This window comes from Thermus sp. H19.2, from assembly GCF_054979525.1.
Map to the genome: position 1 here is coordinate 945,321 of NZ_CM143429.1, position 52,833 is coordinate 998,153.

Below are 52,833 nucleotides of genomic sequence, written 5' to 3' on the forward strand. Positions count from 1 at the left end.
GAGGAGGGTGGTGTTCCCCTCCCGGAGGAACCCCCCGGTGGAGGCCAGCTTGGTGGACTGGAGGCCCCGCTCCAGAAGGGCCTTGGTGAGGCCGGGGGCGTCCGTGTCCTGGACGATGGCGATGACCAGCTTCATTGGCCCCCATTGTACACCCGGTGCCACCCCTGGAGGCTTAGGACGGAAAGGGGCTTCTCCCGGGCCCGCAGGATGGCCTGCAGGCTCCACCAGGCCCCCTCCCGGGTGGTGATGAAGGGCAGGCCCCGCTCCACGGCCCGCCTCAGCTCGGGGTCGGGGACGAGGCTTATGAGGAGGTCGTAGTCCTCCCCCTCGGTGAGGGCGAAGCCCGCCTCCCGGTAGGCCTCCTTTAGCTCCTCCAGGCGGGCGAGGTCATCGCCCTTGAGCCCCTCGCCAAGGAAGCGCACCTTCCCCTCCAGGGGAAGCCTCTGCCCCGCCCCAAGCTCCGCCTTGTAGTAGGCCAGGTAAGGGTCCCGGTCTATCCCCATGCTCTCCCCGGTGGAGCGCATCTCCGGGCCCAGGACCGGGATGACCCCGGGGAACTTGAGCCAGGGGATGACCACCTCTTTGGCGGCGTAGTAGGGGGGGACGGGGTCCAGCTCCCGGATGCCGAGCTCCCTTAGGGTCTTGCCCACGGCGATCTTGGCGGCAAGCTTGGCCAAGGGGAGGCCGATGGCCTTGGACACGAAGGGCACGGTGCGGCTTGCGCGGGGGTTGGCCTCGAGGACGTAGACCTCCTCCCCCACCACGGCGTACTGGACGTTCAAAAGCCCCCGCACCCCGAGGCCTAAGGCTAGGCTTCGGGTGTAGTCCCGCACCTTCTCCAGGGCCCCCTCGGGCACGTGGACGGGGGGAAGGAGGGTGGCCGAGTCCCCGGAGTGGACCCCGGCCCTTTCCACGTGCTCCATCACCCCGGCGATCAGCACCTCCTCCCCGTCGGAGAGGGCGTCCACGTCCAGCTCCACGGCCCCTTCCAGGTAGCGGTCCAAGAGGATGGAGGGCTTCTCCTGCAGGGGCTCGTAGACCTCCTCCAGGTAGCGCCTTAGCTCCGCCATGCTCCACAGGACCCGCATGGCCCGCCCGCCCAGCACGTAGCTGGGCCTGGCCAAGAGGGGGAAGCCCACCTCCTCCGCAAGCCTTAGGGCCTCCTCCGGGGTCTGGGCCACCCGGCCCTCGGGCTGGGGGATGCCGAGCCTTTGGCAGAGGGCGTGGAAGGCCTCCCGGTCCTCCGCCAGGTGGATGGCGCTAAAGGGGGTGCCGAGGAGCCTGACCCCGGCCTCCTCCAGGCCCCGGGCGAGCTTTAGGGGGGTCTGTCCCCCCAAGGTGGCGATGACCCCCAGGGGCTTCTCGTGCTCCACCAGGTTGAGGACGTCCTCCAGGGTCAGGGGCTCAAAGTAGAGGCGGTCGGCGGTGTCGTAGTCCGTGGAGACCGTCTCGGGGTTGGAGTTCACCATGATGGTCTCAAACCCCTCCTCCTTCAGGGCCCAGACGGCGTGGACCGTGGCGTAGTCGAACTCCACCCCCTGGCCGATCCGTATGGGCCCCGAGCCCAGGATCACCACCTTGGGCTTCTCTGAGGGCCAGACCTCGTCCTCCGCCTCGTAGGTGGAGTAGTGGTAGGGGGTGTAGGCCTCGAACTCGGCGGCGCAGGTGTCCACGGTCTTGTAGACCGGGACCACCCCGAGGGCCTTCCTCTCGGCCCGCACCTCCCCTTCCTCCTTTCCCAAAAGCTCCCCCATCCTCCGGTCGGAAAGGCCCAGGGCCTTGTAGAAGCGAAAGTCCTCCCGGTCCTTAGGGGGGTGGGATCTGAGCCAGGCCTCGGCCTCGGCGATCTCCTTCATCTGGTGGAGGAACCAGGGGTCTATCCGGGTGGCCTGGTGGAGCTCCTCCACGGGCATCCCCCGCCTTAGGAGCTCCATGACGGCGTAGATGCGGTCGGGGTTGGGGTAGAGCTTCTTCGCAAGCTCCTCCGTCTTGACCCCGGCCAGGGCCCTTACGTCCCGCTCCAGGCCCCTTAGGGCCTTCTGGAGGGCCTCCTTGAAGGTGCGGCCCATGGCCATCACCTCCCCCACGCTTTTCATCTGGGTGGAAAGCTCGTCCCTGAGCCCTCCTAGGGTGTTGGGGAGGTCCTGGAACTTCTCAAAGGCGAAGCGGGGGATCTTCACCACCACGTAGTCGATGGTGGGCTCAAAGGAGGCCGGGGTCTTGCGGGTGATGTCGTTGGGGAGCTCGTCCAGGCGGTAGCCCACGGCGAGGAGGGCGGCGATCTTGGCGATGGGGAAGCCCGTGGCCTTGGAGGCGAGGGCGCTTGAGCGGGAGACCCTAGGGTTCATCTCGATGACCACCATCCGCCCCGTCTTGGGGTGGAGGGCGAACTGGATGTTGGACCCCCCGGTGTCCACCCCGATCTCCCGGATCACCGCCTTGGCGGCGTCCCGCATCCTCTGGTACTCCACGTCGGAGAGGGTCTGGGCGGGGGCCACGGTGATGGAGTCCCCGGTGTGGACCCCCATGGGGTCCAGGTTCTCGATGCTGGTGATGACCACCACGGTGTCCGCGTGGTCCCGCATCACCTCCAGCTCAAACTCCTTCCAGCCCAGGACCGACTCCTCCACCAGCGCCGTGTGGACGGGGGAGAGGAGGAGGCCCCGCCCCAAGACCTCCTTAAGCTCGGCCTCGTCCTTGGCGATGCCGCCCCCCGTGCCTCCCAGGGTGAAGGAGGGGCGGACCACCACGGGATACCCCACCTCCCGGGCGAAGTGGAGGCCTTCTTCCACGCTCCCCACCATCTTTCCCCGGGGCACCTCGAGGCCGATCCTCCGCATGGCCTTTTGGAACTCCTCCCGGTCCTCCCCCTTCCTTATGGCCTCGGCCTTGGCCCCGATGAGCTCCACCCCGTAGCGCTCCAGAATGCCTTCCTCGTAAAGGGCCATGGAGAGGTTGAGGGCGGTCTGCCCTCCCAGGGTGGGGAGGAGGGCGTCGGGGCGCTCCTCGGCCAGGATCTTCTCCAGGGAGTCCAGGGTAAGGGGCTCCACGTAGGTGCGCTCGGCGAGCTCGGGGTCGGTCATGATGGTGGCGGGGTTGGAGTTCACCAGGACCACCTCATACCCTGCCCCCCTTAGGGCCTTCACCGCCTGGGTTCCGGAGTAGTCGAACTCGGCGGCCTGCCCGATGGTGATGGGCCCCGATCCGATGATGAGGATTTTCTTCAGGTCTCTTCTCGGCGGCATCGCGTACCCGAGGGATGAGCTTAGCACAAAGGGGAGGGGGCGCCAAGGCGTTCCGGCGAACTTATACCGCTTAGCCGGATAGGGGTGCATAATCTTGCGCGCGGGCCGGGGCTTCCCGCGCTATACTTGGCTCATGCGCAAGGTCCGCCCCGAGGAGCTTCCCGCCCTTCTCCAGGCCGGGGTCAAGGCGGTGGACGTCCGCCCCCCGGACAAGCGGCACACGCCCCTGCCTTTCCCCGCGGAGTGGGTTCCCCTGGAGAAGATCCAGAAGGGGGAGCACGGCCTGCCCCGGGTGCCCCTCCTTTTGGTCTGCGAGAAGGGCCTCCTGAGCCAGGTGGCCGCCCTCTACCTGGAGGCCGAGGGCTACGAGGCCATGAGCCTCGAGGGCGGCCTCCAGGCCTTGACGCAAGGGAAGTAGCCCCGTAGAATGGCGGATGCTGAGCGTGGTGAGCGTAGCTCAGCTGGTTAGAGCACCGGACTGTGGATCCGGGGGTCGTGGGTTCAAGTCCCATCGCTCACCCCAACCCCGCCACCCCGAACGGGGTGGTATTTTAAAGGGGGGCCTCGCCCTCCCTTGCGAGGATGGCGGAACCGGTAGACGCGCCGGACTTAGGATCCGGTGGGGCAACCCGTGCGGGTTCAAGTCCCGCTCCTCGCACCACCCGGGCGAGGCCCCTTTTCTGGCGAGGTGAGGCGTGGCGGAGATCCTGGAGCGTTCCGGTTATCTGGTTAGGGTCCGGGTGGAGGTCCCGGCGGAAAAGGTGGAGGCCAGCTACCAGGCCCTGCTTAAGGACCTGGCCCGCAAGGTCCGGATCCCGGGCTTCCGCCCAGGCAAGGCCCCCCTGAAGGTGGTGGAGGCCCGCCTGGGGCGGGAGGAGCTCATGGCCGACCTGAAGGAGCGCCTGGTGGAGGAGACCTACCCCCAGGCGGTGCGGGAGCTTGGGCTTCTTCCCGTGGCGGCCCGGGTGGTGGAGGAGGAGCTCAAGGAGGGGGAGGGCTTCCGCTACGTGGCCGAGGTGGAAAACTACCCCGAGGCCGCCCTCCCCGACTGGCGGGGCTTCACCCTGGAGGTCCCTCCCCCCGAGGTCACCGAGGAGATGGTGGAAAGGGCCCTGGAGGAGCTACGCCAGCGCTACGCCGAGCTGGTACCCGTGGACCGGGTGGCGGGGGAGGGGGACCACGTCTACGTGCGCACCGAGGAGGGGGTGGAGTTCCCCATAGACCTCTCCAAGGCCCTGCCCCACGTGCGGGAGGTCCTCTTGGGGAAGAAGGCGGGGGACGTGGTCCTGGTCCCCGTGCTGAACGATAAGGGCGAGAAGGTGCGGGAGGTGAGGACCGAGGTCCTGGAGGTCAAGGCCCTGGAGCTTCCCGAGCTGGACGAGGAGTTCGCCAAGACCCTGGAGGCGGAAAGCCTCGAGGACCTCAAGGCCAAGGTGCGGGAAAGCCTCCAGCACCAAGCGGAGGCCCAGCACCAGGAGGCGAGGGAGCGGGCCTTCCTGGAGAAGCTCGCCGAGGGCCTCGAGGCGGACATCCCCCCCTCCATGCTGGAGGCCGAGGAGCGCCACCTCCTGGAGCACCTGGCCGAGGATCTCTACCAAAAGGGGGTGGGCCTCGAGGCCTATCTGAAGGCCTTGGAGGAGAAGGGGGAGCTAGGGAAGTTCCGGGAAGAGCTCCGCCAGGAGGCCCTGAAGCGGGTGCGGCGCTCCCTGGCCAAGGAAAAGCTCGCCGAGGAGCTCCGCCCCGAGCTCACCGAGGAGGAGTGGCAGGCCTACCTCCAGGCGGTGGCCCGCTCCTACGGGCTCAGCGTTCCCGAGCTTAAGCGCGAGTTCGGACAAAGGGGCCTGGAGAGGCTTAAGGCCGCCTACCTCCAGGACAAGGCCGTGCGCCTGGCCCTGGCCCAGCTCCCTTGAGGGGCCCATGGTGGCCCAGGGGGGTTTCCCCCCTGGGCTTGCCGCTACAATGGGAGGCGGTATGGTGATCCCGTACGTCATCGAGCAGACCGCCCGCGGGGAGCGGGTCTACGACATCTACTCCCGCCTCCTCAAGGACCGCATCATCTTCCTGGGCACCCCCATAGACGCCCAGGTGGCCAACACCATCGTGGCCCAGCTCCTCTTCCTGGACGCGCAAAACCCCAACCAGGAGATCCGCCTCTACATCAACTCCCCTGGGGGGGAGGTGGACGCGGGGCTGGCCATCTACGACACCATGCAGTTCGTGCGGGCCCCCGTCTCCACCATCGTCATCGGCATGGCGGCCAGCATGGCGGCGGTGATCCTGGCGGCCGGGGAGAAGGGCCGCCGCTACGCCCTGCCCCACTCCAAGGTGATGATCCACCAGCCCTGGGGCGGGGTCCGGGGCACGGCCAGCGACATCGCCATCCAGGCCCAGGAAATCCTGAAGGCCAAGAAGCTCCTGAACGAGATCCTCGCCCAGCACACCGGCCAGCCCCTGGAGAAGGTGGAAAAGGACACCGACCGGGACTACTACCTCTCCGCCCAGGAGGCCCTGGAGTACGGCCTCATCGACCAGGTGGTGACCCGTGAGGAAGCCTAGGCCCTACTGCAGCTTCTGCGGCCTCCGCCCCCCCGAGACGGGGAGGCTTCTGGAAAGCCCCATAGAGGACGTCTACATCTGCGAGGACTGCGTGGAACGGGCCCGGGAGGTCCTGGCCCAGGAGGGGCGCTCCGCCCCCAAGGGGCCAAGCCGCCTGCCCAAGCCCCAGGAGATCAAGGCCCACCTGGACCAGTACGTGGTGGGGCAGGAGGCGGCGAAGAGGGCCCTAAGCGTGGCCGTCTACAACCACTACAAGCGCCTCCTCCACCCCGAGGCGGAGATCGGCAAGAGCAACATCCTCCTCATCGGCCCCACGGGCACGGGCAAGACCCTCCTCGCCGAGACCCTGGCCCGCTTCCTGGAGGTGCCCTTCGCCATCGCCGACGCCACCACCCTCACCGAGGCGGGGTACGTGGGGGAGGACGTGGAGAACGTCCTCCTGCGCCTCCTGCAGAACGCCGACTTCGACGTGGCCCGGGCGGAGATGGGCATCGTCTACATCGACGAGATCGACAAGATCGCCCGCAAGTCGGAAAACCCCTCCCTCACCCGGGACGTCTCCGGGGAAGGGGTGCAGCAAGCCCTCCTCAAGATCATTGAGGGCACCATCGCCAACGTGCCCCCGCAAGGGGGCAGGAAGCACCCCCACCAGGAGTTCATCCCGGTGAACACCAAAAACATCCTCTTCATCCTGGGCGGGGCCTTTGAGGGCTTGGAGAACATCGTCAAGGCCCGCACCGAGCGCACCGCCATCGGCTTCACCCGGACCAAGGCCCAGGAGGAGCCCCGGGAGGTCCTCCCCGAGGACCTGGTCAAGTTCGGGATGATCCCCGAGTTCGTGGGCCGGGCCCCTCTCATCGTCCAGCTCCACCCCTTGGGCGAAGACGACCTGGTGCGCATCCTCACCGAGCCCAAAAACGCCCTGGTGAAGCAGTACCAGGAGCTCTTCCGCATGGAGGGGATGGAGCTCCGCTTCACCCAGGCGGCCCTGAAGGAGGTGGCCCGGCGGGCTCTCAAGCGGGGCACGGGGGCGAGGGGCTTAAGGGCCATCCTGGAGAAGACCATGGTGGACTTGATGTTTGAGGCCCCGGGGAGCGGGGTGAAGGAGATCGTGGTGGACCTGCCCCACCTGGACAACCCCCTGAAGGCCCTGGAGGAGGCCAGGCTCAAGCAGGCCTCCTAAGTGCCCGTGCCTTGGCTTCGCAACAGGAGGCGCCCAAAACAGGGCTGGGAGGAGGCTCTTTTGGCTTAGCCTTCCAGCTTCCGCACCAGCTCCTCCTTGAGGGCGAAGAGCCTCTCCGTGAGGGAGACGTGGTAGACGTGGGGGTTCACCAGCCGCCGCACCCCGGGGTCCAAAAGGGCCACGTCCCGGTCCCGGCGCTTCCTGAGTTCTTCCAAGGGGAGGGGAGGGAAGAGCCTCCTTCCCCGGTAGACCTCCTCCAGGAGGGCCTCGAGGGCGAACTCCCCCGGCCTCAAGGTGCGGCGCTTGGTGGGGTCCGTGGGGTGGCGCAGGGTAAGGGGGGCGTCCTCCCGCACCTCCTCCTCGGCCAGGGCCAAGAGGTCGGCGGTGGCCAGCCCCCTCCCGTCGTAGACCCGGTAGACCCGCTTGTGCCCGGGGTTCAGGACCTTTTCCAGGGAGTCCGAGATCTTCATGGCCGGGGCCCAGGCCCCGTTCTCCCGGATGGCCACCAGCTTGTACACCCCCCCCAGGGCCGGATAGCCCCAGGAGACCACCATCCTGGTCCCCACCCCGTAGACCAGGCGCCTCAAGAGGCGGTCGGGGTCCACCCCGTAGCGGGGGGCCTCCTGCAGGATCTGGCTCTTGATCTGCCAGATGACGAGCTCGTCCAGGTCCCCGGAAAGGACGATGGAGACCTCGGGGAAGCCCGCCTTGTCCAGCTCCTTGGCCACCTGGATGGCGAGGTGGGCCAGGTCCCCGGAGTCTATCCGCACCCCCACGGGCCTGTGCCCCTTGCGCCGGAGTTCCTCGAAGACCCGGATGGCGTGGGGAAGCCCTGAGTGGAGGGTGTCCACGGTGTCCAAAAGGAGGATGGTGTCGTCGGGGAAGACCTCGGCGAAGGCCCGGAAGGCGTCCTCCTCGGAGTGGCCCAGGGCCAGGAAGGCCTGGACCAGGCTGTGGGCGTGGGTGCCGGAGGAGGGGAGGCCCAGGAGGTGGGAGAGGCTCACGGCGCTGCTCCGGTCCGCCCCTCCGATGAGGCTCGCCCGGGTGGCGCTCTCCCCGCCCTTGGCGGGGGCGCGGCGGAGGCCGAACTCCAGGACCACGGCCTCCCCCGCCGCCTCCCGCACCCGGCTCGCCTTGGTGGCCACGAGGGTCTCGTAGTTGAGGCGGTTCAGGAGGGCGGTCTCCAGAAGCTGGGCCTGGAGGAGGGGGCCCTCCACGCTCACCAGGGGCACCTGGGGGTGGGCCACGCGCCCCTCGGGAAGGGCCCTTAGGGCGAGGCCGGAAAACCCCCCCATGGCCTTCAGGTAGCGGAGGTAGTCCTCGGCGAAGAGGGGCTTGCCCGAGCGGCTTTTTAGGCCGCGGAGGGCCGCTAGCTCCGCCTCGCCGAAGCGGGCCTCCTCCATCCAGCTTAGAAGGGGGTCCAGCCCGGCGAAGACGACGTAGCCCGCTTGGTGGGCCCCGTAGTCGGGGTTTTTGCGGTAGAAGGCCTCAAAGAGGGCCTCCTTTTCGTGGAGGCCCAGGCGGAAGTAGACCTGGCCCATGGTGAGCTGGTAGAGGTCGGTGTAGAGGACGCCGAAGGGGTCCATGGGCCTAGCATAGCCCCAGGGTTTTCGCTACACTAGCGGGATATGGTGGAGGTGCACACCTGTAGCCCCGGATGCCGCCACCACCTCGGGGGGGCGGGGTGGGGGGAGGCCCCCTTGGTGCGGCTCGGCTACAACAAGGAGGCCCGCGCCAGGAAGTTCCCCTACCTCAAGGCCCTTCTGGAAAGGCCCCTGGTCTTCGACGGGGCCATGGGCACCGAGCTCCAAAAAAAGGACCTTACCCCCGAGGACTACGGCGGGGAGGCCTACTTCGGCTGCCCCGAGGTCTTGAACCGCACCCGGCCCGAGGTGGTGCGGGAGGTCCACCAGAGCTACCTCGAGGCCGGGGCCGAGGTCATAGAGACCAACACCTTCGGGGCGCTCCGCCACGTCCTCGCCGAGTACGGCCTGGAGGAGGAGGCGGAGGAGCTTGCCTTCCTCGGGGCGAGGATCGCCCGGGAGGCCGCCGACCCCTACGGGGCCTTCGTGGCGGGGGCCCTGGGCCCGGGCACCAAGCTGGTCTCCTTGGGCCAGATCTCCTGGGACGAGCTCTACCGGGCCTACAAGGAGGCGGCCAGGGGGCTTCTAAGGGGCGGGGTGGACCTCATCCTCCTGGAGACCGCCCAGGACATCCTGCAGGTGCGCTGCGCCGTCCTGGCGGCGCGGGAGGCCATGGCCGAGGTGGGCCGGGAGGTGCCCCTCCAGGTCCAGGTGACCTTTGAGGCCACGGGGACCATGCTCGTGGGCACGGACGAGCAGGCGGCCCTGGCGGCCCTGGAAAGCCTCCCCATAGACGTGGTGGGGATGAACTGCGCCACGGGCCCCGACCTCATGGACAGCAAGGTGCGCTACTTCGCCTCGCACAGCACCCGCTTCGTCTCCTGCCTTCCCAACGCGGGCCTGCCCCGGAACGAGGGGGGGAGGGTGGTCTACGACCTCACCACCGAGGAGCTCGCCAAGTGGCACCTCAAGTTCGTGGCCGAGTACGGGGTGAACGCCGTGGGGGGGTGTTGCGGCACGGGGCCCGAGCACATAAGGAAGGTGGCCGAGGCGGTGAAGGGGCTTGCCCCGAGGCCGAGGCCCAAAACCTTCCCCCCCCAGGTGGCCTCCTTGTACCAGGCGGTTTCCTTGCGGCAGGAGGCGAGCCTTTTCCTGGTGGGGGAGAGGCTCAACGCCACGGGGAGCAAGCGCTTCCGGGAGATGCTCTTCGCCAAGGACCTCGAGGGCATCCTCGCCCTCGCCCGGGAGCAGGTGGAGGAAGGGGCCCACGCCTTGGACCTCTCCGTGGCCTGGACGGGGCGGGACGAGCTTGAGGACCTCCGGTGGCTCCTTCCTAGCCTCGCCACCGCCCTTACCGTCCCCGTCATGGTGGACTCCACTTCTCCTGAGGCCATGGAGCTCGCCCTCAAGCACCTCCCGGGCCGGGTCCTCCTGAACTCCGCCAACCTGGAGGACGGCCTGGAGCGCTTTGACCGGGTGGCCTCCCTGGCCAAGGCCCACGGGGCGGCCCTCGTGGTCCTGGCCATCGACGAGAAGGGGATGGCCAAGACCCGGGAGGAGAAGGTGCGGGTGGCCCTGAGGATGTACGAGCGCCTCACGGAACACCACGGCCTCCGCCCCGAGGACCTCCTCTTTGACCTCCTCACCTTCCCCATCACCCAAGGGGACGAGGAGAGCCGCCCCCTGGCCAAGGAGACCCTCCTCGCCCTAGAGGAGCTACGGGAGAGGCTTCCCGGGGTGGGGTTCGTCCTCGGGGTCTCCAACGTCTCCTTCGGGCTCAAGCCCCGGGCGAGGCGCGTCCTGAACTCCGTCTTCCTGGACGAGGCGAGGAAACGGGGCCTCACCGCGGCCATCGTGGACGCGGGCAAGATCCTCCCCATAAGTCAGATCCCCGAGGAGGCCTACGCCCTCGCCTTAGACCTCATCTACGACCGCCGCAAAGAGGGCTTTGACCCCCTCCTCGCCTTCATGGCCTACTTTGAGGCCCACAAGGAGGACCCGGGGAAGAAGGAGGACGCCTTTTTGGCCCTTCCCCTTCTGGAGAGGCTCAAGCGCCGCGTGGTGGAGGGGAGGAAGCCGGGCCTCGAGGCCGACCTGGAGGAGGCCCTGAGGGCGGGGCACAAGCCCCTGGACCTCATCAACGGCCCCCTCCTTTCGGGGATGAAGGAGGTGGGGGACCTCTTCGGGGCGGGGAAGATGCAGCTCCCCTTCGTCCTCCAGGCCGCCGAGGTGATGAAGCGGGCGGTGGCCTACCTCGAGCCCCGCATGGAGAAGAAGGGGGAGGGCAAGGGCACCCTGGTCCTTGCCACCGTCAAGGGGGACGTGCACGACATCGGCAAGAACCTGGTGGACATCATCCTCACCAACAACGGCTACCGGGTGGTGAACCTGGGCATCAAGGTGCCCATTGAGGAGATCCTGAAGGCCGTGGAGGCGCACAAGCCCCACGCCGTGGGCATGTCGGGCCTTTTGGTGAAGAGCACCCTGGTGATGAAGGAGAACCTGGAGTACATGCGGGACCGGGGCTACACCCTCCCCGTGATCCTGGGCGGGGCCGCCCTCACCCGGGGCTACGTGGAGGAGCTAAGGGCCATCTACCCCAACGTCTACTACGCCGAGGACGCCTTTGAGGGCCTGAGGCTCATGGAGGAGCTCACGGGCCACGCCCCTCCCGAGCTCACCCGGAAGGCCCCCCCAAAGCCCAAGCGGGAGGCCCCCAAGGCGGCGCCCCGCTCCCGGCCCGTGGGGGAGGCCCCCGCCGTCCCCCGGCCCCCCTTCTTCGGCGTGCGGGTGGAGGAAGGGCTGGACCTCGCCACCATCGCCCACTACGTCAACAAGCTCGCCCTTTACCGGGGCCAGTGGGGCTATAGCCGCAAGGGGATGGACCGGGAGGCGTGGCAGGCCCTGGTGGAGCGGGAGGCGGAGCCCGTCTTCCAGAGGCTCCTCAAGGAGGCGATGGCGGAAGGGTGGCTTGAACCCAAGGTCCTCTACGGCTTCTTCCCCGTGGCCCGGGAGGGGGAGGAACTTCTCGTCTTCTCCCCAGAGACGGGGGAGGTGCTGGAACGCTTCCGCTTCCCCCGGCAGAAGGGCGGGGGGCTGAGCCTCGTGGACTACTTCCGCCCCCGCCACGCCGAACCCCTGGGGGACGAGGCCGCCTGGATGCCCAAGGAGGCCTTCCGGGCGGGGGCCCGGGACGTCCTCGGGGTCCAGCTCGTCACCATGGGGGAGGCCCCTTCTAGGAAGGCCCAGGCCCTCTTCGCGTCCGGCGCCTACCAGGACTACCTCTTCGTCCACGGCTTCAGCGTGGAGATGACCGAGGCCTTGGCGGAATACTGGCACAAGAGGATGCGGCAGATGTGGGGCATCGCCCACAAGGACGCCACCGAGGTCCAGAAGCTCTTCCAGCAGGGCTACCAGGGGGCCCGCTACTCCTTCGGCTACCCCGCCTGCCCGGACCTCGCCGACCAGGCCAAGCTGGACCGGCTCCTGGGTTTCCACCGGGTGGGGGTGCGCCTCACGGAGAACTTCCAGCTGGAGCCCGAGCACGCCACCAGCGCCCTGGTGGTCCACCACCCCGAGGCCCGCTACTTCGGCGTGGACTAGAATGGGGCCATGGGCGAGGCGGCGAAGTCCCTGGAGCTTCTGGACGCCGAGGCCTACCTGGCCCTGGAGGAGCGGTCCCCCGTGCGCCACGAACTCGTGGAGGGCGTACCCTACGCCATGGCGGGGGCGAGCCTTGCCCACAACCGCATCGTGGGCAACCTCTACGCCCTTCTCAGGCCCAAGGCCTTGGCCAAGGGGTGCCGGATTTACACGGAAACCGTCAAGCTTCGGGTTTCCGCCAAGACCTTTTATTACCCCGACCTCATGGTGGTCTGCGGGGGGAAGCCCCCTCACACCCACTACGAGGAGGCTCCCTGCCTGGTGGTGGAGGTGGTTTCGGAGGCCACCGAGGCCATAGACCGCCGGGAGAAGCTCTGGCGCTACCGGGAGCTCCCGAGCCTCCAAGGCTACCTCCTGGTGGACTCCCGGGAGAGGCGGGTGGAGGGCTACTTCCGCCAGGGGGAGGGCTGGCTCTACCGCCTGTGGGAGGGGGAAGGGGAGGTGGAGGTGCCCTGCCTCGGCGTGGGGCTAAGTCTGGAATCCATCTACGAAGGGGTGGAGGTTTAGGCGCTCCCGCACACCCACTGACATAGCCGCGCCCGAAGGCGGCCGAAGCGTTCGGGGCTCAACTTTCCCAGACTTCCAAGGAGCAGGCCTTTATCCACCACGGCAAGACGGCTGATACGCACTACGCTACTGCGCTTGAGGCCCGTTGCGGCAAAATCAAGGTCTGTTTCCAGAATCACTTCATCCAACCCGACAATGGCCTGATCCAGTTGGCTGGATACCATGGCTACGAGCCAGTCTCCGTATTGACCGGGAGTGGAGGCGAGAAGAAGGACGGGCCGTAGCTTTCCGGGTGAAAGGTCGGTGTGGGGGAAGCGCAGGAGGGCGAGGGTTCCGGGGCTCACCAGCGCTCCTCTAGGTCTTCCTCGGTGTAGTCTTCCTCCGGGAGGTCCCTTATCGCCTGGGCCAGGCTGAGGGCTTGCCAGGCAAGCTCTTCGCCCCGCTTCTTTTTCAGTAGAAAGCGAGCGAAGTCCGCCACCTCTTTTTGGAGCGGTTCGGGCATTTGTTCCAGCAGGGCCAGGATCTCTTGCTTTACTGCCATATTGTCCACATTTTACCCCCGCCTAGGGCACTAGAGCCCGTAATAGGCCTCGGAGAGGTCCAGGTGGCCCTCCAAGCAGTGGAGCGGCAGGCGGCCCTCCTCCGCTTCCCGGTACACCCATCCTTCCCACTCCCGGTAGTAGCCGAAGGCCCGAGGGGTGCGGGAGTCCACCAAGAGGTAGGCCTGGAGGGTGGGCAGGCCCAGGTACTTGCGGAGCTTTTCCCTCCGGTCCGTGGCCTCCGTGGACTCGGAGAGCACTTCTATCACCAGGCAGGGTTTTTCCTTGTAGTATTCCCCGGGGTCTTCTTCACAGACCACCATGAGGTCGGGGTAGTAGACCGTGGCGGCGTCCACCTTGAGCCGCATGTCGCTTGCGTAAAGGCGGCACCCCATTTTCCGGGCCAGGGGGCCCAGGGCCAGCACCAGGTTCACCACCACCCGGTTGTGCCGGTCGCCCGCCCCGGCCATGGCGTGGGGGAAGCCCTCCACCAGTTCGTGCTTCACCGGGGCCTCCCTCTCCAGGGCCAGGTACTCCTCCAGGCTGAGAGGCCGCACCGCCTTGGCCGCGCCCATGGCTAGAGTTTACCGCCCAAAAGGTTACGCCGCCTCATGTAGGGGGCGGGCCTCCCTTAGGACTTCTTCCCGGATATACGGGCTCAGGCTCCCCAGGGTGTGGAGGTCCACCCTGCGCCCGAAGAGGCGGCTCAGCTCCTCCTGAAGCCTGCCATCACGCGCTTCATCTAGGCGGCGGGGAGCCGTCAGAGGTATGGCCGTTTTCTGGAAAGGAGGCTAGGGTTCTTTAGCAACGCTCTTCCACGCCAGGATGGCCAGGGCGAAGTGCCAGGGCTCGGTCTGGGGTGTGGTGAACCAGGCCAGGTAGTAGACGCCAAGGCCCAGCAAACCCACCGCCAGCCCCTTGCTCCCGGCGTCTTCCCTGCGAAGCAGGGCGGGCACGGGCCCGAAAAGGAAAAGGGTCCAAAGGAGGGCGAAGGGCACGCCGAAAGCCAGGGCCTTGTCCAGGTAGGCGTTGTGGGCCTTGTCCAGGTTGCTGAGGCGCTGTAGGGCGAGAAACTCCTCCTTGGAGTAGCCCGGAAGGCCCCTCACCTCGTACTTGAGGAGGTAGGCCCGGGACGTGGGGGGGTCTTCGGGCCTCCAGAGGGGGGTAGCGGAGACCAGCCTCTCCGGGGGCGGCCACCCGTACTCCAGGTGGAAAAGCCTGAGAAGCCGCCTGACCTCCACCTTCCCGTCCACCACGGCCTCCTGGAGCCCTAGGGGGCCGAGGCCAAAAAGAAAGGTTTTCGGCTCCCGCAAAAGGGAAAGCCCGAGGCGCCACATCTCCAGCCTGGTTTCCAGGGTGCGGCCGCTGGCGATCTCCTTCTGCACGGGCAGGGTGCTGGGCCAGTAGGCGCTGCTTGCGTAGGCGAGGCCCAGCGCTCCCAAGGAGGCGAGGGCCAGCCTGCGGTCCCGGAACAGGAAGACCCAGAGGCCAAGGGCCAGGGCCAGGGCGACGAGGGCAGACCGGTTGGCGAGGCCCCCCAGGGCCGTGGCCAGGCCGAGGGCGGCGAGAAGCCAGACCCCCTCTCGGCGCCCGAGCCAAAGGGCGAGGGCCAGGGGAACGAGGGGCAGGGCCAGGCCCGCCGCCATGCCCGGGTTGCCCACGGTGCCCGGGGGCAGGCTTGGGGTGTAGCCCACGACCCCTGCTAAAGGGTCAAGCCCACCCCTCTGCCAGAGCCACAGAATCCCTTGAAATAGTGCAGATAGGAGCATGGCGGGGATTAGACCGCCTGCCAGTCGGGGGTCTTTCGCGAGGGCCTGAGAGAGTCCGAGAGCAAAGGCCAGGAGAAAGAGCTGGTAGAGGGGGCCATCCATGCGGTTTAGGGGTCCGAGGAGCCAGGTGCTCCAGTCTTGCTGGGAAAGAAAGGGAGGCAGAGCAGCCAGGATGGCAACCCCAAGCCACGCCAGCATCCCCAGCAAAAGGCCACGCCCCGGAGGGCAAGTCCTTTCCCTTGCTGGCGGCCTTGGGATGAAAAGAAGGGCCAGGAAGGCGAGGTAAAACACCTTGGGCGCGATCCACACCCCTTCCCGGTCAGGCCAAAAGGTAAAGGGTGGGGGCAGGATGACCCAGGGAAACAGGGCCAGGCTAAGGGTCTGGAGGAGTCGCTTCATAGTTAGTAGGAAAGGCCTGGGGCAGGCGCCCCAGGCCCCAGGACCTAGGCCCTAATACACGGCGGTGAAGGACTCATCGGTTGTTGCTTTAACGACGATGGTGTAGCGGCCGTCAGTCGCGCTGTAGGAGATCTTGCACTCCTTCACGCTGCTCGGGTAGGTGGACGGAGCCCCTTCGCTGATCAGCCAGTCTTGGGCGTTGCATTCAGCGTTGGTAAGGTCAGAAGTAGGGGCTGTGCCCGCGGTGTCCGCGGCCGCCACCCAGGTGGCCACCTGCCGGGCGAAGGCCTGGGCCGAGGACTCAATGGCCCGCTTGCGGGCGTTGAGGACGTTGGGGATCAGCACCGCCGCCAGGATGGCGATGATGGCGATGACGATCAGAAGCTCAATCAGGGTAAAGCCTTTCGCGTTCCGCATACTCCTTCTCTCCTTAGAGTTTTCCGCGCCTTCATGTATCGCGCGGCCATGAGTGCCTGGAGCCGACTTGCCTGCCTTTTAGCCGAACCCGCTTGTCTTCAGCCTTTTTAGCCCTTTCTCACCTCCTTTCAGGGGTCATTTTGTCGCCCCTCCTTCCTCCTTGTCAACCCCCCCTTTTGGGGGGGTATCCTCAGGATGGGGGAGGGGTGTGGAAGCCGGGCGAAGGCCAGGCCCGCCCCAGGGGTTGGGGCGGGCTTAGGCTGAGGATTACCTGCGGCTCTGGACCACGGGCCGGGGCCGGGTGCCGGTGTCCGTGTGGGGCAGGTCGCTGTTGAGGGCGTTGGAGTTCTGGATGTAGAACTGCCCCCCGCTGTTTCGGGTGATGCCCCCGAGGCTCACCGCCCCGCCGATGAAGGCCCCGGTGCCGTCGAAGGTGATTTGGCCTCCCGCCCACATGAAGGCGTGGGTGTTGGCCCTGCCGTTGAAGGTGATGTCCCCCTCGCTCACCACCAGGAGGGCGCGGTTATTCAGCAGGTCGGCCCCGCCGTTGAAGTTGATGGACTGCCGGGAGGCGAGGGTGGAGTCGCCCTGGAAGGTGGCGTCGTTGTTCAGGTTGAAGAATCCCCCGGTGTAGAAGCGGCTATTGGTGGCCTGGACGTTCCCCAGGTTGACGCCCGACCCGGCGGCCACGCTCACCCCGTTGAGGGTGGCGTCTCCGTTGACCTGGAAGATGCCGCCCACGTAGAAGGTGACGTTGTCCAAAGAGGTGCCGCCCGGGAGAGTAACGTTGTTCTGAACGCACACCCTGAGCCCGCTCCCGTTCAGGGCGTTGAGCACTCGGGTGAGGAGCTGGTTGACGTCCGTGGGGAGGCTCCCGGAGACGCCCCTACTTAGGAGAAACTGGGTGAGCTCGCTGGCGTCTCCGGGGTCTAAGCGGGTGAAGCGAACATCGCAGAGGCCCTTGGTGGTGGCGTCGGTGTAGGGGCTGCTGGCCCTGGCCCCAAGGCTCCTCATGCTGAGCGCGTCCACGTCGGGCTTAGCAATGCGGGTGGCCTGGTCCCACCGCACGAGCCTGCCCGTGAGGGCGTCCAGGCAGGTCAGGTTGGGGTCGGAGGGGGTCTGGTACACGGGGCAGACCTGGTACCTGGGCGCGGGGCCGTCGCAGACCACGTTGTTGTTCCCGCTGGCGTTGCACTGCGCGCCCGTAACTCCCGCCCCTCCCGTGATGGGGGGCGGGTTGACTTGGTCAAGGGTTCGGCACCCTTGGCCCGAGCTGTCGCAGACCTGGATTTGGCCCGACAAGTTGGCGTAGCCCTGGTCGGCGTGGAGGCGGCTACCCCTCAGCTCCACCCCGCCGTTGATGGTAATCCTTCCTCCCGTGATCCACCCCTGGCCGAAGAGGGGGTTCTGGGCGGGGACCTCCACCTGTTCCAGGGACACCAGGGCCACGGCGGTGTGCCGGGCGAGGCCCGCCTGGCCGGTGCTCTCTACACGGATTGCGCTCCCCGCGTTGTCTTGGGGGGTCAGGGTGACGGAGTAGCCTTGGCCCGAGAGGGTTTGGGGGGCGCTTAAGGCCGTCTTGCCGTCAAGGTAGGCCAGGGCGTGGTCCACGCCCGCCTCCGCCCGCTGGCGGGCCTGGGCCCGGTTCAGGAGGTCGCCCCCCGTCTTCAGGTTGCCCAGGGCGCTTTGCACCATGGCCAGGGAGAGCATGAGGACCGCCGCCATCCCGATGAGGGCCGCCACGAGCGCTATGCCTTTCCGGTTCATCCCGTTCCTCCTTTCAGCGAACCAGGTTGGGGGTCTGGACGATCCAGAGCCTCTCGGCCCGCAAACGTCCGTCGTTCAGCGCGCCGGGAAGGTCCATAAGGCTGGAGGTGAGCCCTGGGGGATAGCTCAGGGTGCTCCCCGGGGTGAAGGCAGGGGCCCCGCCCCGCACGGGGACCGAGGCCAGGAGGTAGAGGGCCAGGGCGCTCACCTTGGGGGTCGCGCCTTCGGGCGCCAGGTTCACGGCCTGCGCTTGGCGCTTCCAGGTGCCCCCCTCCAGGTAGGCCACCCGGAAGGCCTCCACCCGCACCTCGTCCCCTCCGAGCACGGGGTTGGTGACGCTGGGCGCGCAGGCTGCGCCCGTGCAAGGGCCCCAGCGGAGCACCCCCTGGCGCACCTCGTAGCCCGTGCCCCTGACCTGCCCCAGGCTTTCCCCGCAGACCTCCTCCATGCCCGCTTCGCAAAGGAACCACCCCTGGACGCTGTCCCCTTGGGAGCCCGGGCTTAGGACCAGGGCCTGGCCGGTGAGCCGGTAGCCCACGGTGTAGAGCTCCCGGGCCAGGGCGGTGGCGGTGAGGCTCAGCTCGTCGGCGAGGCGCCCCCGCGCCCTTTCCCGTTCCCTAAGGGTGGCGCTGGAGTTCTCCAGGGCCAAGACCACCAGGAAGAGGCTTCCCAAGAGGACCGAGGCCAGCAGGAGTTCCAAGAGGGAAAACCCGTGCCTTCTCATGGCCGATACACCACCGTTTCCAGCCGCTTGCCCCCCACCTCCAGGACCACCCGGAAGGCCCGCGCATCTCCCGAGGTAGGGCAGGCGAGGCTTCCGTCCGGGGCCACGGCGCAGGGGGTGGCGGCGCAGGTGCCCCCCTTTCCCGCCAGGGTTAGGGCCCCGTTGCAAAGGGTGGGGATGCCCTGGGGGTCCTGCCTCAGCCTTTCCATGAAGTTCTCCATCTCCCGGACCACGGCCTGGAGCTCCCGGCCCTGCCTGCCCCCCCGGAGGCTTGTCACCTGCAGGGCGGTGAAGGCCAGGACCACCACGGCGAGGAGCCCCAGGGCCAGGAGCACCTCCAATAGGGTGAAGCCTTTACGGGCACCCATCGCCGCTCACCTCCCGCACCCTTCCTCCCATGCCCACGCACAGGGTGAGGCTCCGCCCGCCCAGGCGCAGGGCCAGGCGCGCCCCCGTGTTGGGCCTCCCCAGGGCGTTGAAGCGGAGGCCCGGGGAGAAGCCGCTCCTCAGGTCCAGGGCTACGCCGTACCCCCTGGGGTCAAACCGGCGGAGGACGGGCTCGGCGGGGTCGCACGCTCGGTTTCGGTTTTCGTCCACGCAGCTTAGGAGCCCCCGGCCCTCCGGTACCACCGCCACCCCCGTTCCCCTGCGGATGGCCTCGGTGCGGGCGGCGAGGAGGAAGGTCCTGAGCTCGGCCCCGGCCGCCCTGAGGCGGTAGGCGGCGCTGTAGTTCGTGTAGGCGAGGCCGCCCAAGACGCCCAGGATGGCCAGGACCACGAGGAGTTCCAACAGGCTGAAGCCGCGCTTCGCCAAAGGGGCCACCTCCCTGATTTACCTTAGGGCCTCGCCCCCAGGGCGCCCACCCCCCAAATGGGGGGTATGATGGTCCCATGCAGGAGGTCTACATCGTTTCCGCGGCCAGGACCCCTATCGGCAAGTTCGGGGGGGCGCTTAAGGACCTAAGCCCCGTGGAGCTCGGGGCCCACGCCATGGGGGCCGCCTTGGAGCGGGCGGGGGTGGAGGGGAAGGCCCTGGACCTCTACGTCTTCGGGAACGTCCTACGGGCCGGGCACGGGCAGCTTCTGCCCAGGCAGGCCGCCCTAAGGGCGGGCATCCCCAAGGAGGTGGACGGGTACCAGGTGGACATGGTCTGCGCCTCGGGGATGATGGCGGTCTTGAACGCCTTCCAGTTCCTGCGCACGGGGGAGGCCCACCTGGTCCTCGCCGGGGGGATGGAGTCCATGAGCCAGGCGGGCTTCTACCTCTCCCACCGGGCGCGCTGGGGGTACAAGTTCCTCCTGGGGGCCCCGGAGAGCCTCCAGGACATCCTCCTCCGGGACGGGCTTTCCGACCCCTTCACCGGGGAGGCCATGGGGGAGCAGGCGGAGCGCCTGGCCCAGGACCAGGGGGTTACCCGGGAGGAGATAGACGAGGCCGCCTACCTTTCCCACAAGAGGGCGGCTGAGGCCACGGAAGGGGGTCTCTTCGCCTGGGAGATCGCCCCCCTAGAGCTTCCCGGCAAGAAGGGCCCGGTGGTGGTGGACCGGGACGAGGGCATCCGGCCCGAGACCACCCCGGAGTCCTTGGCGGCCCTAAGGCCCGCCTTCAAGAAGGACGGGGTCCTCACTGCGGGGAACAGTAGCCAGATCTCCGACGGGGCGGCGGCGCTTCTCCTCGCCTCGGAGGAGGCGGTGCGGGCCCACGGGCTTAGGCCCATCGCCAAGGTGTTGGGTGGGGCCTGGGCCGCCGGGGAGCCCTGGCGCTTCCCCGAGGCCCCCATCCCCGCGGCCAGGAGGCTTCTGGACCGGCTGGGGATGCGCCTTTCGGACTTCGGCCTCTTTGAGAACAACGAGGCCTTCGCCCTGAATAACGTCCTCTTCCACCGCCTCCTAGGGGTGCCCTACGAGAGGCTCAACGTCTTCGGGGGGGCCGTGGCCCTAGGCCACCCCATCGGGGCCAGCGGGGCGCGGATTCTGGTCACGCTCCTCAACGCCCTCCGGGCGAGGGGGGAGGAAAGGGGCCTCGCCGCCATCTGCCACGGGACCGGGGGGTCGGTGGCGGTGGCGGTGGAGCGGGTGTAAGGGTACCCTGGTGAAGGTGGTGGACCTCATTGTGGTAGACCCCGAGGTGATGGGAGGGAAGCCGGTGGTGGCGGGGACGCGGATCACCGTGGAGGAGATCCTCCGCCGCCTCGCCGCCGGGGAAAGCCCGGAAGCCATCCTGGAAGCCTTACCCCGGCTGACCCCGGAGGGCCTGCGCGCCGCCCTGCTTTACGCGGCCGAGGTTCTGGGGGCGGAGAGGGTGTACTTCTACCCGGATCGGGCCGCGTGAAGCTCCTCGCCGACGAGGGGGTGGATGCTCCCATTGTCTTTCGGTTACGGGAGGAAGGGTTTGCCGTGTTCTACGTGGCGGAAGAGCGGCCCGGGATGAAGGATCCCGAGGTCGTGGCCCTGGCCCAGCGGGAGGGCGCCCTCCTCCTCACCACCGATAAGGACTTTGGGGAACTCGCTTTCAGGCGGGCGTTGGTGCCCTCCGGGGTTTTGCTTCTCCGCCTCGAGGGCCTGGCCCCCATGGAGAAGGCGGCCCGGGTGATCTGGGCCTTGCGGGAGCACGGCGCCTCCCTCCTCGGGGCCTTTGCCGTGCTGGAGCGGGAGCGCCTCAGGGTTCGCCGCCTGCCCTAAAGGAGGCCGTTCAGCTCAAAGGCCTCGAGGCGGTACTCCTCCAGGGCCACGCGGAAGCTGCCGTTTTGCGCCAGGAAGCGGGCGGCCTCCCGCAGGGTTTCCTCCACCCAGGCGGGGTCGTTGCCCAGGAGGCTAAAGCCCACCACCTCGTAGCCCCAGGCGTCCAGGCCGTAAAGCCTGGCGGCGGAGACGGGAAAGCGGGCCTTGAGCCGTTCCAGGACCGGCTTGATGAGGGCCCGCTTCTCCTTGAGGCTTCTGGCCGGGGTCTCCAGCCTGGCGGTGTAGAGGCCGAGGTAGGCCTTCATGGGCTTCCTCCAGGCCCGGGAAGGGCCTTAGGCCCAGTTTGCCCCCCTGGGGCCCAGGAGGCAAGCGGAAAAGGCCCCGCCTTCGCGGGGCCCCTTGGTGCCGGGGGCGGGACTTGAACCCGCACGCCCTTGCGGGCACACGACCCTGAATCGTGCGCGTCTACCAATTCCGCCACCCCGGCAGACGCAAGGGTCATTCTAGGCCACGTCTCTTCCTGCGTCAAGGTCCTGGAGTTCGCCCGGGGCTTCCACGTAGAGGGGGGCGAAGGGGGCCTCCTGGTAAAGGCGCACCTGGCCCAGGCGGTGGGCCTCCAGAAGGGCGGCGAAGGCCACCGCCCCCTCGGCCCAGGTGAAGGGAAGGCTCTGGAAGACCGCCCGCCCCTTCAGGAGGGTCTTTAGCCTCTCCCAGGCCTCCTTTAGGCCGAAGCCTCCTTGGGGCAGGCGGAGCACCGCCTTCTGGAAGGGGCGGGCCGCCTGGAGGAGGGCCTTGGGGGGAAGGCGGAGGCCGGGCCGGGGCAGGGGGGGCGGGGGCACGGGGAGGAGGCGGGCCCGGCGCTGGAGGCGGGCCTCGAGGAAGGCCACGGTCTCGGAGAGGTCCAGGAGGACCCGGACCAGGGGGGCCTCTTCTCCCTCCTCCTTGGGGGAGAGGGCCTTTTCCGGGGCGAGCTTTAAGAGGAGAAGCTCCGCCAGCACGGGAAGGAGTTCGCTTCTCGCCTTCAGGTCCTCGGGGACCTGGGAGAGGGCCTGGTCCACCACCAGGAGGACGGGGACCTCCTTGGGGGAGAGGCGGCCCCGCCTTAGGGCCTCCCGCAGGGCCTCGAGGGAGCCCGTGAAGCCGGGGAAGCTTAGGTGGATCACCGCAGGACCAGGCGCTTCTTGGGCAGGAGAAGCCCCACCTTCTCCCGCACCTCTTCCATGGTGGCCCTGGCCACCTCCCTGGCCCGCCGGGCCCCCTCCAGCAGGGCGTCCATCACGTAGTCGGGGTCCTTCTTCAGGGCCTCGGCCCTTTCCCGGATGGGGCGGAGGGCCTCCATGAGGTGGTCAAAGAGGACCCGCTTCACCACCAGGGTGCCCACCCCCGCCTTCCGGTACTCCTCCTTCAGGGCCTCCACCAGCTCCTTGGGGGCGAAGTAGGAGAGGTAGGTGAAGACGATGGTCCTCTCGGGGTCCCCGGGGTCGGAAAGGCGGATCCTCTGGGGGTCGTCGGGGAGGTGCTGGATCTTCTGCCAGATGCTCTCCTCGGGCTCCAGGAGGCCGATGGTGTTGCCCAAGGACTTGCTCATCTTGGCCTTGCCGTCGATCCCGGGGACCCGGGGGGCCTCGGGGTTGAGGAGGGCCTGGGGTTCGGGGAAGGTCTCCCCGAAGAGGTGGTTGAAGCGGCGGGCGATCTCCCGGGTGAGCTCGATGTGCTGCACCTGGTCCTCCCCCACGGGGACGGTGTCCGCCTTGTAGATGAGGATGTCCGCCGCCTGGAGCACGGGGTACAGGAGGAGGCCGGACCACACGGTCTCCTGCTTGCTGGCCTTGTCCTTGAACTGGGTCATGCGGGTGAGGTCCCCCAAGGGGGTGAGGGTGGTGAAGACCCAGGAGAGCTCGGTGTGCTCGGGCACGTGGGACTGGACGAAGAGGGTGACCCGCTCGGGGTCAAGCCCCGCCGCCATGTTGACCAAGGCGGCCTCAAAGGTGCGCTGGGCCAAGGTGGAGGGGTCGTAGGAGAGGGGGTTGGTGAGGGCGTGGTAGTCCACGATGCAGAAGAAGGCTTCCCGCCCCAGCTTTTCCCCGATCTCCACCCACTGCTTGATGGCCCCCAGGTAGTTGCCGATGTGGATTTCCCCCGAGGGTTGGATGCCGGAGAGGACCCGTTTCATTACCTCCCAGGGTAGGGGGCGGAGGGCGGGGCGTCAACGCCCGGGCTTGGGTTAGGATGGAGGGGATGAAGGACCTGGTGGAGTACCTGGCCAAGAGCGTGGTGGACCACCCCGAGGCGGTGCGGGTCCAGGAGAGGCGCGGCCGGGAGGGGCCCCTTTACGTGGTGGAGGTGGCCCTCGAGGACAAGGGCCGCCTCATCGGCAAGCAGGGGCGGGTGATCGAGGCCATCCGCACCCTGGTGCGGGCTTACGCCAAGCGCAAGGTGGGGGTGGAGGTGCGCTGAGCCGGGGCCCCAGGCCTTAGAATAGGGGTATGCGCTTGGTGGAGATCGGCCGCTTCGGAGCCCCCTTCGCCCTCAAGGGCGGGCTCAAGTTCCGGGGGGAGCCGGTCCTCCTCCACCTGGAGCGGGTCTACGTGGAGGGCCACGGCTTTAGGGCGGTGGAGGACCTCTACCGGGTGGGGGAGGAGCTGGTGGTCCACCTGGCGGGGGTCACCGACCGCACCCTGGCGGAGGCCCTGGTGGGGCTCCGCGTCTACGCGGAGGTGGCCGACCTCCCCCCCTTGGAGGAGGGGCAGTACTACTACTTCGCCCTCATAGGCCTTCCCGTCTACGTGGGGGGCGAGAAGGTGGGGGAGGTGGTGGACATCCTGGACACCGGGGCCCAGGACGTCCTGGTGATCCGGGGGGTGGGGGAGAGGCTTCGCCACCGGGCCGAGCGCCTGGTGCCCCTCCAGGCCCCCTACGTGCGGGTGGAGGAGGGGGCCATCCACGTGGAGCCCATCCCCGGCCTCTTCGACTGATGCGCTACACCCTCCTCACCCTCTTCCCCGCCCTCGTCCGGCCCTGGCTGGAGGAGTCCCTCATCGCCAGGGCCCGCAAGCGGGGCCTGCTGGAGGTGGAGGTGGTGGACCTCCGGGCCTACGGCCTGGGGCGCCACCGGGTGGTGGACGACACCCCCTACGGCGGGGGGGCGGGGATGGTGATCCGGGCCGACGTGGCCGTGGCCGCTTTGGAGGCCGTGGGCCCGGCGGACGAGGTGATCCTCCTCTCTCCGGCGGGGGAGCCCTTTACCCAGAAGGTGGCGGAGGACCTGGCGGGGAAGGGGCACCTGGTCCTCCTCTCGGGGCGCTACGAGGGGTTTGACGCCCGGGTGGAGGCCTTCGTCACCCGGACCCTCTCCATCGGCGACTACGTGCTCATGGGGGGGGAGGTGGCGGCCTTGGCGGTCCTCGAGGCCACCGCCCGCCTCGTCCCCGGGGTCATCGGCGACCCCCAGAGCCACCGGGAGGACTCCTTCGTGCGGGGGCTTCTGGACTTTCCCCACTACACCCGCCCCCCCGAGTTCCGGGGGCTTAGGGTGCCCGAGGTTCTCCTTTCGGGCCATCACCAGGAGGTGGAGAGGTGGCGGCGGCAGGAGGCCTTGCGCCGCACCCTGGCCTTTAGGCCCGAGCTCCTCTCGGAGGCCCGGATCGGGGCCCTCGAGGCGGCCTGGCTTGCGGAACTGGACCGGGAAGGCTAAACTGGAGGCTGTTGCCCACGAACCCTTAAGGGTTCCTCTGGGGAGGAGGCACGCCATGAACCGAGGAGCGCTTTTGAAGGTGGTGGAATCCCGCTACGCCCGCGCCGATCTGCCCGAGTTCCGCGCCGGGGACACCGTGCGGGTGGCCTACCGGGTGAAGGAAGGCAACCGGAGCCGCATCCAGAACTTTGAGGGCATCGTCATCAAGATCAAGCGCAACGGCTACAACTCCAGCTTCACCGTGCGCAAGGTGAGCTACGGGGTGGGGGTGGAGCGCATCTTCCCCATGAACTCTCCCCTCATCGAGAAGGTGGAGATCGTGCAGCGGGGCCGGGCCCGCCGGTCCAAGCTCTACTACATCCGCGAGCTTTCCGAAAGGGAGATCCGCCGGAAGCTCCGGGTGGACCGCAAGCGCACCGGGCAGGATATGGAGAAGGCCAAGGAGGCCAAGGAGGCCGCCCAGGAGGGATAGGGGAGGGCTTTCTGGGGCCCCCACCGCAGCGAAAGCCGCGGTGGGGTGCTTATACCCCTTTGGCGTGAATCCTTCGCCCAAGCCCAGGTACGGAAGCCCTGCAGGCCTTTTGGGCCGGGGCCCCCATGCTGGCGCAAGCCAGCATGGGGTGGCATTAGATAAACCCCAGGGCGCGGGCTTTTTCCAGGGCCTCCACCCGGTTGCGGGCCTCCAGTTTCCCGTAGAGGCTTTCCAGGTAGTCTTTCACCGTGTCCGGGGAGAGGCCCAAGACCCTGGCCATCTCCTTGCCGGAAAGCCCCTGGGCCAGGAGCCGTAGCACCGCCTCCTCCCGGGGGGTGAGGCGGGGGAGGTCCGGGGGGGTGAGGCGCTCCTCCCCGGCGAGCACCCGGAGGAGACGCCTTTTCAGCTCGGGGGCGGAGAGCTCCTTGGAAAAGAAGGCGTCGGCCCCGGCGCTGGCGGCCTCCCGGAGGAGGGCGGGCTCGTGGTAGGTGGTGAGGAGGGCGATGACGCCCCCATACCCCGCCTCCCGGAGTTTCCTGGCGCAGGCGATCCCGTCTAGCCCCGGCATGCGCAGGTCCAGGAGGACGGCCTCCGGCCTTAAGGCCAGGGCCTTCTCCAGGGCCTCCTCCCCGGTGGCCGCCTCGGCCACCACCGTGAGGCCTTCGGCCTCGAGGCCCGCCCGCAGGCCCAGGCGGAACAGGGGGTGGTCGTCGGCGATGAGGAGGCGCATCCCCTTTAAGCTACACCAGGGACTATACTCAGGGCATGCCCCTGACCCTGAACGCCCTGGCCGAGCTTTCGGGCTTGGCCTCGGAGCACGTCCTAAAGGAGGAGGTGGAGGAGACGGGCATCCCCCCTGAGGCCATCCTCTCCAAGATGGCCGAGCGGCTTGCGGTGATGCGGGACTCCGTGCGGCGGGGCCTGGCCTCCGACGCCCCCAGCGTGGCGGGGATGGTGGGGAAGAACGCCAAGACCCTCTGGGAGGCCCCCGATCCCCTGCGGGACCCCCTCCTTAAGCGCGTCCAGGCCTACGCCATGGCGGTGAACGAGGAGAACGCCCGCATGGGCCGCATCGTGGCCGCCCCCACGGCGGGAAGCGCGGGGACGCTTCCCGGGGCCCTTCTGGGCGTGGCGGACCACCTGGGGATCCCCGAGGAGCGCCTCCTCATGCCCCTGGTCTTGGCCGCCGGGGTGGCCAAGATGATCGGCCGGGTGATCCACATCGCCGGGGCCAGCGGGGGCTGCCAGGCGGAGATCGGCTCCAGCGCCGCCATGGCCGCGGCGGCCGTCACCGAGCTTTTAGGCGGCACCCCGGAGGCCTGCGCCCACGCGGCGGCTTTGGCCTTGCAAAACACCCTGGGCCTGGTCTGCGACCCCGTGGGGGGGTTCGTGGAGGTGCCCTGCGTGATGCGGAACGGCTTCTACGCCGTCCACGCGGTGAGCGCCGCCTCCATGGCCCTTTCGGGGATAAGGAGCGTGATCCCGCCCGACGAGGTGGTCCTGGCCATGGCGGGCATCGGCCGCCTCCTCCCCCTGGAGCTCAAGGAAACCGGCCTGGGGGGCTTGGCGGACACCCCCACGGGCCGGAGGCTGGCGGAAGAGGCGCTGAAGAAGACGTAGCCCTACTCCTCGCCCTTGGCGATGGGCACCCCCACCAGGTTGCCCCACTCCGTCCAGGAGCCGTCGTAGTTCTTCACGTGGGGGTAGCCCAGGAGGTACTTGAGGACGAACCAGGAGTGGCTGGACCGCTCGGCGATGCGGCAGTAGACGACGACGTCCTTGTCTTGGGTGATCCCCAGGGGCTCGTAGAGGGCCCGGAGCTCCTCGGCGCTTTTGAAGGTGCCGTCGGGGTTCACCGCCTTGGCCCAGGGGATGTTCTTCGCCCCGGGGATGTGGCCGGCGCGGAGGGCCCCCTCCTGGGGGTAGTCGGGCATGTGGGTGAGCTCCCCGCGGTACTCCTGGGGGCTACGCACGTCCACCAGGGCGCCCTTGCCTTCCTTCACCTTGATGATGTGCTCCAAAACGTCGTCCCGGTAGGCCCGTATGGACTCGTCCCGGTAGGGAACCTCGTAGCGCCCCGGGGGGTAGGAGGGGACCTCGGTGGTGAGGGGGCGGCCTTCCTCCACCCACTTTTGCCGCCCGCCGTTCATGAGGCGCACGTCCTTGTGGCCGTTGTACTTGAAGAACCAGAAGGCGTAGGCGGCCCACCAGTTGTTCTTGTCCCCGTAGAGGACCACGGTGGTGTCGTTGGAGATGCCGAGCCTTTCCATCAGCCTGGCGAACTCCTCCTCGCTGATGAAGTCCCGCACCACCGGGTCCCAGAAGTCCCGCTGCCAGTCGATCTTCTGGGCCCCCGGGATGTGCCCGGTGTCGTAGAGGAGGATGTCCTCGTCCACCTCCAGAACCCGCACCTTGGGGTCCTCCAGGTGCGACTGGACCCACTCGGTGCTCACCAAGACCTCGGGATGGGCGTACGCCATAGGCCACCTCCGCCCCTAATATACCCTTGAGCGTGAACACAGCAAGGAAGCGGCCTCACATTTTGCGGGCTCCTTGTGCGGGGAGAGGTTTTCTGGTATAAAGGCCTACGGGGAGTAGCCGCCCCGAAAGCGGGGCCAGCCGGTCGTCAGTACGGGAGGTTTCCCCGGTCGGCTGGGGCGCCTTAGGGCGCATGGCGAGACCACCTGTGAGGGTGGCCTCGAGGTTTTGCTACTTCCCGGGAAGGAGGGAAAGCGATGGACATGCTGGCTTTTGTGCTCATGGGGCTGGTGTTCGTGGCCAGCCTGATCATCCAGGGAGGGTTGCAGGCCACTTTCGCCCGCTTTAGCCGGGTGGCCAACAGCCGGGGCCTCACCGGGGCCCAGGTGGCGCGGGCCATCCTGGACGCCCACGGCCTCACCCACGTGCGGGTGGAGCCCGTGCCCGGGGCCCTCACGGACCACTACGACCCCCACGCCAAGGCGGTGCGGCTTTCCGAGCCCAACTACGCCTCGCCCAGCCTCGCCGCTTTGGCCGTGGCCGCCCACGAGGTGGGGCATGCGGTGCAGGACGCCCAGGGCTACGCCTGGCTTAGGGTGCGGGCGAGCCTCTGGCCGGCGGCGAGCCTGGGGAGCAACCTGGGGCCTATCCTGGTGCTGGCGGGCCTCTTCCTCGGGGCTTTGGGCTTGGCGAAGCTCGGCCTTTACCTCTACCTGGCCGTGGCCCTCTTCCAGCTCATCACCCTGCCCGTGGAGTTTGACGCCTCCAGGAGGGCCCTGGAGTTCCTGCGGCGCATGGGCTTCCTAGGCCGGGAGGAGATGGGCCCGGCCCGGCAGGTGCTCACCTGGGCGGCCCTCACCTACGTGGCGGCCCTGGCCAGCTCCCTGGCCACCATCCTCTACTACGCCAGCCTCCTGGGCCTCTTCGGCCGGAGGGAGGAGTAGATGCCCCTCCTCCTTTGCCCCAACTGCGGGGTGGGCATGCGGGAGGTGGAGCGGCGCGGGGTTCTTATAGACGTCTGCCCCCAGTGCGGAGGGGTTTGGCTGGATAAGGGGGAGCTGGAGAAGCTTTTGGCCGAGGCCCGCGAGGTGGAGCGCCTTTACGAGGAGGAGCGGGAGGCCTACCACCGCAAGGAGGGGAAGCCCTACAAGAAGAAAAAGGGCTTTCTGGAGCTCTTTGATTTCTTTGACTAGGCGCCCGCACTTTGGTTTCGCAGCATGGGATGCCCGAACCGGGGCTGGGGGGAAGCCCTGCTGGGGCCCTGGCCAGGGGGGCGTGAAGGGAAGACCCCCTGGGGAAGCCCAGGGGGTCCTTGGCCTTGGGTTCTACTCGGCCTTCTGGAGGCGGAGGTACCAGCGGCGGTACTCGGTGTACTCCCCCTTCTTGGCCTCGTCGGCCTTCAGCTCGGGGAGGGTGGCGGGGGGCTTGACGATGCCCGGCTCCCCGGGCCGCCAGTTGGCGGGGGTGTTGAGGCCGGTGCGGTCGGTGAACTGCAGGGCCTGGAGGAAGCGGAGGATCTCATCGATGTTGCGGCCCGTGGTCAAGGGGTAGTAGAGCATGCCCCGCAGGATCCCCTGAGGGTCGATGATGAACACCGCCCGCACCGCCGCGGTTTCGCTGGCGGCGGGGTGGATCATGCCGTAGAGCTTAGAGACCTTCATGTCCAGGTCGGCGATGACGGGGAAGGTGATGGGGATGCCCGACATCTCCTCCAGGTCCTTGACCCAGGCCAGGTGGGCGTGGATGGAGTCGATGGAAAGGCCCACCAGCTGGACCCCCAGGGCTTCGAACTCCTTCTGCCGTTCGGCGAAGGCCAAAAACTCTGTGGAGCACACCGGGGTGAAGTCGGCGGGGTGGCTGAAGAGGACCACCCACTTGCCCCTTAGGTCGGAAAGCCTCAGGTCCCCCAGGGTGGTCTTGGCCACGAAGTCGGGGGCGGGTTCGTTCAGGCGGGGTAAGGTGGGTACGGCGCTTTCTTCCATACACGGCCTCCTTTCGCTGGCCAGGCCAGCGGGGGGCATTATACCTTCCCGGGGTATTTAACGCAAGCGGTTCGCACTATCGGTTATCCCCGGAGCCCCCCAGCCTTCCCCGCTCCTTGCGGGAGCGGAGCTTGGCCAGGTTGGCCTGGGCCACGGCCTCGAGGCTCGCCCCCAGGTCCGTGGCCACCTGGGCCACGTACCAGAGCACGTCTCCCAGTTCCTGAAGGAGGGCCTCCCGGGCTTCGGCGGTGAGGTGCCCCCCGTGGTCGCGCAGGACCTTCTTCACCTTGTTGGCGAGCTCCCCAGCCTCCCCGGCGAGGCCCAGGGCGGGGTAGACCAGGCGGTAGGCCTCGGGGTAGAGGGCGGTCTTTTGGGCCTCTTTCTGGTACTCCTCAAAGGTCATGGGCCACCTCCTTGCGGATGGCGTACACCCGGCTCACCCCGCCCTCGCTGGTGACCCCGTAGAGGGCGTGACAGGCCTCCATGGTGCGCTTCTGGTGGGTCACCAGGAGGAACTGGCGGCCTGAGGCCAGAAAGCGGGCGAAGCGGTGAAGGTTGGCCTCGTCCAAGGCGGCGTCCACCTCGTCCAGGATGGCCAGAGGAAGCCCCCCCTGGAGCTCCCCCAGGGCGAAGAGGAAGGCCAAAGCCCCCAGGGTCTTCTCCCCCAAGGAGAGAAGGCGCAGGTCCTGGGTGCGCTTGCCCTGGGGCACCAAAAGCAGCCTGAGCCCCCGGTCTTCCCGCCGCACCTCGGCCCGGGCCCCGAGGAGGAGCTCGGCGTGGGCCCGAAAGGCCTCTTGGAAGCGGTGGAAGCTCTCCTTGAGCCGCTCGGCGTACTCCTTTTCCACGGCCTGGACCTCGGCCTCGAGGCGGAGGAGGGCCTCCGTGGCCTCCATCACCTCCTTTTCCTTGGCCTCCAGGAGGGGTTCCAGGGCGGCGAGCTCCTTTTCCGCCAGGGCGTTCACCGGTCCCAGGGCCTCTCGTTCCCGCTCCGCCTGGGCGAGCCTCGCCTGGAGGGTCCGGGGGCTTCCCGGGTGGCGCTCGCCCGGGGGAAACTGGGCGAGCTCCCGGGAAAGCTCCTCCAGAAGGGCTTCCCGCCGGGCCAGGGTGAGGCGGAGGGTTTCCCGCTCGGCGAGGAGGGCGTTCCAGCGGGCCAGGGCCTGGGCCAGGCCCTCCTCGGCCTGGCGCCTTTCCCGGCGCAGGGCCTCAAGGCGGGCCTCCAGGGCCTTGGCCTCCTCCTCTAGGGGGGCGGAGGCCTCGAGGCGGGCTTCCAGCTCGGCCAGGCGGGCCCTCACCCTTCCCGCCTCCTCCTTGGCCTCGGCCCAGGCCGCGTGGGCCTCCTTTAGGAGGCGCCAGCGCTCCCAGGCCCCGGCCAGGGCCAGGGCCTCCTCCAGGGCCTTTTTCTCCGCCAGAAGCCCTTGAAGCCTCCCCTCTTCCGGCGGCTCCTTAGGGGGCGAGGGGGGCTCGGGGGGCTTGGGGAGAGGGGCCTGGAGGCGGGACCTTAGGGCCTTCACCTGGGCCCGGGCCTCCTCCAGGGCCTGGGTCCTGGGCAAGGGCCTTAGGGCTTCCTCCAGGGCTTGGGCCTCCTCCCTCAGGCGGCCGAGCTCCTCGTGAAGCTCCTCCAGGCGGCCCCGGAGGCGCAGGGCCTCCCCTCCTCCCTTCACCCTGCCCCCGGTGAGGGCCCCGGTGCGCTCCAGAACCTCCCCCTCCAGGGTCACCAGCCGCTCCCGCCCCCCCGCCTTGCGGTAGGCCAGGGCCGCCTCCAGGCTCCCGAAGACCAAGGTGTCCCCCAGGAGGACCCGCAGGATGGCCTCCTCGGGGAGGCCGGGAAGGCGCAGGCGGGCCAGGCGGTAGGCGGGGCCCAGAAGCCCCTCCGCCCCCCGGGGCCGGGGTGGGGGAGGGGGGTCCAGGAGGGTGAGGGGCAAAAAGGTGGCCCGCCCCCCCTGGGCCTTGAGGTGGGCGATGGCCTTTTGGGCCGCCCTTTCGTCCTCGGTCAGGACCCACTGGAGCCTTGGGCCTAGGGCCACCTCCAGGGCCAGCTCCAGCCCCTCCTGGGGCCTGACCAGGTCCGCCACCACCCCCAGGACCCCGGGGAGGCCCCGGGCCCGCCTGGGGCCCTCCTGGAGGTCGGCCCCGGCGGCGAGGAGCCCCTCGATCCGGGCACGCTCCCGCTCCAGGGCCAGGGTCTGGGCCTGGACCTCCCGAAGCCGGGCCTCCAGGCCCCGGCGCCTTTCCCCGGCCTCCTCCAGCTCCCTTAGGGCCTCTTCCCGCTCCTTAAGCTCCCTTTCCAGACGCCCTCGCTCCTCCAGGGCCCTTTGGTAGGCGAGAAGGCGCTCCTGGTGGCGGGCGAGCTCCAGCTCGTAGCGGCGCCAGGCCTCCTCCAGGCGGCGCTTCTCCGCCTGGAGCCGGGCCTCGGCCTCCTTCAAGGCCCGGAGGCGCCTTTCCGCCTCCTCCCGGCCCAGAGGAGGGGGGGGCGGCGGGGGGCCGGGGTCTTCGGGCGGGGGACGGTCCAGGGCTTTTAGGACCCGCCGGAGTTCCTGGGCCTCGGCCCTTAGGGCCTCCCTTTCCTTGAGGCCGAGGCGGACCTCTTCCAGGCGCCTCCTTTGGGCCTCCTCCTCCCGGGCCAGGGCCTCCCGCCGGGCCTCGAGGGCCCGCCTCCTTTCCAGGAGCTCCCCCTCCTCCTGGGCCAAGGCCAAGAGGCGCTCCCGGGCCAGGGCCATCTCCCTTTCCGCCTCCTCCTGGCGGGCGAGGAGGAGGCTTCGCTTCAGGCCCAGGATGAGCCCGGCGAGCTCCCGCGCCCTCTTGGCCTTCTGGGCCTCCTCCCGTAGGGCCAGGGCCCGCTCCCTTAGCCCAAAGAGTTCCTGCTCCTTGGCCTTGAGGAGGGCCGTGGCCTCCTCGAGGCGCTCCTGGGCGGTGCGGGCGGCCTCGGCCACGGGGCGGAGGCCCGCGGCCTCCTCCAGGTGGCCCAGAAGGACCTCCTCGGGGGCCTCCAGGAGGGCCCCCACCTCCCCCTGGCCCACGATGGCGTACCCCCCCCGGCCGAGCCCGGTGCCCGCCAGGTGGAGGGCCAAGGCTTTGGCGCTTAAGGGGCGGCCGTTCACCCGGAAAAGGCTCCGCTCCCCCTCGATGCGCCGCTCCACCACCAAGCGCTCCTTTCCCCGGGAAAGCTCCAGGCGCACCTCGGCGAAACCCGCCGGGGGCCTCTTCTCCGCCCCGTGGAAGAGGAAGGCCCTAAGCTCCTGGCCCCTAAGCTCCTGGGCCCGGGCTCCGGTGGCGAAGCGCAGGGCCTCCACCAGGTTGCTCTTCCCCGATCCGTTGGGCCCGATGATGCCGGTGATGGGGTCGGGGAAGTCCAGGACCACGCGCTCGGCGAAGGACTTGAACCCCTGGAGGATGAGGCGGTCTAGGCGCCAGGTTTCCTTCATGGCAGGGTGTAGGGCTGGCTCAGGTCCAGGTGGGCCAGGCCGGGGCTGGGCTTCCCTTCCACCAGGAACCGCACCTCCTTGGCCCCGGGGAAGGAGGCGAGGAGGGTGTAGACCAGGCTGTAGAGGCGGAAGACCTCGAGGGGGGCGTCCAGGCCCTGGGCGAAGTCCTGGGGCAGGTCCACCACCAGGGTTTCCCCCACCCGGAAGAGGGCCCTCGGGCGGGGGGCCTTTAGGGCCTCCGCCCAGACCCCTAAGGCCTTGGCCTCCGGGGTCTCCCCGGGGCCGAGGTCCAGGGCCAGGGTTTCCCTGAGAAAGCCCTGGGGGGGATTCGGGCGGTAGAGGACCAGGGCCAGGGAGGAGGCCCGCTTCTCCTCGGCGGGCAGGGGCAGGATGGGGGCCGAGGGGCCTCCTTGGGCCCGCCAGTAGGCGAGGCTTCCCAGGAGGAAGACCAGGAGGCCGAGGAGGTTCCAGGGGGTCAGGAAGCGCTTCATGGGGCCTCCAGATACCGGCGGATGCCTTGGGCCACCGCCTGGGCCAGGGCCTCCCGGGCCTCGGGGGTCTTGAGCCTTTCCGCCCCCACCTCCAGCACCACCGCCGCCCCCGGCACGTCGGTGAGGGCGTAGGGGCCCTCGGCCTGGGCCACCACCAGGCCCAAGGCGGAGAAGGCCCCGGCCAGGGCCTCCGCCAGGAGGTGGGGGTCCCCGGCGTAGACCTTGAGGAGGGCGGCCTGCTCCTTGGGGGCGGTCTTGAGGAGGGCCTCGGCGTTCTGGGCCAGGGGGAGGGAGCGGGCCTTGGGCAGGTAGAGGTTGAGGGCGCTTCCCTGGGTCATGTGGAAGGAGACCACCACCGAGGCGGTCTTGGCCTTTTGGAGGCGGGCCTCCAGGGGCAGGGTCTCGTCCTTGGTCCGGGTCAGGCGGCTTCCCGGCAGGCGGGCCGCCACCCGCCGGGCCAGATCCAGGGTGAGGTCCTTCTCCCTTAGCCCCCCCACCACCAGGCCCGGGTCCTCCCCCCCGTGCCCGGGGTCCAGGAGGACCTGGGGCGCGGGCTTGGGCAAGGGCCCCCACTCCAGGGCCACCTGGCCGCCCCCGGGGTAGTAGAGGCGGTCGGGAGGGGTGTCCAGGGGCAGGAAGAGGCCCAGGCCCCTTTGCTCCAGCCCCGGCTCCGCTCCTTGGGCCAGGAGGAAGAGCACCCCACCCTCCTCCTGGAGGGCGTTCACCTCCCGGGAAAAGCGGAGGAGCATCCGCCCCGGGGTCCGCTCCACCCCGAGGAGCCTGGCCCAGGGGAGGCCCAGGGCCACCCCCGCCTGGGCCCGGTACTGGAGCCCCAAGGCCTCCGCCAGGGGCCGCAAGGGGACGTAGACCCCGTCCTCCCGCCTCCAGGCGGCGCCTTTCCGGGCCGCCTCCCTTTCCTGGGCGAGGACCGGGAAGCTTTGGAAGCGGCTTCCCAGGCCCAGGGCCACCCGGTCCTCCCCTCGCCAAAGGGCAAGCCCCAGCCCTTGGGCCACAAGCCGCGCCTCCCCGTAGGACACCCCCAGCCCCCCAGGGTAGAGGGCCTCCCCCACGAGGGCCCCCGCCTTCAGGGGCTTGGGGGCTTGGGCCACGGCCAAGGCCAGGAAGGGAAGGAAGGGCCAAAGCCTCATAGCTCCTCCAGGGCCCTCTTCAAGGCTTGCTTCTTGTCTTCTTCCTTCTTCTGGTAGGCCCTCTTTCCCCGGGCGAGGCCCAGCAGCACCTTAGCGTAGCCCCGCTCGTTGAAATAAATCTTCAGGGGGACCAGGGTGAGGCCCTTCTGCTCCACCTTGCCCCGGAGCTTGTTGAGCTCGTGGCGGTGGAGGAGGAGCTTGCGCTTGCGGCGGGGGTCCACGTTGGTGTAGGAGCCCTTCTCGTAGGGGGCGATATAAAGGTTTTCCAGGTAAAGCTCCCCGTCCTCAAACCTGGCGAAGCTTCCCGTGAAGTCCACCTTCCCCGCCCGCAGGGACTTCACCTCGGTGCCCTTGAGGGCGATCCCCGCCTCGTAGGTTTCCAGGATCTCGTAGTCGTGCCGCGCGCGGCGGTTCTCCAGCACGGGGCCATCTTACCACCCCATGCGGGCCCAAGCCCGCATGGGGGCCCCGGTGTTACCAAAGCCGGTAGAGGTCTTCCCGGCGGTGCCGGAGGAGGGGGTACTTCTTGCGGTAGGCCTCGAGGAAACCCCAGTCGGGCTCGGCGACGAGAAGGCCTTCCGCCTCCCTCCGCGCCAAGACCCGCCCGTCGGGGCCCACGAAGAGGCTCGGGCTTTCCGTGTCCGCGCGGCTCGCCAGGAAGAGGTAGGCCTGGTTCTCCGCCGCCCGGGCCCGGGCCAGGACCTCCAAAAGCCCGGCGTACGCCCCGGGCCAGGCGGCCCCCACGAGAAACCCCTGGACCCCCTTCAGGGCGTAGGCCCGGAAGAGCTCGGGGAAGTCCAGGTCGTAGCAGAGGGCGAGGCCGAAGGCGCGGCCTTGCCAGGGGAGGAGGACGGGCCTTTCCCCGGGGCGAAGGCCCTCGTCCCCCTCCTCCCCCTCCGTCCGGTAGAGGTGGAGCTTGGCGTAAGCGGGGCCTTGGGGAAAAACCCGGAGGCGGTTTTGCTCCTCCTCCAGGTACCCCGCCACAAGGAGGAGGCCCGCCTCCTTCGCGAGGTCTCCTAGGGCCTGGGAAAGCCCGGGCGCTTCCCGCTTCCCCAAAAGGAGCTCGGGCAGGAGCAAAAGCCCCGCCCCCCGCTCCCGGGCCTCTTGGGCCAGGGGGCGGAGGGCCCTAAGGAGTTCCTCGAGGCTTTCCCGCTTGCCCAGGTGGGCCAGGGCGAGGCGCATCTACCTTTGGCCCAGGAAGCGCCAGGCGCTGGGGAGGAGGAGGGCGGCGAGAACCGCCTTCACCAGATCCCCGGGAACGAAGGGGAAGAGCCCCATGGCCAAGAGGGCGGAAACGCCCCCGAACTTCCCCGCGCCCATGAGCCAGGCGGCGAGCCAGGGAAGCCCCACCAGGTAGAGGAGGGCGTTCCCCAGGAGCATGGCGAGGAGGGTGCCGAAAAAGCTCCGGTCCAGGCGGAAGCGCTCCACCAAAAGCCCCACCAGCCCCGCCGCCAGGGGGAAGGCCAGGAGGAACCCGCCGGTGGGGCCGAGGATCTTGGCCAAGCCCCCGGTGCCCCCGGCGAAGACGGGAAGGCCCATGGCCCCCTCCAGGAGGTAGGCCAGGAGGGAGAGGAAGCCCAGGCGGCTTCCCAGGGCCGCCCCCACCAGGAGGACGCCCAGGGTCTGCCCGGTGATGGGCACCGGGGTGAAGGGGAGGGGGAGGGCGATCTGGGCGGTGAGGGCCACCAGGAGGCTCCCCGCCGGGATCAGGGCCAGGTTGCGGGCCAGGGTAGGCTTGGGCCAAAGGGCTTCGACAAGGGTGGTTGCCTTCATAGGTGCCTCCAGAGGACCGCCTCCGGGCGGTCGTAAACCAAAATGCCCAAAAAGGGTTTACGCGTCAACCCCGAAGGGAAGGATAGGCCAAAACTTATGGAAAAGGCCCTATACTGGGCTCAAAGCCTCCCTCCCCCACCGAGGGGCCCAAGGAGGCGAGGAGGCAAGCTATGAAGGTAGGCATCAACGGATTCGGCAGGATCGGACGCCAGGTGTTCCGCATTCTCCACGGGCGGGGCGTGGAGGTAGCCCTGGTCAACGACCTCACCGACAACAAGACCCTGGCCCACCTCCTGAAGTACGACTCCGTCTACGGCCGCTTCCCCGGGGAGGTGGGCTACGACGAAGCCTACCTCTACGTGGACGGGAAGGCCGTCCGGGCCACGGCCCACAAGGACCCCCGGGAGATCCCCTGGAAGGAAGCGGGGGTGGGGGTGGTGGTGGAGTCCACGGGGGTCTTCACCGACGCCGAGAAGGCCCGGGCCCACCTCGAGGCCGGGGCCAGGAAGGTGATCATCACCGCCCCCGCCAAGGGGGAGGACCTCACCGTGGTCCTGGGGGTGAACGAGAAGGACTACGACCCGGCCAAGCACCACGTGATCTCCAACGCCAGCTGCACCACCAACTCCCTCGCCCCCGTGATGAAGGTCCTGGAGGAGGCCTTCGGCGTGGAGAAGGCCCTCATGACCACCGTGCACTCCTACACCAACGACCAGCGCCTCCTGGACCTCCCCCACAAGGACCTGCGCCGGGCGCGGGCGGCGGCCATCAACATCATCCCCACCACCACCGGGGCGGCCAAGGCCACCGCTTTGGTCCTCCCCTCTCTCAAGGGGCGGTTTGACGGGATGGCCCTCCGGGTACCCACCCCCACGGGGAGCCTTTCCGACATCACCGCCCTCCTCAAGCGGGAGGTGACCGCCGAGGAGGTGAACGCCGCCCTCAAGGCCGCGGCGGAGGGCCCCCTGAAGGGCATCCTGGCCTACACCGAGGAGGAGATCGTCCTCCAGGACATCGTCATGGACCCCCACTCCTCCATCGTGGACGGGAAGCTCACCAAGGCCATCGGCAACCTGGTGAAGGTCTTCGCCTGGTACGACAACGAGTGGGGCTACGCCAACCGGGTGGCCGACCTGGTGGAGCTCGTCCTGAAGAAGGGGGTTTAGATGCGCACCCTCAAGGACCTGGAGCCCAGGGGCAAAAGGGTCCTGGTGCGGGTGGACTTTAACGTCCCCATCCAAGAGGGTAAGGTCCAGGACGAGACCCGCATCCAGGAAAGCCTCCCCACCCTCCGCTACCTCCTGGAAGGGGGCGCCTCCTTGGTCCTCCTCTCCCACCTGGGCCGCCCCAAGGGTCCCGACCCCAAGTACTCCCTGGCCCCCGTGGGCGAGGCCCTGAGGCGCCACCTTCCCAAGGTGCGCTTCGTTCCCCACGGGCCTGGCTCCGAGGAGGCCCGCAGGGCGGTGCAGGAGCTCTCCCCGGGGGAGGTGGCCCTTTTGGAGAACGTCCGCTTTGAGCCGGGGGAGGAGAAGAACGACCCTGAGCTTGCCGCCCGCTACGCCAGGCTGGGGGAGGCCTTCGTCCTGGACGCCTTCGGGAGCGCCCACCGGGCCCACGCCAGCGTGGTGGGGGTGGCGAGGCTCCTCCCCGCCTACGCCGGCTTCCTCATGGAGAAGGAGGTAAGGGCCCTCTCCCGCCTCCTCCAGAACCCCGAGCGCCCCTACGCCGTGGTCTTGGGCGGGGCCAAGGTTTCCGATAAGATCGGGGTTCTGGAAAGCCTCCTTCCCCGCATAGACCGCCTCCTCATCGGGGGAGCCATGGCCTTCACCTTCCTCAAGGCCTTGGGCGGCGAGGTGGGCAAAAGCTTGGTGGAGGAAGACCGGCTGGAGTTGGCCCAAGACCTCTTGGGGCGGGCGGAGGCCTTGGGGGTGAGGGTCTTCCTCCCCGAGGACGTGGTGGCGGCGGAGCGGATAGAGCCCGGCGTAGAGACCCGGGTCTTCCCGGCCCGGGCCATCCCCGTTCCCTACATGGGCCTGGACATTGGCCCCAAGACCCAGGAGGCCTTCGCCCGGGCCCTGGAAGGGGCAAGGACGGTCTTCTGGAACGGGCCCATGGGGGTCTTTGAGGTGCCCCCCTTTGACGAGGGAACCTTGGCCGTGGGGCGGGCCATCGCCGCACTCGAGGGCGCCTTCACCGTGGTGGGCGGGGGGGACTCGGTGGCGGCGGTGAACCGCCTGGACCTGAAGGACCGCTTCGGCCACGTTTCCACCGGGGGCGGGGCGAGCCTGGAGTTCCTGGAGAAGGGGACCCTGCCCGGGATCGAAGTGCTAAAGTAGCCCCTTTGGTTTCGCAACATGGAATCCCGGTTGGGGTTGTGGCGGGGCCTTTTGGGGGCTCCCGCTTTGCTTAAAATGACCCCATGCGGCGCGTCCTTGTAGCGGGCAACTGGAAGATGCACAAGACCCCCTCCGAGGCCCGGGTGTGGTTTGCCGAGCTCAAGAGGCTCCTTCCCCCCCTAGAGTCGGAGGCCGCCGTCCTCCCCGCCTTCCCCATCCTCCCCGTGGCCAAGGAGGTGCTGGCCGAAACCCAGGTGGGCTACGGGGCCCAGGACGTCTCCGCCCACAGGGAGGGGGCCTACACGGGGGAGGTCTCCGCGCGGATGCTTTCCGACCTCGGCTGCCGCTACGCCGTCGTGGGCCACTCGGAGAGAAGGCGCTACCACGGGGAGACGGACGCCCTGGTGGCGGAGAAGGCCAAAAGGCTTCTGGAGGAGGGGATCACCCCCATCCTCTGCGTGGGGGAGCCTTTGGAGGTGCGGGAGAGGGGAGAGGCCCTGCCCTACACCTTGAGGCAACTCCAAGGAAGCCTCGAGGGGGTAGAGCCCAACGCCCCCGAGCGCCTGGTCATCGCCTACGAGCCCGTGTGGGCCATCGGCACCGGGAAGAACGCTACCCCCGAGGACGCCGAGGCCATGCACCAGGCGATCCGAAAGGCCCTTTCCGAGCGGTACGGGGAGGCCTTCGCCCAAAGGGTCCGCGTCCTCTACGGGGGAAGCGTCAACCCCAAGAACTTCGCCGACCTCCTCTCCATGCCCAACGTGGACGGGGGGCTCGTGGGCGGGGCGAGCCTGGAACTGGAAAGCTTCCTCGCCCTCCTCCGGATCGCGGGTTAGGGGAGGGTGCCTCCCTAGGCCACCGGGTGGGCATGATCCGGGCTTAGGACCGAAAGCCGGGGCCTTGTCTAAAATGGCCCCGTGGCCCGGGAGCTTCCGGGGAACCCCCTGGCCCCCGCCCTCCGCCTCCTGGAGGAGGGGAGGGACCAGGAGGCCCTGGCCTTTCTCCTCCTTCCCCAGGAGGGCCCTTGGGAGGCGGAGCGCCTCGCCCTTCTCGGCTTCGTGGAGGCGAGGCGGGGGAACCTTCAGGCCTACCGCGCCCTGGCCCAAAAGGCCGTCCAGAGGGCGAAGACCCCCCTCACCCTCTACCACCTAGGCCTGGCCCTTCCCCCGAGGGCGGGTGCCCTGGCCCTGGAGGAGGCCCTTCGGCGCACCGAGGACCCCCAGGCCCAGGGCCGCCTCGCCCTGGCCCTGGCCCGCGCCTTGAGGCGGCTCGGCCGCCTGAGGGAGGCCCTGGACTACGCCGCCTTAGCCCATGCCCGGGGGTTCACCCCCTCCGCCCTCCTGGAGTGGGCCTGGCTCGCCCTTCTTGCGGCGGAGGAGCCTTCCCTCCCCGACCTCCTCCGCCAGGTGGAGCCTTTGAGCCTGAGGGGAGGCGCGGGGCTCTACGCCCGCCTCCTCATGGCCCACCTTCGCCTCCTCCAGGGAGAGGAGCCCACCGCCCGGGCCTACCTGCGGAAGGCCCTGGAGGAGGCCCCTCTTCCCGCCCTCCCCTACCTCGCCCCCGCCGGGGTGCGCATCCTGGGGAAAGAAGCCCTCCCCTTCCTCCAGGCGGCGAGGCCCTGGGCCAAGGAGCCTCCCGTCCAGGCCCTCCTCGCCCTGGCCCAGGGGCTTTACCGGGGGGACGGGGAAGGGGTGGCCAAAGCCCTTCCCCTCCTCCTGGAGGAGGCAGCGGAGGAGGCCATGCGGGGCCTCCTCTTCCTGGGAAGGCCCCACCCCCTCCGGGGAGAGCTCTCCAAGCGGGGGCAGGAGTTTCTCTGGCCCGCAAGCCCTTCGGCCCACTTCCAGGCCCTGGGGGAGCCGAGGCTTGGGGGCGAGCCCCTCCCCCTGCGCCAGGCGGAGCTCCTCGTCCTCCTCCTTGTCCGAAAGGAGGGCTGGAGGGGGGAGGACCTGGCCCAGGCCCTCTACGGGGAGGCCAACGGGCCCGCCCTCCGCATGGAGGTCCTGCGCCTGAGGCGGCGGGGGCTTGCCGTGGAAAGCCGCCCCTACCGCCTGACCCAGGCCCTCGCGGCGGACTTCTTGGAGGTGTGGGAGGCCCTCCGCCAAGGGGACCTAAGGGGAGCCCTCGCCCGCTACCGGGGCCCTCTCCTTCCCCAAAGCCAGGCCCCCGGGGTGGAGGCCCTCCGCCTGGAGCTGGAGGAGGCCCTAAGGCGGGCGGCCCTGGCCTCTAAGGACCCGGATGCCCTCTTCCTCCTGGCCGAGCGCCTGGGGGAGGACCTCGAGGTCTGGGAGGCCCTCCTGGAGCTCCTTCCCCCGGAAGACCCCCGCCTTCCCATCGCCCAAGCCCGGGTGGAAAGGCTCAGGAAGGAATGGGGCCTCTAAGTACCCCACCGCGGCCAAAGCCGCGGTGAGGGCCCCAAAAGGCATTCCCACAGCCCCGGCTTGGGCACCCCAGGTTGCAAAGCCGAAGTGGCGCTTAGAGCCCAAGCCCCGGGGGCGGGCAGTGGGGGACGAGGCACTGGGGAAGGACCCCAGAGCCCCCGGGAAGGGCGAGGAGAAGCCACAGGAGCCGCTTTTCTAAAGGCTGCCCAGGTTAACATAGCCACAGCGTACCGCCCAGGGACATTTATGAGAGCTTCATGAGTTACGTGGGCGTTACCTTCCCCTTGCTACCCTAAGGTCAGTCTGAGGATGGCCGAGAGGGGTGAAAGGGCATGCGAGAGGGGATGCTGAAGAGATCGCCTGCTCCCGCTGCACCCGGCTTCCTACCTGCATGGGGGGGTGCCCCTTGAAGGTGGTCTTCCCCGAGGCCATGCCCGAGGGGAAGGTGGAGCTGGAGTGCACCACCTTCAAGTGGAACTGGAAGCGCACCTTTGCTTTGCTAGCTGAACGTGCGGGCGAGGCAGAGCCGACACCTCGCCTCTGCACGGGCTAGGGAAAGGAGGTGAGGAAGATGCGGTGGATTGTAAAGCCTTCCCGGGTGCAGCCCTTGGGTGACCCGGGTTGCGGTGGTAGGAGGCCGTGCCCAACAAAAAACCCGCCGGTGCTAACGTAGTTTAGGGCAGGGGCACTGGTGGAGGGCAGTGAGGGGTAACCCCCAAACTGCCTCCGCACTTTCACGGAGGCAAAGTGTTTTGGCAACTTTGGAGCGAGCTTCTCCTGGACTGGAACCTGACCAAGCGCTACTGGTTCAACCAGGTGGCGGGGCTTTTGGCCTCCGTCCTCTTCTTCTACTCCATGGTCCTGGGCCTGAGAAACCTGGCGCCCAAGGACTTATCCGCCCTCGGGCTGGACCTGGGCCCCCTGCTCCTCCTTTTCACCGCCTTTAGCCTGGTGGTGGCCACCTTCCAGTCCGTGGCGTACAACGTGCAGTCCGAGGCCGCCCGAGGTACCCTGGAGCACCTGGGCCTGGCCCGGGGAGGGCTTCTTCGGCAGCTCCTCCTGCGCGCCCTCGTGCAGGGTCTCGCCGGCATCACCTCTAGCCTCCTTACCCTTCTCCCCCTGGTCCTCCTCCTCGGGGTTAGGCTCACCCCCGCCGCCTGGTGGCCCCTGGGCCTTTTGCCCCTTTACCTGGCCGCCTTGGGCTTCGGCCTCCTCATGGGGGCCACTGCCTTGTACTTCAAGCAGGTGGACGCGTTTTTCACCATCGTCCAGTTCCTCTTCCTGCCCTACTTCTTCTCCCTGGTCCGGTTTGAGCCTTGGATGACCCCGCTGCCCTTTGCCCCGGGGGCCTACCTCCTCCGGCTCGCCTTCACGGGGGAGGAGGTTTCCCCGGGGCTTCTCCCCCTGGCCCTGGTCCAGGCCCTCCTCTTCCTCGGGGTGGGGCTTCTCGCCATGGCCTGGGTCTACGCTGGGGTGCGGCGGACGGGCCTATTAGGGAGGTACTGATGCGGCTTCTGGTGCAAAACGTCCATAAGCGCTTCGGGAAGCTGGAGGCCCTAAAGGGGGTGAGCCTGGAGCTTGGGGCCGGGGAGATCCTGGGCCTTTTGGGCCCCAACGGGGCGGGCAAGACCACCCTCATCAAGGTCGTCCTCGGCCTCCTCCTGCCCGATGGGGGGGAGGTGGTCCTGGAGGAGGGCGGGGCACGGCGCAGGCCCCAGGGCCACGAGTTCGGCGTCCTCCTGGAGGGAAGCCGCAACCTCTACGTCAACCTGAGCCTCCTGGTGAACGCCCTCTACTTCGGGGGCATCCGGGGGCTTCCCCCTAAGGAGGTCCGCCCCCGGTTTGAGGCCTGGCTGGAGCGCTTTGGCCTAAAGGACCGCCTCCACGCCCCTCTCGCCTCCCTCTCCCGGGGGATGCAGCAGAAGGCCGCCCTCGCCCTGGCCCTCGCCCTCAAGCCCCGCTTCCTCCTCCTGGACGAGCCCACCCTGGGCCTGGACCCCGTGAGCCGGAGGGAGTTTGAGGGGATTCTCCTGGAGCTCAAGGAGGAGGGGTGGGGCATCCTCCTCACCTCCCACGACCTCGAGGTGGTGGAGCGGGTAAGCGACCGGGTGGCCTTCCTCCACCGGGGGGAGGTGCGGCGGCAGGGCCCCACCCGGGCCCTCCTCCGGGAGTGGGCCGGGGAGGGGTACCGGGTGCGCCTCGCCGAGCCCAAGGCGGAGGCCCTCCAGAAGGCCCTGGGCCCCGGCTGGAGCGTGGAAGGCCCTGAGGTCCTCTTCTTCCTGGGGCCGTGGGAGGCGCTGCGGGAAGCCTTGGGGGCTTTCCCCGTGGAGGTCCTCGAGGTCTCCCGGGGAACGCCGAGCCTCGAGGCCCTCTTCCTCCACCTCTTCGGGGACCCCTCCCCACGGGCATAAAGTTGCGCTACCCTATCCCCATGCGCCTCCACCCCCGCACCCAAGCCGCCAAGGAGAGCATCTTCCCCAAGATGAGCCAGCTCGCCCAGCGCCTGGGCGCGGTGAACCTGGGCCAGGGCTTCCCCTCTAACCCCCCGCCCCCCTTCCTCCTGGAGGCGGTGCGGCGCGCCCTGGGCCGCTACGACCAGTACGCCCCCCCGGCGGGGCTTCCCGCCCTTAGGGAGGCCCTGGCCGAAGAGTTCGCCGTGGAGCCCGAAAGCGTGGTGGTCACCTCCGGGGCCACGGAGGCCCTTTACGTCCTCTTGCAGAGCCTCGTGGGCTCCGGGGACGAGGTGGTGGTGCTGGAGCCCTTCTTTGACGTCTACTTGCCGGACGCCTTCCTGGCAGGAGCCGAGGCCAGGCTTGTGCGCTTAGACCTCACCCCTGAGGGCTTCCGCCTGGACCTTTCCGCCCTGCAAGGGGCCCTCACCCAAAGGACCCGGGCCCTCCTTCTCAACACCCCCATGAACCCCACGGGCCTCGTCTTCAAGGAGAGGGAGCTAGAGGCCGTCGCCCGCCTTGCCAGGGAGCGCGACCTCTTCCTCATATCCGACGAGGTCTACGACGAGCTCTACTACGGGGAAAGGCTAAGGCGCCTAAGGGAGTTCGCCCCGGAGCGCACCTTCACCGTGGGGAGCGCGGGGAAGCGCCTCGAGGCCACGGGCTACCGGGTGGGCTGGATCGTGGGGCCCAAGGAGGCCATGCCCCTCCTTGCGGGGATGCGCCAGTGGACGAGCTTCTCCGCCCCCACGCCCCTGCAGGCCGGGGTGGCGGAGGCCCTAAGGGTGGCGAGGCGCGAGGGCTTCTACCAGGCCCTGCGGGAAAGCTACCGGAAAAGGCGGGACCTTCTCGCCGGGGGGCTTAGGGCGATGGGGCTTCGGGTCTACGTCCCCGAGGGCACCTACTTCCTCATGGCCGAGCTTCCCGGGTGGGACGCCTTCCGGCTCGTGGAGGAGGCCCGGGTGGCCCTGATCCCCGCCTCCGCCTTCTACCTTGAGGACCCTCCCAAGGACCTCTTCCGCTTCGCCTTCTGCAAGGCCGAGGAGGAGCTTCTCCTCGCCCTGGAGCGCCTGGGGCGTGTGGTAAACTCCCCCCGTGAAGCCGAAGGTGGTGCGGTATCTGGATAAAGGGGAGTTCCCCCTAGCGGAGGAAGAAGCCCTAAGGCTCTACCGGGCCATGCGCCGGGCTCGGTTTTTTGACGAGAAGGCCCTCACCCTCCAGCGCCAGGGACGGCTCGGGGTCTACGCTCCCTTCATGGGCCAGGAGGCGGCCCAGGTGGGGGTGGCCCTGGCCCTGGAGGAAAGGGACTGGGTCGTTCCTTCCTACCGGGAAAGCGCCATGCTCCTCGCCAAGGGGCTTCCCATCCACGTCCTCCTCCTCTACTGGCGGGCCCACCCTGCGGGCTGGGGTTTCCCCGAGGGGGTGCGGGCGGTGAACCCCTACATCCCCATCGCCACCCAGATCCCCCAGGCGGTGGGCCTGGCCCTGGCCGGGCGGTACCGGGGGGAGGACTGGGTGGTGGCCACCTCCATCGGGGACGGGGGCACCAGCGAGGGGGATTTCCACGAGGGGCTGAACTTCGCCGCGGTCTTGGGCGCTCCCGTGGTCTTCCTGGTGCAGAACAACGGCTACGCCATCAGCGTCCCCCGGAGCAAGCAGATGAAGGTGGACTACGTGGCCAGAAGGGCCGAGGGGTACGGGATGCCGGGGGTGGTGGTGGACGGGAACGACGCCTTCGCCGTGTACCTGGAGGCCAAGAAGGCGGTGGAAAGGGCCAGGAAGGGAGAAGGCCCCACCCTCCTCGAGGCCCTCACCTACCGCCTCGCCCCCCACACCACCTCCGACGACCCCTCCCGCTACCGCAGCAAAGAGGAAGAGGAGGCCTGGCGGGCCAAGGACCCGATCCTTCGCCTGAGGAAGGCCCTGGAGGGACGGGGCCTTTGGGACGAGGAGGCGGAAAAGGCGCTTCTCCTTGAGCTTGAGGAGGAGTTCCAGAAGGAGCTCGCCCTGGCCGACGAGGCCCCGGAGCCCAGGCCCGAGGAGATCGTGGAGCACGTCTACAAGGAGATGGGCCCCGACCAGAAGCGGGCCTGGGAAGCCTTAAGGCGGGGCCTCCACGTGGAGGAGGTGGGCTGATGCGCGTCCTCAACATGGTCCAAGCCATCAACGAGGCCCTGGACCTGGCCCTTTCCCGGGACGAGAGGGTCTTGGTCTTCGGGGAGGACGTGGGGCGGCTCGGGGGGGTCTTCCGGGTCACGGAGGGCCTGCAGGCCAAGCACGGGGAGAAGCGGGTCTTTGACACGCCTCTGGCGGAAAGCGGCATCCTGGGGATGGCCATCGGGCTCGCCATGGGGGGGATGCGGCCCGTGGCCGAGATCCAGTTCGCCGGGTTTTTGTACCCCGCCTTGGACCAGATCCTCTCCCACCTCGGCCGCTGGCGGCACCGCTCCCGGGGACGGGTGGGGCTTCCCGTGGTGGTGCGGGCCCCTTACGGCGGGGGCGTCCACACCCCGGAGCAGCACGCGGACTCCCCCGAGGCCATCCTCTGCCACACCCCGGGGGTCAAGGTGGTGATCCCCGCAAGCCCGGAGAGGGCCAAGGGGCTTCTCCTTTCCGCCATCGAAGACGAGGACCCCGTGTTCTTCCTCGAGGCCATCAAGCTCTACCGGGGCGCGAGGGCGGAGGTGCCGGAAGGGTACTACACCCTCCCCCTAGGCAAGGCCCGCGTCCTCCGAGAGGGGAAGGCGGCCACTTTAATCGGCTACGGGGGGATGGTGGAGGTGATGCTGGAGGCGGCGGAGGCGGCCCAGAAGGAGGGGGTGGAGGTGATGGTGGTGGACCTGGAGACCCTGGTCCCCCTGGACGAGGAGACCCTCCTCGAGGCCGTGCGGGAGACGGGCCGGGCCATCGTGGTCTACGAGGCCATGCGCACCGGGGGCTTCGGGGCCGAGATCGCCGCCCGCATCGCCGAGGGGGCCATAGACCACCTCCAGGCCCCGGTGTTCCGGGTGGCGGGCTACGACGCCCCCTATCCCCCCTTCAGCGCCATCGAGCACCTCTACCGGCCAAACGCCAAAAGGGTCCTCGCCGCCCTGAGGAAGGCGCTAACCTACTAGGGAGGCCCCATGGTCAAGACCCGCCTTAAGGCCGAGGAGTTCTTTGTCCTGCCTCTAAAGCGGGGGGAGCTTGTGGACGGGGAGGTCCGGGAGGAGAGGCCGCCCAGGCCGGAGCATGGAAGGATCGCTTTGCGGATCGGTTACCACCTGATGCGTTGGCTGGAGGAAACGGGGCTCGGCGTGGCCGGGGTGGAAGGGGGATTTATCCTGAGGCGGGACCCCGACCGGGTGCAAAGCCCCGATGTCTGGTTCCTCTCCCACGAAAGGCTCAAGGAGGTGGCCCGGGAGGGGTTTTACGAGGGGGCGCCGGACCTCGCCGTGGAGGTGGTCTCCCCGGGGGAGGAGGTCTTGGCCAAGGTGCTGGACTACCTGGGGGCGGGGGCCAAGGCGGTGTGGCTGGTCTACCCGGAGCTCCAGGCGGTGGAGGTCTACGGCCAGGGCGGGGCGGGGAGGCTTTTAAGGTCCCACGAGGCGCTGGAAGGGGGAGAGGCCCTGCCGGGCTTCCGGTTGCCCCTGGAGGCCCTTTTCTCCTAGTTGCCCAAGGGGATGAGGACTACCCCCGCCGCCCCCAGGGCGATGCGGGGCCAGAGACGGCCTCTTCCGAGGAAAAAGGCCCCGATGAGGGCGAGGGCTCCCCTCCCCACCCCGGCCCAGACGGCGTCCATCCCTCCGAGGCTACCCTTTCCCGGGGGAAAGCCGCTAGAGTGGGGGGCATGGAGCGGCCCATCTCCGAGGCTTACTTTCAGGAGGCCAAGCGGCACATCCCGGGCGGGGTGAGTAGCCCCGTCAGGGCCTTCAAGGCCGTGGGCGGCACCCCGCCCTTCCTGGTGCGGGGCGAGGGGGCCTACGTCTGGGACGTGGATGGGAACCGCTACCTGGACTACGTGATGAGCTGGGGGCCTTTGATCCTGGGCCACGCCCATCCCAGGGTCCTCGCCCGGGTGCGGGAGACCCTGGAAAGGGGCCTCACCTTCGGGGCGCCAAGCCCCCTGGAGGTGGCCCTGGCGAAGAAGGTCAAGCGGGCCTACCCCTTCGCGGACCTGGTGCGCTTCGTGAACTCGGGGACCGAGGCCACCATGTCGGCTCTCCGCCTTGCCCGGGGGTACACCCATAGGCCCTACATCGTCAAGTTCCGGGGGAACTACCACGGCCACGCGGACGGCCTTCTGGTGGAGGCAGGCTCAGGGGCCCTCACCCTGGGCGTCCCCTCCTCCGCCGGGGTGCCCGAGGAGTACGCCAGGCTCACCCTGGTCCTGGAGTACAACGACCCCGAGGGCCTGCGGGAGGTGCTGAAGCGGCGGGGGGAGGAGATCGCCGCCATCATCTTTGAGCCCGTGGTGGGGAACGCCGGGGTCCTGGTCCCCACGGAGGACTTCCTAAAGGCCCTCCACGAGGCCCGGGAGTTCGGCGTCCTCCTCATCGCCGACGAGGTGATGACGGGCTTCCGCCTGGCCTTTGGGGGGGCCACGGAGCTTCTCGGCCTCAAGCCCGACCTCGTCACCCTGGGGAAGGTCCTGGGCGGGGGGCTTCCCGCCGCGGCCTACGCCGGGAGGCGGGAGGTCATGGAGCAGGTGGCCCCCCTGGGCCCCGTTTACCAGGCGGGGACGCTTTCCGGGAACCCCTTGGCCATGGCCGCAGGGCTTGCCACCCTCGAGGTCCTGGAGGAGAACCCCGGCTATTACACCTACCTAGAGGCCCTGGGAGCCAGGCTGGAAAGGGGCCTAAAGGAGGTCCTCTGGGAGAAGGGTCTCCCCCACGCGGTGAACCGGGTGGGCTCCATGATCACCGTCTTCTTCACGGAGGGCCCCGTGGTCACCTTCCAGGACGCCAAGCGCACGGACACGGAGCTCTTCAAGCGCTTCTTCCACGGCCTCCTGGACCGGGGCATTTATTGGCCCCCCTCCAACTTTGAGGCGGCCTTCCTCTCCGTGGCCCATAAGGAGGAGGACGTGGAAAGGACCCTGGAGGCTCTAGAGGATGCCCTATAATGGGCGGGAGAGAGGAGCTTCTCGCCAGGGTCCGCGCCCGGGTCGCCAGGTGTTCCTGGGAAGACTTCCTGCGCCTGGCCGAGGCTTACGGCTTCTCCCTGCACGTGGGCAAGGGTAGCAGGAGGAGGTTTGTGCATCCCACCGGGTTAGTGGTCAGCGTCCACGAACCTCATCCGCGAAGCAAGCCCGTTCACCCCGAGGCCGTAAAGGTTTTGCTCAGGGCCATTGGGAGGCTTGAGGATGAGGCTTAAGGTGTTGGTGGAGTACCATCCCGAGCTGGAGGGCGAGCACGAGCCCTACGTGGCCCGGCTTTTGGACTATCCGGAGCTTCAAGGGTACGGGTTCACCCCGGAAGAAGCCCTTCAGGACGCGCTTGCTTTTTTGGAGGAGCACCTGGGCCGGCCCTTGAAGGTGATCCGGGAAGAGGTCCAGGTGGACGTGGCGTGAACCTCAAGGACCCCATCTGCGCCATCGCCACCCCGCCCGGGAAGGGGGCGGTGGGGGTGGTGCGCCTTTCGGGGGAGGGCGCCTTGGAGATCGCCGCAAGGGTCTGGCGGGGCAAGGACCCGAGGCGCCTTGGGGGCGGGCGCTTCACCCTGGGCGAGGTGGTGGACCCCAGGACAGGGGAGGCCATTGACCAGGCCCTCCTCCTCGTCTTCCGCGCTCCCCGCTCCTACACGGGAGAGGACCTGGTGGAGTTCCAGACCCACGGCTCTTTGGCGGTGCTCCGCCGGGTGATGGAGGTCCTGGTGGCGGAAGGGGTAAGGCCCGCCGGGCGCGGGGAGTTCACCTTTCGCGCCTACCTGAACGGCAAGCTGGACCTGGCCCAGGCGGAGGCCGTCTTGGCCCTCGTTGAGGCGGAAGGGGAGCTTGCGAGAAGGCAGGCCCTGAGGGCGCTGGAGGGGGCGCTCTCCCGGAGGATCGCCGGGCTCGAGGGGCGGCTTTTGGACCTCCTCGCCCACGTCCAGGCCCTTTTGGACTACCCGGAGGAAGGGGTGGAGCCCCTGGAGGCGGAAAGGACCCTGAGGGAGGTCCTCGCCGAGGTGGAGGCCCTCCTCGCCCAGGCCCGGGCCTCCCGCCTGGCGCAGAAAGGGGCGCGGCTTGCCCTCATCGGGGCCCCGAACGCCGGGAAAAGCTCCCTTCTAAATGCCCTCTTGGGCTACGAGCGGGCCCTCGTTTCCCCCATCCCCGGCACCACCCGGGACTACCTCGAGGCCCCCCTGGAGCTTTTCGGCATCCCCCTGGTGGCCGTGGACACCGCCGGGGTGCGGGAGACGGAGGACCCCCTGGAAAGGATGGGGGTGGAGAGGGCCCTAAGGATCGCCGAGGAAGCCGACCTGGTCCTCTACGTGGTGGACCGCTCCCTGCCCAAGCCCGCCCCGCCCCCCTTACCCTGGGAGAGGACCCTGAAGGTGGCCACCAAGAGCGACCTCCCCCCGGCCTGGGAGGACCCGGAGTTCCTCCCCGTCTCCAGCCTCACGGGGGAGGGCTTAGACCGCCTCAAGGAGGCCCTGAAGGAGGCCCTTTTGGGGAGGGAAGGCGGAGAGGTGCTCCTCACCGAGCGCCAGGTGGAGGCCCTCCTCCGGGCCAAGGAGCGCCTGGAGGAGGCCCTCTCCCTCCCCGAGGACCTCATGGGCCTGGCCGTGGAGGAGGCGGCCAAAGCCCTCGCCCTCCTCACGGGCAAGGAGGTGGCGGAGGAGGTGGTGGCCCGGGTATTCCGGAACTTCTGCGTGGGGAAGTAATGCCATCCCCTGCTGGCTTGCGCTGGCATGGGGGCCCCGGCACCACGCGCTTGGGCGAAGGATTCACGCCAAAGGGGTATTAGGGGAGGAAGCCCTCCAGGATCTCCTCCACCTGGTCGGTCTCTATGAGGAAGGCGTCGTGCCCGTGGGGGCTCTTGATTTCCCGGTAGCGGGCCCCCGCCATTTTGGCCGCCTGCCGCACCTCCCAGGCGGGGTAGAGGAGGTCGGTGTCGATCCCCACGAAGAGGGTGGGGATGGACCTTAGGCGCTTCAGGGCCTCCTCCACCCCCCCCCGGCCCCGGCCCACGTCGTGGGTGTCCATGGCCCGGGAGAGGACGAGGTAGCTTTCGGCGTGGAAGCGCCGGAGGAACTTCTCCCCCTGGTAGTCCAGGTAGGTTTCCCCAAGCTCGGGCTCCGCGCCCCAGCGGGCCTCAAACCCCTCGGGGGCCCGGTAGCTCATCATGGCGATCCCCCGGGCCAGGGCCAGGCCCTTGGGGGCGGGGTTGCCCCTTTGGTACTCGGGATCTTGCAGGATGGCCTGGCGGGCCAGGTGGTTGAAGGCCCGGGCCCAGGGGCCGTGCCGGGCGGGGGCGGCGAGGACCACGAGTTTCCTCACCCTTTCCGGGTACATGAGGGCGAACTCCAGGGCCACCATCCCCCCGAGGCTTCCCCCAATGAGGGTGGCCTTCTCCACCCCCAGGTGGTCCAGAAGCCTGGCCTGGGCCCGGGCCAGGTCGCGGAGGGTGAGGGGGGGGAAGTCCTTCCCGTAGGGGCGGCCCGTGCGGGGGTTTAGGGAGAGGGGGCCGGTGGAGCCGTAGCAGCTTCCCAGGTGGTTGGCGCTGACCACGTAGTAGAGGGCGGGGTCCAGGATCCGCCCGGGCCCCACCAGGCCATCCCACCACCCTTCCCGCCCGAAGGCTTGTTCCAAGGGGGAGAGGCTTCTGAAGGTCTCCTCGTCGTAGGTCCCCGCCAGGTGGGCGCTCCCCGTGAGGGCGTGGAAGACCAGGACGGCGTTGTCCCGCTTGCGGGAGAGGGCCCCGTAGGTCTCAAAGCGGAGGCGCACCTCAGGGAGGTACCCGCCGAGCTCCGTGTAGAAGCCTTCCCGCCTGGGAAAGAGCACGGCGGTGCGGGGCTTGGGCGGGGGGATGGAGAGGGGGGAGCGGGGGGGCTTGAGGAGGAGGGCTTCGTGCTCTCCCCAGGCCTCCAGGGCGATCTCGCTCATGCCAGGGCCTCCTCCAGCTCGGCTTTTAGGTCCTCCACGTGCTCCAGGCCCACGCTAAGCCGCACCATCTCCGGTAGGACCCCGGCCTGGGCCTGCTCCTCGGGGGAGAGCTGGGAGTGGGTGGTGGAGGCGGGGTGGATGGCCAGGGTGCGGGTGTCCCCCACGTTGGCCAGGTGGGAGATGAGCTTGAGCCGGGAGATGAAGCGCTTGGCCGCCTCGTACCCGCCTTTTAGGCCGAAGGTGAGGACGGCACCCGGCTTTCCCTTGAAGTACTTCTGGGCCCTTTCGTAGTGGGGATGGCCCTCCAGCCCGGGGTAGTTTACCCAGGCCACCTGGGGCCGTTCCAGAAGCCAGTGGGCGAGGTGCAGGGTGTTTTCCACGTGGCGCTCGGCCCGCAAGGAGAGGGTTTCCATGCCCAGGAGGACCACCCAGGCCTCGAAGGGCCCCAGGGCCTGCCCCTGGTCGCGGAGGCCGTCCACCCGGGCCTTGACGATGAAGGCCAGCTCCCCGAAGGCCTCGGTGAGCCTTAGGCCGTGGTAGCCGGGCTGGGGCTCGGTGAGCAAGGGGTAGCGGCCGTTATCCCAGGGGAAGTTCCCCCCGTCCACGATGCCCCCGGCGATCACCGCCCCGTGCCCCCCCACCCACTTGGTGAGGGAGTGGGTGACCAAGGCGGCGCCCCACTCCAGGGGCCTTAGGAGGTAGCCCCCCATGCCGAAGGTGTTGTCCACGATGAGGGCCACCCCCTTGTCCCGGGCGGCCTGGGCCAGGGCCTCGAGGTCGGGGATGTTCAAGGCCGGGTTCCCGATGGACTCCACCCACCAGGCCTGGGTCCTCTCGTCGGTGAGGGCCAGGAACTCCTCGGGGCGCTCCTCGCGGGAGGTGAAGCGCACCTCTATGCCGAGCCTTTTTAGGGTTACCTTGAACTGGTTGAAGGTGCCCCCGTAGAGGTTGGGGGTGGAGACGAGGTTGTCCCCCGCCTGGGCCAGGGTGGTGAGGGCCAGGAACTGGGCGGCGTGGCCGCTAGAGGTGGCGAGGGCGGCCTTTCCCCCCTCCAGGGCCGCCAAGCGCTTCTCCAACACCTCCACCGTGGGGTTCATGATGCGGGAGT

At 68.8% G+C, this 52,833-nt stretch carries 59 protein-coding genes and 3 tRNA genes (2 of these 62 running past the window's edge); 33 read left to right on the forward strand and 29 right to left on the reverse strand.

What is annotated here, in order from left to right; translation table 11 throughout:
- Positions 1-135, reverse strand: the 5' end (the start) of a protein-coding gene (locus tag ACY5J6_RS05140) for a cyclic-di-AMP receptor (RefSeq protein WP_054637906.1). Its footprint begins 195 nt before the window's first position; 135 of the gene's 330 nt are visible here — the first part of the coding sequence; the start codon lies at positions 133-135; its stop codon lies off the left edge, out of view.
- Positions 132-3,245, reverse strand: coding sequence for a carbamoyl-phosphate synthase large subunit (gene carB, locus ACY5J6_RS05145; RefSeq protein ID WP_462846298.1), 3,114 nt, complete (start codon positions 3,243-3,245; stop codon positions 132-134). Before carB ends, ACY5J6_RS05140 begins: the two co-directional genes overlap by 4 nt.
- 133 nt (positions 3,246-3,378) lie before the next feature.
- Between carB and ACY5J6_RS05150 the strand changes: the two genes are divergently transcribed.
- From ACY5J6_RS05150 to clpX, 6 genes are all read left to right on the forward strand, one after another.
- Positions 3,379-3,663 (forward strand): rhodanese-like domain-containing protein, encoded by a 285-nt coding sequence (locus tag ACY5J6_RS05150; protein ID WP_054637907.1) that lies wholly within the window; start codon positions 3,379-3,381, stop codon positions 3,661-3,663.
- Between the two features lie 28 nt (positions 3,664-3,691).
- Positions 3,692-3,768: transfer RNA gene (locus tag ACY5J6_RS05155), tRNA-His, on the forward strand.
- A 53-nt stretch (positions 3,769-3,821) separates the two neighbouring features.
- Positions 3,822-3,906: transfer RNA gene (locus ACY5J6_RS05160), tRNA-Leu, on the forward strand.
- A 34-nt stretch (positions 3,907-3,940) separates the two neighbouring features.
- Positions 3,941-5,155: a trigger factor gene (gene tig, locus ACY5J6_RS05165; RefSeq protein WP_462846299.1), complete on the forward strand. Its 1,215-nt coding sequence runs from the start codon at positions 3,941-3,943 to the stop codon at positions 5,153-5,155.
- Positions 5,156-5,216: 61 nt separating this feature from the next.
- Complete coding sequence (gene clpP / locus ACY5J6_RS05170) at positions 5,217-5,801, forward strand: ATP-dependent Clp endopeptidase proteolytic subunit ClpP (RefSeq protein WP_462846300.1); 585 nt, start codon at positions 5,217-5,219, stop codon at positions 5,799-5,801.
- Entirely contained in the window at positions 5,788-6,984 is a 1,197-nt protein-coding gene (clpX, locus tag ACY5J6_RS05175) for an ATP-dependent Clp protease ATP-binding subunit ClpX (protein WP_054637908.1), read from the forward strand. Before clpP ends, clpX begins: the two co-directional genes overlap by 14 nt.
- Before the next feature lie 65 nt (positions 6,985-7,049).
- On the opposite strand, the gene ACY5J6_RS05180 is transcribed toward clpX, so the two are convergent.
- On the reverse strand, positions 7,050-8,570 hold the full coding sequence (locus ACY5J6_RS05180) for a nicotinate phosphoribosyltransferase (RefSeq protein WP_462846301.1): 1,521 nt from the start codon (positions 8,568-8,570) through the stop codon (positions 7,050-7,052).
- Positions 8,571-8,612: 42 nt separating this feature from the next.
- On the opposite strand from ACY5J6_RS05180, the gene metH reads away from it, so the two are divergent.
- Complete coding sequence (gene metH, locus ACY5J6_RS05185; RefSeq protein ID WP_462846302.1) at positions 8,613-12,170, forward strand: methionine synthase; 3,558 nt, start codon at positions 8,613-8,615, stop codon at positions 12,168-12,170.
- 9 nt (positions 12,171-12,179) lie between these two features.
- Complete coding sequence (locus ACY5J6_RS05190; protein WP_462846303.1) at positions 12,180-12,737, forward strand: Uma2 family endonuclease; 558 nt, start codon at positions 12,180-12,182, stop codon at positions 12,735-12,737.
- Here ACY5J6_RS05190 and ACY5J6_RS05195 read toward each other — a convergent pair.
- The 9 genes from ACY5J6_RS05195 to ACY5J6_RS05235 all read right to left on the reverse strand — a co-directional run bounded on the left by ACY5J6_RS05195 (position 12,734) and on the right by ACY5J6_RS05235 (position 19,165).
- Entirely contained in the window at positions 12,734-13,081 is a 348-nt protein-coding gene (locus tag ACY5J6_RS05195; protein ID WP_462846304.1) for a type II toxin-antitoxin system PemK/MazF family toxin, read from the reverse strand. The two genes, ACY5J6_RS05190 and ACY5J6_RS05195, sit on opposite strands and share 4 nt — an antisense overlap.
- The gene (locus tag ACY5J6_RS05200) at positions 13,078-13,278 is read right to left on the reverse strand and encodes a DUF2281 domain-containing protein (RefSeq protein WP_462846305.1); all 201 of its coding nucleotides are present in this window, start codon (positions 13,276-13,278) and stop codon (positions 13,078-13,080) included. Before ACY5J6_RS05200 ends, ACY5J6_RS05195 begins: the two co-directional genes overlap by 4 nt.
- A 30-nt stretch (positions 13,279-13,308) precedes the next feature.
- On the reverse strand, positions 13,309-13,851 hold the full coding sequence (locus tag ACY5J6_RS05205) for a Uma2 family endonuclease (RefSeq protein WP_462846306.1): 543 nt from the start codon (positions 13,849-13,851) through the stop codon (positions 13,309-13,311).
- A 216-nt stretch (positions 13,852-14,067) separates the two neighbouring features.
- Entirely contained in the window at positions 14,068-15,444 is a 1,377-nt protein-coding gene (locus ACY5J6_RS05210; protein ID WP_462846307.1) for a hypothetical protein, read from the reverse strand.
- A gap of 51 nt (positions 15,445-15,495) precedes the next feature.
- Positions 15,496-15,861, reverse strand: a complete 366-nt coding sequence (locus ACY5J6_RS05215) for a prepilin-type N-terminal cleavage/methylation domain-containing protein (protein WP_462846308.1) — start codon at positions 15,859-15,861, stop codon at positions 15,496-15,498.
- A 267-nt stretch (positions 15,862-16,128) separates the two neighbouring features.
- A complete protein-coding gene (locus tag ACY5J6_RS05220; protein ID WP_462846309.1) occupies positions 16,129-17,628 on the reverse strand; it encodes a pilus assembly PilX family protein in 1,500 nt (499 codons plus the stop codon).
- Positions 17,629-17,641: 13 nt separating this feature from the next.
- Complete coding sequence (locus ACY5J6_RS05225; RefSeq protein ID WP_462846310.1) at positions 17,642-18,352, reverse strand: prepilin-type N-terminal cleavage/methylation domain-containing protein; 711 nt, start codon at positions 18,350-18,352, stop codon at positions 17,642-17,644.
- Positions 18,349-18,720 (reverse strand): prepilin-type N-terminal cleavage/methylation domain-containing protein, encoded by a 372-nt coding sequence (locus ACY5J6_RS05230; RefSeq protein ID WP_462846311.1) that lies wholly within the window; start codon positions 18,718-18,720, stop codon positions 18,349-18,351. Before ACY5J6_RS05230 ends, ACY5J6_RS05225 begins: the two co-directional genes overlap by 4 nt.
- Positions 18,707-19,165 carry a GspH/FimT family pseudopilin gene (locus ACY5J6_RS05235; RefSeq protein ID WP_462846313.1) on the reverse strand — a complete coding sequence of 153 codons (459 nt, stop codon included), beginning with the start codon at positions 19,163-19,165 and terminating at the stop codon, positions 18,707-18,709. The genes ACY5J6_RS05230 and ACY5J6_RS05235 overlap by 14 nt, the downstream gene beginning before the upstream one ends.
- 77 nt (positions 19,166-19,242) lie before the next feature.
- Between ACY5J6_RS05235 and ACY5J6_RS05240 the strand changes: the two genes are divergently transcribed.
- The 3 genes from ACY5J6_RS05240 to ACY5J6_RS05250 are packed head-to-tail and all read left to right on the forward strand — an operon-like array spanning position 19,243 to position 21,033.
- Positions 19,243-20,433 carry a thiolase family protein gene (locus tag ACY5J6_RS05240; RefSeq protein ID WP_462846314.1) on the forward strand — a complete coding sequence of 397 codons (1,191 nt, stop codon included), beginning with the start codon at positions 19,243-19,245 and terminating at the stop codon, positions 20,431-20,433.
- Positions 20,434-20,449: 16 nt separating this feature from the next.
- A complete protein-coding gene (locus ACY5J6_RS05245) occupies positions 20,450-20,683 on the forward strand; it encodes a DUF433 domain-containing protein (protein ID WP_462846315.1) in 234 nt (77 codons plus the stop codon).
- Complete coding sequence (locus tag ACY5J6_RS05250; RefSeq protein ID WP_462846316.1) at positions 20,680-21,033, forward strand: DUF5615 family PIN-like protein; 354 nt, start codon at positions 20,680-20,682, stop codon at positions 21,031-21,033. Before ACY5J6_RS05245 ends, ACY5J6_RS05250 begins: the two co-directional genes overlap by 4 nt.
- On the opposite strand, the gene ACY5J6_RS05255 is transcribed toward ACY5J6_RS05250, so the two are convergent.
- The 4 genes from ACY5J6_RS05255 to trpS all read right to left on the reverse strand — a co-directional run bounded on the left by ACY5J6_RS05255 (position 21,030) and on the right by trpS (position 23,206).
- Positions 21,030-21,338 (reverse strand): DUF503 domain-containing protein, encoded by a 309-nt coding sequence (locus tag ACY5J6_RS05255; protein WP_462846317.1) that lies wholly within the window; start codon positions 21,336-21,338, stop codon positions 21,030-21,032. The genes ACY5J6_RS05250 and ACY5J6_RS05255 overlap by 4 nt on opposite strands.
- A gap of 95 nt (positions 21,339-21,433) precedes the next feature.
- Positions 21,434-21,520 (reverse strand) — tRNA-Leu (locus ACY5J6_RS05260).
- A 16-nt stretch (positions 21,521-21,536) separates the two neighbouring features.
- Complete coding sequence (locus ACY5J6_RS05265; protein ID WP_462846318.1) at positions 21,537-22,196, reverse strand: chromosome segregation protein ScpA; 660 nt, start codon at positions 22,194-22,196, stop codon at positions 21,537-21,539.
- Positions 22,193-23,206 carry a tryptophan--tRNA ligase gene (trpS, locus tag ACY5J6_RS05270; RefSeq protein ID WP_462846319.1) on the reverse strand — a complete coding sequence of 338 codons (1,014 nt, stop codon included), beginning with the start codon at positions 23,204-23,206 and terminating at the stop codon, positions 22,193-22,195. The genes ACY5J6_RS05265 and trpS overlap by 4 nt, the downstream gene beginning before the upstream one ends.
- 65 nt (positions 23,207-23,271) lie before the next feature.
- Between trpS and ACY5J6_RS05275 the strand changes: the two genes are divergently transcribed.
- From ACY5J6_RS05275 to rplS, 4 genes are read left to right on the forward strand one after another with little or no spacing between them, the layout of a single operon-like run.
- Positions 23,272-23,490 (forward strand): KH domain-containing protein, encoded by a 219-nt coding sequence (locus tag ACY5J6_RS05275; protein WP_054638554.1) that lies wholly within the window; start codon positions 23,272-23,274, stop codon positions 23,488-23,490.
- A gap of 29 nt (positions 23,491-23,519) precedes the next feature.
- Positions 23,520-24,008, forward strand: a complete 489-nt coding sequence (gene rimM, locus ACY5J6_RS05280; RefSeq protein ID WP_462846320.1) for a ribosome maturation factor RimM — start codon at positions 23,520-23,522, stop codon at positions 24,006-24,008.
- Positions 24,008-24,727, forward strand: coding sequence for a tRNA (guanosine(37)-N1)-methyltransferase TrmD (trmD, locus tag ACY5J6_RS05285; protein WP_462846321.1), 720 nt, complete (start codon positions 24,008-24,010; stop codon positions 24,725-24,727). The genes rimM and trmD overlap by 1 nt, the downstream gene beginning before the upstream one ends.
- Positions 24,728-24,782: 55 nt before the next feature.
- A complete protein-coding gene (gene rplS / locus ACY5J6_RS05290; protein WP_462846322.1) occupies positions 24,783-25,199 on the forward strand; it encodes a 50S ribosomal protein L19 in 417 nt (138 codons plus the stop codon).
- Positions 25,200-25,353: 154 nt separating this feature from the next.
- Here the strand turns inward: rplS and ACY5J6_RS05295 are convergent, their stop codons facing one another.
- Positions 25,354-25,929: a response regulator gene (locus ACY5J6_RS05295; protein ID WP_462846323.1), complete on the reverse strand. Its 576-nt coding sequence runs from the start codon at positions 25,927-25,929 to the stop codon at positions 25,354-25,356.
- A 35-nt stretch (positions 25,930-25,964) separates the two neighbouring features.
- Between ACY5J6_RS05295 and sdaAA the strand changes: the two genes are divergently transcribed.
- Positions 25,965-26,819 (forward strand): L-serine ammonia-lyase, iron-sulfur-dependent, subunit alpha, encoded by an 855-nt coding sequence (gene sdaAA / locus ACY5J6_RS05300; RefSeq protein ID WP_462846324.1) that lies wholly within the window; start codon positions 25,965-25,967, stop codon positions 26,817-26,819.
- Positions 26,820-26,821: 2 nt separating this feature from the next.
- Here the strand turns inward: sdaAA and ACY5J6_RS05305 are convergent, their stop codons facing one another.
- Positions 26,822-27,679, reverse strand: a complete 858-nt coding sequence (locus tag ACY5J6_RS05305; RefSeq protein ID WP_462846325.1) for a sulfurtransferase — start codon at positions 27,677-27,679, stop codon at positions 26,822-26,824.
- Positions 27,680-27,934: 255 nt separating this feature from the next.
- Here ACY5J6_RS05305 and ACY5J6_RS05310 point away from each other — a divergent pair, with 255 nt between their 5' ends.
- Positions 27,935-28,621 (forward strand): zinc metallopeptidase, encoded by a 687-nt coding sequence (locus ACY5J6_RS05310; RefSeq protein WP_462846326.1) that lies wholly within the window; start codon positions 27,935-27,937, stop codon positions 28,619-28,621.
- Positions 28,622-28,870: a zf-TFIIB domain-containing protein gene (locus tag ACY5J6_RS05315; protein ID WP_054638683.1), complete on the forward strand. Its 249-nt coding sequence runs from the start codon at positions 28,622-28,624 to the stop codon at positions 28,868-28,870.
- 132 nt (positions 28,871-29,002) lie between these two features.
- On the opposite strand, the gene ACY5J6_RS05320 is transcribed toward ACY5J6_RS05315, so the two are convergent.
- The 8 genes from ACY5J6_RS05320 to ACY5J6_RS05355 form a co-directional block, all read right to left on the reverse strand.
- The gene (locus ACY5J6_RS05320) at positions 29,003-29,659 is read right to left on the reverse strand and encodes a peroxiredoxin (RefSeq protein WP_054638684.1); all 657 of its coding nucleotides are present in this window, start codon (positions 29,657-29,659) and stop codon (positions 29,003-29,005) included.
- A gap of 76 nt (positions 29,660-29,735) precedes the next feature.
- Positions 29,736-30,062: a nucleoside triphosphate pyrophosphohydrolase family protein gene (locus ACY5J6_RS05325; protein WP_462846327.1), complete on the reverse strand. Its 327-nt coding sequence runs from the start codon at positions 30,060-30,062 to the stop codon at positions 29,736-29,738.
- The gene (locus ACY5J6_RS05330) at positions 30,052-33,081 is read right to left on the reverse strand and encodes an AAA family ATPase (protein WP_462846328.1); all 3,030 of its coding nucleotides are present in this window, start codon (positions 33,079-33,081) and stop codon (positions 30,052-30,054) included. The genes ACY5J6_RS05325 and ACY5J6_RS05330 overlap by 11 nt, the downstream gene beginning before the upstream one ends.
- A complete protein-coding gene (locus ACY5J6_RS05335) occupies positions 33,078-33,572 on the reverse strand; it encodes a GerMN domain-containing protein (RefSeq protein WP_462846329.1) in 495 nt (164 codons plus the stop codon). The genes ACY5J6_RS05330 and ACY5J6_RS05335 overlap by 4 nt, the downstream gene beginning before the upstream one ends.
- The gene (locus ACY5J6_RS05340) at positions 33,569-34,720 is read right to left on the reverse strand and encodes an N-acetylmuramoyl-L-alanine amidase family protein (RefSeq protein WP_462846330.1); all 1,152 of its coding nucleotides are present in this window, start codon (positions 34,718-34,720) and stop codon (positions 33,569-33,571) included. The genes ACY5J6_RS05335 and ACY5J6_RS05340 overlap by 4 nt, the downstream gene beginning before the upstream one ends.
- Positions 34,717-35,142, reverse strand: a complete 426-nt coding sequence (gene smpB, locus ACY5J6_RS05345; RefSeq protein ID WP_462846331.1) for an SsrA-binding protein SmpB — start codon at positions 35,140-35,142, stop codon at positions 34,717-34,719. The genes ACY5J6_RS05340 and smpB overlap by 4 nt, the downstream gene beginning before the upstream one ends.
- Before the next feature lie 52 nt (positions 35,143-35,194).
- Entirely contained in the window at positions 35,195-35,902 is a 708-nt protein-coding gene (locus ACY5J6_RS05350) for a carbon-nitrogen hydrolase family protein (protein WP_462846332.1), read from the reverse strand.
- Entirely contained in the window at positions 35,903-36,493 is a 591-nt protein-coding gene (locus ACY5J6_RS05355; protein WP_462846333.1) for a biotin transporter BioY, read from the reverse strand. It lies immediately after the preceding gene.
- Positions 36,494-36,663: 170 nt separating this feature from the next.
- On the opposite strand from ACY5J6_RS05355, the gene gap reads away from it, so the two are divergent.
- The 11 genes from gap (at position 36,664) to ACY5J6_RS05410 (ending at position 47,307) form a co-directional block, all read left to right on the forward strand.
- Positions 36,664-37,659 carry a type I glyceraldehyde-3-phosphate dehydrogenase gene (gene gap, locus ACY5J6_RS05360; protein ID WP_462846335.1) on the forward strand — a complete coding sequence of 332 codons (996 nt, stop codon included), beginning with the start codon at positions 36,664-36,666 and terminating at the stop codon, positions 37,657-37,659.
- Positions 37,660-38,829: a phosphoglycerate kinase gene (locus ACY5J6_RS05365; RefSeq protein ID WP_462846336.1), complete on the forward strand. Its 1,170-nt coding sequence runs from the start codon at positions 37,660-37,662 to the stop codon at positions 38,827-38,829.
- An 83-nt stretch (positions 38,830-38,912) separates the two neighbouring features.
- Positions 38,913-39,665: a triose-phosphate isomerase gene (gene tpiA, locus ACY5J6_RS05370; protein ID WP_462846337.1), complete on the forward strand. Its 753-nt coding sequence runs from the start codon at positions 38,913-38,915 to the stop codon at positions 39,663-39,665.
- A gap of 81 nt (positions 39,666-39,746) precedes the next feature.
- The gene (locus ACY5J6_RS05375; RefSeq protein WP_462846338.1) at positions 39,747-41,207 is read left to right on the forward strand and encodes an ATP-binding protein; all 1,461 of its coding nucleotides are present in this window, start codon (positions 39,747-39,749) and stop codon (positions 41,205-41,207) included.
- 406 nt (positions 41,208-41,613) lie between these two features.
- Entirely contained in the window at positions 41,614-41,760 is a 147-nt protein-coding gene (locus ACY5J6_RS05380) for a hypothetical protein (RefSeq protein WP_462846339.1), read from the forward strand.
- A gap of 194 nt (positions 41,761-41,954) precedes the next feature.
- A complete protein-coding gene (locus ACY5J6_RS05385; protein ID WP_462846340.1) occupies positions 41,955-42,713 on the forward strand; it encodes an ABC transporter in 759 nt (252 codons plus the stop codon).
- Positions 42,713-43,618, forward strand: a complete 906-nt coding sequence (locus ACY5J6_RS05390; RefSeq protein ID WP_462846341.1) for an ABC transporter ATP-binding protein — start codon at positions 42,713-42,715, stop codon at positions 43,616-43,618. Before ACY5J6_RS05385 ends, ACY5J6_RS05390 begins: the two co-directional genes overlap by 1 nt.
- 20 nt (positions 43,619-43,638) lie before the next feature.
- Entirely contained in the window at positions 43,639-44,784 is a 1,146-nt protein-coding gene (locus ACY5J6_RS05395; RefSeq protein ID WP_462846342.1) for a pyridoxal phosphate-dependent aminotransferase, read from the forward strand.
- The gene (pdhA, locus tag ACY5J6_RS05400; protein WP_462846344.1) at positions 44,753-45,793 is read left to right on the forward strand and encodes a pyruvate dehydrogenase (acetyl-transferring) E1 component subunit alpha; all 1,041 of its coding nucleotides are present in this window, start codon (positions 44,753-44,755) and stop codon (positions 45,791-45,793) included. Before ACY5J6_RS05395 ends, pdhA begins: the two co-directional genes overlap by 32 nt.
- Positions 45,793-46,773, forward strand: a complete 981-nt coding sequence (locus ACY5J6_RS05405) for an alpha-ketoacid dehydrogenase subunit beta (RefSeq protein WP_462846345.1) — start codon at positions 45,793-45,795, stop codon at positions 46,771-46,773. Before pdhA ends, ACY5J6_RS05405 begins: the two co-directional genes overlap by 1 nt.
- Positions 46,774-46,782: 9 nt before the next feature.
- Entirely contained in the window at positions 46,783-47,307 is a 525-nt protein-coding gene (locus tag ACY5J6_RS05410; RefSeq protein WP_462846346.1) for a Uma2 family endonuclease, read from the forward strand.
- Here ACY5J6_RS05410 and ACY5J6_RS05415 read toward each other — a convergent pair.
- Positions 47,304-47,438 (reverse strand): hypothetical protein, encoded by a 135-nt coding sequence (locus ACY5J6_RS05415; RefSeq protein ID WP_462846347.1) that lies wholly within the window; start codon positions 47,436-47,438, stop codon positions 47,304-47,306. The genes ACY5J6_RS05410 and ACY5J6_RS05415 overlap by 4 nt on opposite strands.
- Before the next feature lie 48 nt (positions 47,439-47,486).
- On the opposite strand from ACY5J6_RS05415, the gene hemL reads away from it, so the two are divergent.
- The 4 genes from hemL to mnmE are packed head-to-tail and all read left to right on the forward strand — an operon-like array spanning position 47,487 to position 50,503.
- Positions 47,487-48,761 carry a glutamate-1-semialdehyde 2,1-aminomutase gene (gene hemL / locus ACY5J6_RS05420; RefSeq protein ID WP_462846348.1) on the forward strand — a complete coding sequence of 425 codons (1,275 nt, stop codon included), beginning with the start codon at positions 47,487-47,489 and terminating at the stop codon, positions 48,759-48,761.
- Positions 48,761-49,012, forward strand: coding sequence for a type II toxin-antitoxin system HicA family toxin (locus ACY5J6_RS05425; RefSeq protein WP_462846349.1), 252 nt, complete (start codon positions 48,761-48,763; stop codon positions 49,010-49,012). Before hemL ends, ACY5J6_RS05425 begins: the two co-directional genes overlap by 1 nt.
- Complete coding sequence (locus tag ACY5J6_RS05430; protein WP_347241609.1) at positions 49,002-49,208, forward strand: hypothetical protein; 207 nt, start codon at positions 49,002-49,004, stop codon at positions 49,206-49,208. The genes ACY5J6_RS05425 and ACY5J6_RS05430 overlap by 11 nt, the downstream gene beginning before the upstream one ends.
- Complete coding sequence (gene mnmE, locus ACY5J6_RS05435; protein WP_462846350.1) at positions 49,205-50,503, forward strand: tRNA uridine-5-carboxymethylaminomethyl(34) synthesis GTPase MnmE; 1,299 nt, start codon at positions 49,205-49,207, stop codon at positions 50,501-50,503. Before ACY5J6_RS05430 ends, mnmE begins: the two co-directional genes overlap by 4 nt.
- Before the next feature lie 79 nt (positions 50,504-50,582).
- Here the strand turns inward: mnmE and metX are convergent, their stop codons facing one another.
- Positions 50,583-51,725 carry a homoserine O-acetyltransferase MetX gene (gene metX / locus ACY5J6_RS05440; protein ID WP_462846351.1) on the reverse strand — a complete coding sequence of 381 codons (1,143 nt, stop codon included), beginning with the start codon at positions 51,723-51,725 and terminating at the stop codon, positions 50,583-50,585.
- Positions 51,722-52,833, reverse strand: the 3' portion of a protein-coding gene (locus tag ACY5J6_RS05445; RefSeq protein WP_462846352.1) for an O-acetylhomoserine aminocarboxypropyltransferase/cysteine synthase family protein. 154 nt of this gene lie beyond the right edge of the window; only the last 1,112 of its 1,266 coding nucleotides appear in the window; the start codon falls outside the window, past its right edge; it ends in the stop codon at positions 51,722-51,724. The genes metX and ACY5J6_RS05445 overlap by 4 nt, the downstream gene beginning before the upstream one ends.

Coding starts and splice junctions, on each gene's coding strand:
- ACY5J6_RS05330 (WP_462846328.1), bottom strand. CDS start 33,081: ATGAAGGAAACCTGGCGCCTAGACCGCCTCATCCTCCAGGGGTTCAAG.
- ACY5J6_RS05335 (WP_462846329.1), bottom strand. CDS start 33,572: ATGAAGCGCTTCCTGACCCCCTGGAACCTCCTCGGCCTCCTGGTCTTC.
- ACY5J6_RS05410 (WP_462846346.1), top strand. CDS start 46,783: ATGGTCAAGACCCGCCTTAAGGCCGAGGAGTTCTTTGTCCTGCCTCTA.
- ACY5J6_RS05315 (WP_054638683.1), top strand. CDS start 28,622: ATGCCCCTCCTCCTTTGCCCCAACTGCGGGGTGGGCATGCGGGAGGTG.
- ACY5J6_RS05295 (WP_462846323.1), bottom strand. CDS start 25,929: ATGCGCCTCCTCATCGCCGACGACCACCCCCTGTTCCGCCTGGGCCTG.
- ACY5J6_RS05365 (WP_462846336.1), top strand. CDS start 37,660: ATGCGCACCCTCAAGGACCTGGAGCCCAGGGGCAAAAGGGTCCTGGTG.
- ACY5J6_RS05390 (WP_462846341.1), top strand. CDS start 42,713: ATGCGGCTTCTGGTGCAAAACGTCCATAAGCGCTTCGGGAAGCTGGAG.
- ACY5J6_RS05430 (WP_347241609.1), top strand. CDS start 49,002: ATGAGGCTTAAGGTGTTGGTGGAGTACCATCCCGAGCTGGAGGGCGAG.
- trpS (WP_462846319.1), bottom strand. CDS start 23,206: ATGAAACGGGTCCTCTCCGGCATCCAACCCTCGGGGGAAATCCACATC.
- ACY5J6_RS05275 (WP_054638554.1), top strand. CDS start 23,272: ATGAAGGACCTGGTGGAGTACCTGGCCAAGAGCGTGGTGGACCACCCC.
- ACY5J6_RS05305 (WP_462846325.1), bottom strand. CDS start 27,679: ATGGCGTACGCCCATCCCGAGGTCTTGGTGAGCACCGAGTGGGTCCAG.
- ACY5J6_RS05205 (WP_462846306.1), bottom strand. CDS start 13,851: ATGGGCGCGGCCAAGGCGGTGCGGCCTCTCAGCCTGGAGGAGTACCTG.
- ACY5J6_RS05255 (WP_462846317.1), bottom strand. CDS start 21,338: ATGAAGGCCTACCTCGGCCTCTACACCGCCAGGCTGGAGACCCCGGCC.
- trmD (WP_462846321.1), top strand. CDS start 24,008: ATGCGCTACACCCTCCTCACCCTCTTCCCCGCCCTCGTCCGGCCCTGG.
- ACY5J6_RS05340 (WP_462846330.1), bottom strand. CDS start 34,720: ATGAGGCTTTGGCCCTTCCTTCCCTTCCTGGCCTTGGCCGTGGCCCAA.
- ACY5J6_RS05240 (WP_462846314.1), top strand. CDS start 19,243: ATGCAGGAGGTCTACATCGTTTCCGCGGCCAGGACCCCTATCGGCAAG.
- ACY5J6_RS05150 (WP_054637907.1), top strand. CDS start 3,379: ATGCGCAAGGTCCGCCCCGAGGAGCTTCCCGCCCTTCTCCAGGCCGGG.
- ACY5J6_RS05405 (WP_462846345.1), top strand. CDS start 45,793: ATGCGCGTCCTCAACATGGTCCAAGCCATCAACGAGGCCCTGGACCTG.
- ACY5J6_RS05230 (WP_462846311.1), bottom strand. CDS start 18,720: ATGGGTGCCCGTAAAGGCTTCACCCTATTGGAGGTGCTCCTGGCCCTG.
- metH (WP_462846302.1), top strand. CDS start 8,613: ATGGTGGAGGTGCACACCTGTAGCCCCGGATGCCGCCACCACCTCGGG.
- ACY5J6_RS05350 (WP_462846332.1), bottom strand. CDS start 35,902: ATGCGCCTCGCCCTGGCCCACCTGGGCAAGCGGGAAAGCCTCGAGGAA.
- carB (WP_462846298.1), bottom strand. CDS start 3,245: ATGCCGCCGAGAAGAGACCTGAAGAAAATCCTCATCATCGGATCGGGG.
- ACY5J6_RS05200 (WP_462846305.1), bottom strand. CDS start 13,278: ATGGCAGTAAAGCAAGAGATCCTGGCCCTGCTGGAACAAATGCCCGAA.
- rimM (WP_462846320.1), top strand. CDS start 23,520: ATGCGCTTGGTGGAGATCGGCCGCTTCGGAGCCCCCTTCGCCCTCAAG.
- rplS (WP_462846322.1), top strand. CDS start 24,783: ATGAACCGAGGAGCGCTTTTGAAGGTGGTGGAATCCCGCTACGCCCGC.
- gap (WP_462846335.1), top strand. CDS start 36,664: ATGAAGGTAGGCATCAACGGATTCGGCAGGATCGGACGCCAGGTGTTC.
- ACY5J6_RS05320 (WP_054638684.1), bottom strand. CDS start 29,659: ATGGAAGAAAGCGCCGTACCCACCTTACCCCGCCTGAACGAACCCGCC.
- ACY5J6_RS05180 (WP_462846301.1), bottom strand. CDS start 8,570: ATGGACCCCTTCGGCGTCCTCTACACCGACCTCTACCAGCTCACCATG.
- ACY5J6_RS05310 (WP_462846326.1), top strand. CDS start 27,935: ATGGACATGCTGGCTTTTGTGCTCATGGGGCTGGTGTTCGTGGCCAGC.
- ACY5J6_RS05415 (WP_462846347.1), bottom strand. CDS start 47,438: ATGGACGCCGTCTGGGCCGGGGTGGGGAGGGGAGCCCTCGCCCTCATC.
- tpiA (WP_462846337.1), top strand. CDS start 38,913: ATGCGGCGCGTCCTTGTAGCGGGCAACTGGAAGATGCACAAGACCCCC.
- ACY5J6_RS05355 (WP_462846333.1), bottom strand. CDS start 36,493: ATGAAGGCAACCACCCTTGTCGAAGCCCTTTGGCCCAAGCCTACCCTG.
- clpP (WP_462846300.1), top strand. CDS start 5,217: ATGGTGATCCCGTACGTCATCGAGCAGACCGCCCGCGGGGAGCGGGTC.
- ACY5J6_RS05395 (WP_462846342.1), top strand. CDS start 43,639: ATGCGCCTCCACCCCCGCACCCAAGCCGCCAAGGAGAGCATCTTCCCC.
- ACY5J6_RS05225 (WP_462846310.1), bottom strand. CDS start 18,352: ATGAGAAGGCACGGGTTTTCCCTCTTGGAACTCCTGCTGGCCTCGGTC.
- ACY5J6_RS05210 (WP_462846307.1), bottom strand. CDS start 15,444: ATGAAGCGACTCCTCCAGACCCTTAGCCTGGCCCTGTTTCCCTGGGTC.
- ACY5J6_RS05425 (WP_462846349.1), top strand. CDS start 48,761: ATGGGCGGGAGAGAGGAGCTTCTCGCCAGGGTCCGCGCCCGGGTCGCC.
- ACY5J6_RS05325 (WP_462846327.1), bottom strand. CDS start 30,062: ATGACCTTTGAGGAGTACCAGAAAGAGGCCCAAAAGACCGCCCTCTAC.
- sdaAA (WP_462846324.1), top strand. CDS start 25,965: ATGCCCCTGACCCTGAACGCCCTGGCCGAGCTTTCGGGCTTGGCCTCG.
- ACY5J6_RS05215 (WP_462846308.1), bottom strand. CDS start 15,861: ATGCGGAACGCGAAAGGCTTTACCCTGATTGAGCTTCTGATCGTCATC.
- ACY5J6_RS05220 (WP_462846309.1), bottom strand. CDS start 17,628: ATGAACCGGAAAGGCATAGCGCTCGTGGCGGCCCTCATCGGGATGGCG.
- ACY5J6_RS05190 (WP_462846303.1), top strand. CDS start 12,180: ATGGGCGAGGCGGCGAAGTCCCTGGAGCTTCTGGACGCCGAGGCCTAC.
- hemL (WP_462846348.1), top strand. CDS start 47,487: ATGGAGCGGCCCATCTCCGAGGCTTACTTTCAGGAGGCCAAGCGGCAC.
- metX (WP_462846351.1), bottom strand. CDS start 51,725: ATGAGCGAGATCGCCCTGGAGGCCTGGGGAGAGCACGAAGCCCTCCTC.